Below are 57,671 nucleotides of genomic sequence, written 5' to 3' on the forward strand. Positions count from 1 at the left end.
AAGTCGTACAACCTTGAGCCTCAAGACCCGGATATTATGCTGGGGTATGCGCAAGCTCTGATGCTTTCTCAGGAAGAATTGGATCAGAATACCGCGCGCTCTCTTTTGGGCCAGCTGGTTCAGCAGGATAGAGTGGATCTGCGAGTCTTCTCGCTGCTTGCATTCGATGCGTTTGAACGTCAAGACTACCCAGCAGCGATCAAATACTGGGGCGTAATGCAACAGATGATCGGTCCTGAAGATAGCCGCTATGAGATGCTTTCTCGCAGTATTGATAGTGCGCGTAAACAGATGGGCGAAGCGGTTTCTCCGGATAAAAGCGTGGCGGTTACCATCAGCCTTGCTCCTGAAGCTCAGGTCGATCCTAACGGAGTACTTATCGTATCTGTCCACCGTGCTGATGGCTCTCCAATGCCAGTAGCTGCGGCTCGTTACCCGTTAGCATCATTCCCGCGAACAGTGGTACTGGATGATGGCAATGCCATGATGCAAGGTTCAAAGTTGTCTTCATTGGATAAGCTTTTGGTGCGTGTACGCGTTGATTCTGATGGTAACGTGGCAACCCGTGATCATGACTGGCACGGTGAGAGTGGTGTCGTAGAGTTCGGGCAACCTGTTGAAGTTATTATCAATAAGCAATTTTAAAAGTTGCGAGTCATATCCGTATAGTGGTATGGCTCTAAACTATCGAGTAGAATGACAAAGGCCAGCTTATGCTGGCCTTGTTTTTATACTTAAGTGACTTCTAAACTGTATCTGAGTCATGCGTTTTATAGCAAGGTTGCTTAAGTATATTAATAGTCGTTATGGAACATAGAATGTATAACAAGGGTAAATCCATCTTCTTGATGCTGTTAGCAATTGGACTGGTTGGCTGTTCAAGTGCGCCTGAGGAGGCAGCAACAGAAGAAACAAATCAAACGACTTCTGATGCGTACGATCCGTTGGAAGGCTTTAACCGTGCCATGTGGGACATTAACTACGACTACCTGGATCCGTATTTAGTACGTCCGGTGTCATTAGCCTATGTGGAATACACGCCTACACCTATCCGTTATGGTATTGCTAACTTTCTGGCGAACTTAGACGAGCCAGCAAGTATGGTGAACAATCTGCTTATGGGTAATGGTGGTAAAGCCGTCGATCACTTTAATCGATTCTGGCTTAACTCCACATTTGGTCTCCTTGGCCTGGTGGATGTCGCCACCGCTGCGGGAATTACCAAATACGATGAAAAAGTTTTCAGTGATGCCGTCGGTCATTACGGTGTAGGTAACGGGCCATACTTTATGGTTCCGGGATACGGCCCTTACACGCTGCGTGAAGTCACCGATACAGTAGACAGTATGTATGTCCCTCTGACCTACCTAAACTTCTGGGCAAGCCTTGGTAAATGGGCTTTCGAAGGCATGGAAAAACGTGCGTTGCTTGTTTCTCAGGAAGCGCAGCTGGACAACTCACCAGATCCTTATGTTTTGACTCGTGATATTTATATCCAGCGCCAAAACTTTAAAGCAGAAGTGGAGACTGTCAAAGAAGTCGATGCAGAAGAAGAAGCTTACCTGGACGAATACTTAGACGAATTTTAAACCTCTCAGGTTTAAATAGCAGATACGAAAAAGGCTTAGCAGTTGCTAAGCCTTTTTTCTTCAATGGTGTATTCGATTAGAAACGGTAGTTCGCCTGAAGACCAATCAACCAAACATTACCCGTTGTTTCACCTACAAACTGACCACCAACTTGTTCTGCTGTATCGTCAGAATCATAACCGCGTGACTCTGTAATTGAGGCATCTTTCGCGATGATATAAGTGAAACCTGCATCTAAGCTGAAATCTTTTGTCCAGTCGTATGTTGCGCCAATGCTTAGCCAGGTACGATCGGTTTCTGGAATAGTGATAGTACGGTTTTTATCGCTAACGGCTGATGTGTCGTATGCAATACCTGTTCTTAACGCCAGTTGCGGCTGAAGCTGGTAGGTCGCACCTAACGCAAAACGGTAGTTATCTTCCCAGTTTTCAACTTTAACCATGTGCGTACCTGCGGTATCAAGGTGCGCTTCCAGTTTTTCGAATGAGCTCCAGTCAGTCCAGTTAAAACTCGCGTGCAGGGCAAGCTGCTCAGTAATCTGGTGGTAGCTTGCCAGCTCCGCAGTCGCTGGTAGCGTCAGGTACATGTAACCGTTGTCGCGGGTTTGTGGCAGTTGGGTACCAAAGCCAAAACCAAGACCTTCAGCATGACCCTGCAACTTCAGTTCTACTTCTGATTTGTATGCGAAGCCGATGCGGTGGTCGTCGTTGATCTGCCATGCCGTACCGACTTGCCAACCCCAAGCCGTATCATCACCTTCCATGTACTTCAGCGTGGTGTCTTGAGGAAGACCCAATGCGTTTGTGGCTGGTGTTGTTGCACCAAAGCTACCTTCACCAAGGATATAGCGAACGCCCCCGCCGATACTTACAGCGTTGTTAATCTTGTAGGCTGCATTCAGGTTGACTTCCATTGTGGTCACGCTGGCTTCGTTGCCGAAGTGTGATGCGGCAAAACCAGTACCAAGATCCGTTTCCATACCGTAGTTGGTTCCCAACGCTAAGCCGACAGCGAACTCGTCGTTGTACTGATGCGATAGGTAGAAGTTAGGGATGATTGCATCGTGAGCGAAGTCATCTGAAGACGCTGGAATGTTATTGCCGTAGAAATCGACGTCACCGTCTACATCAAGATTTGGATTCACATAGATAGCACCAACAGATACTTGTGTGCCTTCTAAGTAAGTGAGCATCGCCGGGTTTCGCCATTGTGCACTTGCATTATCTGCCATTGCTGCTTCACCTGCGTATGCGCGGCCTAAGCCTGTCGCAGAGAACTCCGCAAGTTGGAAACCGGCTGCATGAGTCGCGCTTGCTGTGCCCAGCAGACTTAGTGCTACTGTCATAGAAAGAAGGGTCTTGTTGGTTTTCATTTTGTGTTCGCTGAATTATTTAAAACGTGGGGTAAAATTTTAAAGATAGAGCTTTTACTTTAGAAATGAAAATCCGGAACGGACACGTTTTTAGTATTAAATTCTAACCAATTATCTTATAGAAGATTAAAAGCCTGGCTGTAAAAGAGTTGTGAAAGATATTCAGCGAACAGGTGTGCGTCCTAATATGGGTTTTTAGATACACGTGTTCACTGAAATAGCGTGTAGAATAACTCGCAGGTAAGAAAAAAGGCTGGAAATCCAGCCTTTTATATAGAAAGCTATTTGCAATAGCGACTAATACGTCAATTAGAAGCTACGGCTGTACTGTAAGCCAACTAGAATCGCGTCTGCGTGAGTTGTTGCACTTACACCAGTAGACAGTGTTGGAGTTAGTTGCGTTGTCTCATTCACTTTAACGTCATCACCTAATAGGTAGGTAAAGCCAAAGTCGATATTAGCTTTACTGTCAAGGTGGTACGTGAAACCAGTCGAGAACCACTGACGGTCTGAATCTGGTACAGAAATAGACGTTACATTGTCCTGTGCGCTGGTGTCGTACATGTAGCCAGCGCGAAGCGTCCAGTCATTGTTTAGGAAGTAGGTACCACCAATCGCGTAGTGCCAGCCGTCTTGCCACTGATAGTTTTTAGCGTAGCTGCCTGTTAAAGCACCTTGGTTGAGTTTGTCAAAATCGATTTGGTCAAAGTCTTTCCAGCCAATGTATTGTACGCTGTAGTGCACAGCAAACTGGGTGTCCTTGATTTTGTGGTAGCCAGAGAACTCAGCCATGTCTGGCAGAGGTAGCGTGATCTTCTGACCATCATCATCTTTAGCTTCAAATTCTGGACTGTAGTGGTAAGCAAAACCGAAACGGTTGTTTTCATCTAGCTCAAATACGGTACCTACGTTAAAGCCTACAGCCCAACCATCTGCGCCATCAACATCCAGCAGCGTGCCAAATACGGCATGCTCGCGTTTCATGGTTCCTTTACCGTAAATCACATCCAGGCCTGCACCAAAGCTCCATTGGTCGTTCAGACGGTATGAACCCGCCAGACCAAAGTTAGCACTTTTCACATCAGTCAGACCGCCGTACTCTTTAGCTAAGTAGTTATCTGAGAACTCAGTTTTTGTACCAAAGTTAGAGTAAGCATTCACACCCCAGGCAAACTTATCATTTACCGGCACGATTAGGTGGATGTTTGGTGCGAGAGCGGTATCACCTACATCATCTACATCTCCAACTGAAGTGCTTTGGCCTAGGAAGTTTGTGTAAGTAGCATCTTTAACTTCAATAAGTGAAGTAATAGTTTCAAAACCAACAGACAGTTCCATTTTGTCAAACAGCGCCATTGCTGCTGGGTTACGCGCCATTACTGAAGCGTTGTCTGCGATAACTGCATCACCAGCAAAGGCACGGCCAAGGCCAGTCGCTGATTGGGCATTAATTTGGAAACCTGCTGCCATCGTTTGACCTGAGGCAAAAGCTACCGTTACTGCTAAGAGAGTCTTTTTGAACAGACGCTTATTATAAGTCATGTGTTTTTCCTTATTAGATTCGTCTCTTTGGACGATAATTCGAGCTTTTGCTCAGTGGCGCAGATAGTAGTCACAAGAATGTTATTAACAAATCCGACCATTGGATAAAATTTAGGAAAAATTATAAAAATGATGCTAAATGCAGGGAAATGACATCTAAACTGTAATATTTAGAGCTTATGCTCTAATAACGCTGCGACGGGTTGTAGGCGGTAAACGTTTGCGTCCTACAAATACACAACTGCCGCATAGAGGTCACACTAGGCGGCAGCTAATGGGTTTTACACTAATTATGTTTCAACTTATTACATAGGTTGGATTAGAGGGGTCAGTTTACTGGCGATCACATTTATATCCTCGCCTTGTTGACCGACCAAGATCATACTTGCGCTACCTATAGGTTGAACGACGCCACTCATGCCTTCTTTGTTGAAGTCGACAGCTTGCTCACTTGGGATTCTGGTAATGAACATAGTGACTTTACCTTTTAAACCCTGAAAAACCATATGCACGGCATTAGACTCTCCGAATCCACAGTGATTTAAGTAATAAACGTGGTAAGGAAAGTTCTGGTTGAACTTAAAATTCAGCGGAGACATTTTGGCGTTGATGAATGTGCTTGGCACATCTTCGTCCAAGTGACGGACAAAAGGCTCTTCGTCTATTACATGTTTGATTGCTGTATCCGCCAATGTAGCATGTGCCGGTGAGACGAGAATATTGCTCCAGTTGACCTGACCAACTAACAAGCCAGCTGTAAATGCTAACGATGCAGCCAAAGCCATTGCCTTCTTAGCAAAAGTAGGGCGGACAACGTTTTGTTCAAGAGAGCTCGAACTTTGGCTGAACAAAATTTTGTCAGCAAGATCTTCAGGCACATCGACATTCATAGCCTGTTTGATTTTTTCATCGAGATCCAAAACGTCTTCAACAAACTTATGGTTAGCACTGTTGTCAGCCAAAGCTTGCAGTATCTCTTCATCCTTCTGTTTTGGATCCGACAAAATACGACGACGAAATTCTAAATCATCCATTTTTTTGTCCTCTCTTTGTATCTTGAGAATCCAACATCTCTTTAAGTTGATTACGAGCACGAAATAGTCGAGTCATCACAGTGTTTTTGTTCAGTTCCAGTATGTCGCCGATCTCTTCTCCACTGAAACCGCCTACGACTTGCAGAAATAAAGGTTCACGATATTCGACGTCTAATTTCATGATCTGTGCCTGAAGCCACTCTTGCTGGTGATGAGGGTCGTCGCTGACCTTTGCATCATTGCCATAGTCATCGATATCAACTAAATCAAATTGTTTGCGTTCGAACCGGCGTGCATTTTCTCGTCTTAATATGGTAATAAGCCAAGACTTTGCCGCTTTTTCGTCCAGCAAGCTATCCAGAGATTTCCATGCGCGAAGACAGGTTTCTTGCACCAAATCTTCGGCTACCGCTTTATCTTTACATAACCAGTAAGCATAGCGATATAAATCACGATGATAGCCCCGAACGAGCGATTCATATTTTCTTTGTTTGTCCATATCAGAGTTGACCGGACTGTTGGAATTTTTCTTTCCAAACATTTTTAACATGGCTGCAAGAGCCCCCATTTGTTATTTAACCAGTACTGTATGGTCATTCGGATAGACATACAGAGTTTAGCAGCATCAACTGTTTTGTCTCACAGTAGTCAGGTCCAGGTTTCATTATTACGACTCAGATAGAAAACCAGTAGCCATGCATTTATTTGGAAGATTGAAAAAATAGATCGCTTGATAAGCGCTAAATCAATATAAAATTGATCTATTTCAAAAACTCGATCAGTGAAGCGGTTATAGTTACTCCTGTCATCTCGTTAGTCCTTGTGACTAACATGTTGAGCAAGATGACACTTCCTTTTGAAGGCTGACTTTACTTTCTCCTAATCAGGAAACTGATTAATGTTCAATTGGCGTAAGTTAATTGTTTTTATAGATATTCCGACCACACAGTTCTGTGTGGTTTTTTTTTACCTAAATTTCGCTTTCTAACCCAGTTCTTATTCAACTATCTTCATTGTTCATAGTCGGTTAATCGCGCCGTCAGCATAATGTATTTCATATCAATCAAAGCCAAAAGCTAGTATTTATCTAGGCATCCGGTTTGTGATCAATCTTTATTACACTTGGCGAAAAGTTTACTTAAATCCAGATATTAGGTGACTTATAGCCATTGTAACGTTTTAAAATCGCTATTGGCGGTGCTTTAGAGTAATTGATCTACTTGCTTCACGTTTATCTAAACGCACCTTTGATAAATTTAACAAGTTGATTACAATGCATCAGGTCAGACCTCTTGTTAATTAAGGAGAAACAATGGGCAAGCAGGAAGTAAAGACGCGTCATGGTGAACGCGTTGCTATTGTCGCGGGGCTTCGAACTCCCTTTGCTCGTCAAAGCACGGAATTTAGCCAAGTGCCAGCAGTCGATTTAGGGAAGATGGTAGTAAGTGAAATGCTTGCTCGAACCGATCTTGATCCGAAATTAATAGAACAAGTGGTATTTGGACAGGTTGTACAAATGCCAGAGGCACCAAATATTGCACGTGAAATCGTATTGGGGACGGGAATGAACGTCCATACCGATGCTTACAGTGTGACTCGTGCATGTGCCACGAGTTTTCAAGCCGCCGTTAATGTTACGGAAAGCATCATGGCAGGCACGATTGATATCGGTATCGCGGGTGGCGCTGATTCCTCATCGGTACTACCGATTGGCGTATCCAAAAAGCTTGCAGCCAACCTGCTGGCTCTCAGCAAGACCAAAACTCTCGGCCAAAAGCTCAATGTGCTTAGAAACCTTAGCTTTAAAGATTTAATGCCAGTTCCTCCTGCGGTTGCTGAGTACTCGACGGGTTTGTCGATGGGGCAAACGGCGGAGCAGATGGCGAAAACACACGGTATTTCTCGTGCAGAGCAAGATGCTCTGGCACACCGTTCTCATACTCTGGCGTCGCAAGCGTGGAAAGAGGGTAAGATTCAAGGCGAAGTCATGACCGCTTTCCCTGAACCGTACAAAAAGTGGATTTCAGAAGACAACAATGTTCGTCATGACTCTACGTTAGAGGGATACGCAAAACTTCGCCCAGCATTTGACCGTCAATATGGCAGCGTAACCGCAGCAAACAGCACGCCTTTGACTGATGGTGCTGCTGCTGTGATGCTCATGCGCGAAGGTAAAGCGAAAGAGCTTGGTATGGAAATCCTTGGCTACATTCGCGGCTACGCTTTCTCTGCTATTGGCGTAGAGACCGACATGTTAATGGGCCCTTCTTACGCGACGGCGAAGGTATTGGAAAATACAGGGCTAGAATTGTCGGATCTGACTCTGATTGATATGCATGAAGCCTTTGCGGCTCAGGCGTTGGCCAACGTGAAAATGTTTGCCTCTGATAAGTTTGCTCAAGAAAACCTTGGCCGTTCAAAAGCCATTGGTGAAATCGACATGGATAAATTCAACGTACTTGGTGGCTCGATTGCTTATGGACATCCGTTTGCAGCAACGGGGGCGCGCATGATGACGCAAACACTGCGCGAGCTAAAACGTCGAGGTGGTGGTATTGCATTGAACACCGCATGTGCGGCGGGTGGTCTTGGTGCAGCAATGATTCTGGAGGTTGAGTAATGAGCGAACAAAAAGCATTTAGTCTGAAGATTGACGAGCAGAATATAGCTTGGTTGGCAATTGACGTGCCTAATGAAAAGATGAACACGCTACAGGCGGCTTTTGTTGAAGATATGCAGGAAATCTTCGCGCAGCTAAAAGACTCAACTGGAGTCAAAGGGATGATCATTCATTCCCTGAAGCCAGATAACTTTGTTGCTGGTGCCGATGTACGCATGCTTGACGCATGTACTACCGCAAGCGAAGCGGAAGCATTGGCAAAACAAGGACAAGAACTCTTCCAACAATTGTCTGACCTGCCTTATCCGGTCGTTGCTGCTATTCATGGCCCTTGTCTCGGAGGCGGCTTAGAGCTTGCTCTGGCGTGTGACTATCGTGTCTGCACGGAATCCGACATCACTCGTTTAGGTCTGCCAGAAGTACAGCTAGGCTTGTTACCAGGCTCTGGTGGTACACAGCGACTTCCTCGACTAATTGGTCTGCTACCTTCACTTGATTTAATCCTGGCGGGTAAACAGCTCCGAGCTAAAAAAGCGAAAAAGCTTGGAGTAGTAGATGCCTGTGTACCAGAGACTATTTTGCTTGATGTCGCTAAGCAATTTATCGACAAAGGCAAAAGCAAAGGTAAGAAAAAGCAGTCGACCAAAGAAAAGCTGATGTCGGGCAGCGGGTTAGGGCGCAAGTTTGTGTTTGAGCAAGCCGCGAAGAAAACCAACGAAAAAACCCGAGGCAACTATCCTGCTACAATAGCGATTTTGGAAGTGATCCAGCATGGTTTGGAGAAAGGGTTCGTTAAAGGCCAGGAGCTTGAAGCGAAGCGCTTCGGCGAACTGGTTATGAGCTCAGAATCGAAAGCGCTGCGTTCCATCTTCTTTGCCACCACAGAGATGAAGAAAGAACACGGCACAGATGCTAAGCCTGCTGGCGTGAAAAAAGTCGGTGTACTTGGTGGTGGTTTGATGGGCGCTGGCATTAGTCATGTCTCCGTTGCGAAAGCTAAAGTGCCGGTTCGCATTAAAGATGTGAGCAATGACGGGGTCTTAAATGCGTTGAACTACAACTACAAGTTGTTCGACAAGCAACGTAAGCGTCGCATTCTCTCTAAAGCGGATCTCCAAGCAAAAATGATGCAGCTTTCGGGTGGCGTAGACTTCACCAGTTTCAACCAGATTGATGTAGTTATTGAGGCGGTGTTTGAAGACCTTGATTTGAAACAGCAAATGGTTGCGGATATTGAAGCAAACGCGAAGCCAGATACCATTTTTGCGACCAACACATCGTCACTACCAATCCATAAAATTGCAGAAAAAGCTGAACGTCCAGAGAATATTGTCGGTCTGCACTATTTCAGTCCGGTAGAGAAAATGCCGCTGGTGGAGGTTATCCCGCATGAAACCACATCAGACGAAACCATTTCTACGGTTGTTGCGTTAGCCAAGAAACAGGGCAAAACGCCAATCGTAGTCAAGGACAAAGCTGGCTTCTACGTAAACCGCATTCTTGCACCTTACATGAATGAAGCTGCGCATATCTTGCTGGCAAACGAGCCGATAGAAAAGATAGATAACGCGTTACTGGATTTTGGCTTCCCGGTTGGGCCAATCACACTGCTTGATGAAGTAGGCGTGGATATTGGCGCGAAAATCATGCCGATTCTGGTCAATGAATTGGGCGAGCGCTTCAAAGGTCCGGATGTATTCGATACGTTGCTTAACGACGGCCGTAAAGGTCGTAAGAGTGGCAAAGGTTTCTACACCTACAAAGGTAAGAAGAAAGAAGTCGATAAGTCTGTCTATAAGCTATTGAAACTTGAGCCTGAGTCTAAGCTCAGCGATAACGATATTGCACTGCGCTGTGTGCTGCCAATGTTGAATGAAGCGGTACGCTGTTTAGATGACGGTATTATTCGTTCGCCACGCGATGGTGATATTGGTGCGATTTTCGGTATTGGCTTCCCACCATTCTTGGGGGGGCCTTTCCGTTATATGGATCAGTATGGCTTGAAAGAGCTGGTCGAGAAAATGAATGAATTTGCATCGAAATACGGTGACCGATTTGCACCTTGTGACGGCTTACTCACCCGAGCGGGTGAAGAACGTACGTTTTATTAATTCTCAGCGCTGAACAACTTTGAAAACAAAAAGGCTTGCATCTCGCAAGCCTTTCTTAATTTTGCAGAAGAGATTATTTCTTCTTGTCTTTTTTATCTTTGTGACCCTGACCTGGGTTGTCATCACCGTGAACGCTCGCATTACCTTTCTTGTCTTTATCCCAATTTTTAGAAGTACAGTCATCTGACTTCACAGAGATATTGTCACCGCTCAAGCGTACACAGTCTTTGCTTAGCTCAAAGTCGTCACCTTTCACAGTGATTTCTGCATGAGCTGATGCGAATGGAAGTAGAACTGCAGCAATTAATAGGAATTTTTTCATAGGTGCCTCATATGCAAGTTGTTGTAATTTGAGTATAAGCCAATTGGAGCATAAGCTAATTAGAGCATAAGCTGCAATTGCGTTATTTCAAATTTCTGCCAATTTTATCTGAAACCAAAGTCCTTTATCCTAATCCGCAATCTTTCGGTCGTAGCTGAAACTCTTCTATTGAGCCAATTTCCTGACCTAAGTGAATGCGCGGTTCATCGATGTGAGCCAGACCTTGAGAATGCATAACCAAACGGTTTGCTGTTCTAGGTTTTAGCTCATTTACAACGAAACGGATCATATCTGCACGAGTCAGCTTTTTAAGCTCTGCCAGTACTTTCTCTCGCTGATTAAATTCAGTGTCTTTATTACCTATTGCTACCCAAAGGCGTTGAGCGCGACCACGCAGTGTGGTGTCTGGTGTGGCAATCTGATTCCATAAGCCGCGTTTACTGGTATGCCACTGATAATCATTGAGCTCTAACAGCACCATGTAAAAGGCATTTAAGAACTCATCAATAGAGGTGACGAGCTCCGCAGGCGCTGCATTGGGAGACTGAACATAAAGCACGATTCCAGGGTGTCGGTTAAGCGGCATGTTCCCTGTGCCGACCATGTAGCCTAATTGCTGCTTGGTGCGGATTTCGTGAAAAAACGTCGCCGACATCAAATGGTTTGCCAGTGAATAAAGCGCGATATTACGTGGCTCAATATCCTCGCATTGATGATAAATCACGACAGCCGAGTCCTGCTGGTCACAGTGCACCTCACGCTGAAAACTGCCGTTTTGACCTAGCATCACTAATGGTCGGAGTGCTTCCTCATAGCGCTGCTCTTTAACTCGCAGTGCATCTTTTAATGTGGTGGCCATGTCATGCGCTTGCTGGCGTTGCCAGTCGCCATAGACAAACATCTCTACGTGCAATTCGGCGAGAATCGACTCGACGAACACCGACAACTCATCGACTTCAATTTGCTCAAGTGCTTCAGCAAGCGTCGCAAATGGAGGATTGTTAGGCTGCAATAATCCCGTTAACGAGTTGAACAGTTGCGAAATAGGGCGATCTTGCGCTGAGTTTCGCCAGTTCCTGAGTAGCTGTTGTTTGATTGTGTCAAATCGAGCCTGGCTGAACTCACGAGCGGCAAAGCGGCGCAAAATCATTTCTAATAGCTGGGGAAGCTTTTGGCTAAAGCCGGACAAAGTCAGCGTCACGCCACCCTGGTGGGCATACATGTTGTAGCCCATGCCAGCAATTTCCGCCTGATAAGTTTCTTGCGCGAGTGAGTCGAGAAACATCTCAACGCAGAGACGAGTCTTGACGATGTTTTTAGGTGAAGCGACGGCATGCGAACTGTCTATCGCTACATAGAGTACGCCCTTAGGCACGCGGAATTCATCATCTTGTAAATGCCATAGGCGGAAGCCTTCCAAGTCTTCAATTAACTCGGGGAGGGAGTTGCCGTGTTCCAGAGGCATAGGATCAAGGTTGTAGCATATATACGGGTTCTTCTCGGGCAGTACAAATTGCCAACGTGGGTCAATTTGATGGAAGAAACGTTTTTGCTCGCTGGAAAATGGCGTCACTGAGTACGGAGTAAAATACCATTCTGCGGTACGATCGTAGTCTAACCCTTTGGCAATCAGCGTGACTCTTACATTGTCGATGCTTAAGTAATTCAACAAATCAAGTTGCAGCGCTTCGTCGTAACCTGCCATTTTGTAATCGCCGTAGATGGTATCGTCCGGCTGATAGTGCTGCATATTGACGACAAGGTGGCTAACAAAATCAAGCGGCCTTGACGGTTCCTGAAAACGAAATGCAGACTCGAGCACTGCCTGTTTCTCCAGGTAGCGCCATTCGTCCATGCCTTCTTGACGAATCAGGGTTAAATATTGGAATACTGCCTGAACGATATCATCGACGTGGTCGAGGCCTGTTGGTGTAAGCGTACAACTGACGGTAAAGTCACGGTAATTGCTGCCGCTTGCACCGCCTCCAGCAGAAAGAGAAGTGATCCATCCCTTACTCTTAAGCTGAATCATTAAGCTGCCTTCGCCTTCATAGCCCAGTAAATGAGCAAAATAGGAGAGGGGTTTTGTGCCGTAATACTCGTCCATTCCCGGCATGGGAAAAGTCAAAATTAACTTGCGAAATTCCTTAATGGGCTCAATCTGGACAAAGATTCCGGTGCTGTCTTCCGTGCCAATAGGTACATCAATCGATTTACCTTTCAATTGATGATTAGGGATGGCCGCGAACATGCGCTCTACCCACGCTTGCTGCTCATCAAGGGATTGAGGGCCAAACAGCGTTAGCGTCATTAAATCAGCAGAGTATTGAGAATGATGGAACTCGACGATTTCGTCACGAATAGACTTACCATTTCTGTCGCCGAGCGTATCAATATTCCCTACGGAAAATTTTGAAAATGGATGCTTTGGATTGATGACTTCTTTATTAACCTGATACAACCGACGAGAATCGTCATTCAGTTTTAGCTTGTATTCTGAATCGACCGCCTGACGCTCTTTGTCTAATGCTTCCTCGTTAAATAAAGGGGCGGTAAAGAATTGGCTGAAGCGATCTAGCGAGTTTTCAAAGGCATTTGGAGTGACATCGAAAAAGAAACAGGTGTGCTCTGTTCCTGTCCAAGCGTTGTTTGTACCACCATGTTGGCTAATATAGCTTTGAAATTCGCCTACTTTAGGGTATTTTTCCGTACCCAAAAAAAGCATGTGTTCTAAATAGTGGGCTAAACCTTGGCGATCATCAGGATCGTCAAAGTGTCCGACGTTCACTGCTAGAGCGGCTGCAGACTGTTGAGCTGTATCGGAATGAATCATCAACACGCGCAAATCATTACTCAGCGTAATGTAGCGGTATTGATTTGAATCGTTAGGACTTAGGTGCACGATGCGTCTCCAGATTTCGCATTACAGTAATTATGAACCCTGAGTGGGGCAGCGCAAATGTTGCGCGTCGACAAATACTGCTCCCTGCGTTTTTGTTTTTCGTAAGACTACTGCATAGGCCCATCGCTTTTGCGTATGGGTAGGGCTGTTTGAAGGAATGCACTGAGTTCATGGCATAGCCAAAGCGGTGATGAACTGAGTATATTCTTTTTTAATAGATTGTTAAGAAAGTCGCTATCTTTGGCAAGCTAATTGGTATAATGAACAGACAATTATATCAGTATTTATGTTTCGACATTATTAAAATTAGCCCCGAATATCTTATAAAGATAGCAGTCAACCTTTTGGTAGCGTTAGCTATCCATAGGAAATAACATGAAAATATTCATTATGCGTCATGGCGAAGCCGAACACTTTGCGGATTCTGACGCAGCTAGGCAACTGACCCAAAGAGGCAGAGATGAGTCACAAGCTGTCGCCCGAGCGTGCAAAGAACAAGGTTGTGCTCAATTCGACAAAGTACTCGTGAGCCCGTACATCCGTGCTCAACAAACCTGGCAAGAAGTCAGCGAACACTTTTCGGCCCAAAGCATTGAAACGTTTGAAGATATCACGCCTTACGGACAATCTGAATGCGTATACGACTATGCTAATGCCCTCATAGAAGTTGAAAAGCTTGAGTCGTTGCTGTTTGTTTCGCATTTACCGCTAGTCGGATATTTAACGGCAGAGTTTGTGAGAGATATGGCTCCACCAATGTTCCCGACATCTGGATTGGTTTGTGTCGAATACGATCCTCAAACCCAGCAGGGTGAGGTGTTGTGGCATATCACGCCATAAGCGTTGAACCAAATTTAATCAAAAGGCAGGAATATCCTGCCTTTATTGTTATGGAAAACAGATTGTTATTGAACGAATTTTTACTTCTCTGGAATCGAGAGAAGGACGAGCAGCGCACCGTCACCCCCAAACTCTAAAGGCGCTTGGTGAAAGGCCATCACATCAGGGTGTTGAGCCAGCCACAGTGGCGATTTTTGTTTGAGGATATGCTTGCCAATCCCGTGCTGAACGCAAGCACAGTGAATTTCGTTCTTTACGCAGTACGCGATCATCGCGCCTAATTCGCGCTTTGCTTCCTGCTGAGTCATACCATGCATGTCGAGGAACACGTCGGGCACATAAACACCACGACGTAGACGTTTTACCTCATAGGTGGAAACGTCGTCACGTGCATAGCGAGTCGGCCCTTCTTCATTGAGAAGAGGGACAAACTCATCAGAAAAGTAAAATTCTGAATCACTCGCTTCACGGTTTGAGCGTTTGATTTCTTTTTGCTTAGTATTTTTTTTTGGTTGCTGGATTATGGTATCCTGTCGCAACTTTTTTACGCCCTGTACTGCTTCCTGAAACAAGGCGAAATCGTCATCGTGTTCGGTGTCTTTTTTGCTCATTAGGTAAACAAATTCATTAATAAATTTTATTAGCAGTATTGTAGCGCTTTTCGGAGGCAATTTTGGATAAGATTTTTGTAGAAGAAGCGGTATCTGAGCTACATACCCTTCAAGATATGATTCGTTGGACGGTCAGCCGCTTTAATGCTGCGAACCTGTTTTACGGTCACGGTACTGATAACGCGTGGGATGAAGCCGTGCAGCTTATCCTGCCAACGTTATACTTGCCGATCGATGTGCCTCCACACGTATTGAGCTCTCGCCTGACAACCAGCGAGCGCATGCGCATTGTTGAGCGTGTAGTAAAACGCATCAACGATCGCACACCTACCGCATACCTGACTAACAAAGCGTGGTTCTGCGGTCTTGAGTTCTTCGTGGATGAACGTGTACTTGTGCCGCGTTCTCCAATTGGTGAACTGATCCAAGCAGAATTCCAACCTTGGTTAGTGGAAGAGCCAGTTCGTATCATGGATATGTGTACGGGTAGTGGCTGTATTGCGATTGCTTGTGCCCACGCGTTCCCAGAGGCAGAAGTTGATGCTATTGATATCTCGACAGACGCACTGCAAGTAGCTGAGCAAAACGTTCAGGATCACGGCATGGAACAGCAAGTATTCCCAATGCGTTCGGATTTGTTCCGTGACTTACCAAAAGAGAAATACAACCTGATCGTGTCAAATCCACCGTACGTGGACGAAGAAGACATGAACAGCCTGCCAGACGAGTTCACGCATGAGCCAGAGCTTGGCCTGGCTGCGGGTACGGATGGTCTGAAACTGGTTCGTCGTATTCTGGCTAATGCGCCTGACTACCTGACGGATAACGGCATCCTGATTTGTGAAGTGGGTAACTCTATGATTCATATGATGGATCAATACCCACAGATTCCATTTACCTGGATTGAATTTGAAAATGGCGGCCACGGTGTATTCATGCTGACTCGTGATCAACTAGTGGAATGTGCAGAAGAGTTCAAACTGTACAAAGACTAATAGCCATACCCATCATTTTCTAAAACACCGAGCCTAGTGCTCGGTGTTTTTTTATGCGGAATTCATCAAGATTAAGTGAATATTTACTCTTTACATCAAAACGTAATAGAGCCACTATGAATCCACGAAGAATTGATAAGCAGTTGCGCCTCGATTTGAGAAGGCGTGGCGACAATAACTTGAGGAAGTAATGGCAGGAAACAGTATCGGACAACATTTCCGAGTGACGACATTCGGGGAAAGTCACGGTATCGCACTGGGATGTATCGTAGACGGGTGCCCGCCGGGGTTAGAAATTACAGAAGCAGATCTGCAAGTCGATCTGGACCGTCGTCGTCCTGGCACATCACGTTACACTACGCAGCGTCGTGAGCCGGATGAAGTTAAAATTCTTTCAGGTGTGTTCGAGGGTAAAACAACGGGTACATCAATCGGTCTGTTGATTGAGAACACCGATCAACGCTCGAAAGATTATTCTGAGATCAAAGATAAATTCCGTCCAGGGCACGCAGATTACACTTACCATCAAAAATACGGCATTCGTGATTATCGTGGTGGCGGCCGTTCGTCAGCTCGTGAAACGGCAATGCGTGTTGCGGCAGGTGCGATTGCGAAAAAATACCTGAAGGACGAATTCGGCGTAGAAATCCGCGCTTACCTATCACAAATGGGTGATGTGTCTATCGACAAAGTGGATTGGGATGAAATCGAAAACAACGCGTTCTTCTGTCCGGATGTTGATAAAGTTGAAGCGTTTGACCAGCTTATCCGTGACCTGAAAAAAGAAGGCGACTCAATTGGTGCGAAGATTCAGGTTGTCGCAACCAATGTGCCTGTTGGTCTTGGTGAGCCAGTCTTTGATCGTTTAGATGCAGATATTGCGCATGCGCTGATGAGCATTAACGCGGTGAAAGGTGTTGAAGTGGGTGATGGTTTTGATGTTGTGAACCAACGCGGAAGCCAGCACCGTGATACGCTTTCTCCACAAGGTTTTGGCAGTAACCATGCTGGCGGTATTCTTGGTGGTATTTCTACTGGCCAGGATATTGTGGCAAATATTGCGCTTAAGCCAACCTCAAGCATCACGGTTCCGGGTGACACTATCACCAAAGAAGGTGAGCCAACTCAGCTGATCACTAAAGGTCGTCATGACCCATGTGTTGGTATCCGCGCGGTACCTATTGCTGAAGCAATGCTGGCGATTGTTGTTATGGATCACTTGCTTCGTCACCGTGGTCAGAACTTTGGTGTGACGACAGAGACACCAAAGATTTAACCATTGTTTTGAATAAAAAAAAGGTTGCCTTACTGGCAACCTTTTTTTGTTTTGCATGTTTAATGAAGTGAGCTTTCGGTTTCCAAATGGAAAGATGGCAAACGCCATTTAAATCGAACCGCCGCCATACGTAACACATAGCCAACCACCAGCGTTACGATAGTGGCCGTGACGTCCGGCACATTAAATTCTAATAATGCTAAGTACAGCCCAGAAGCGATTAAGGCTACGGATGCGTAGAGCTCTTCATGCAGTACTAACGGCGTCTGACGACAAATCAGGTCACGAAGTAGCCCGCCAAATACGCCAGTCACTAATGCAGACACCATACAGATGCCAGGGTGCAGCCCCATATCCAGTGCGATTTTAGTGCCGATGATACTAAAGACGATCAAGCCTAGTGCATCGAGACGAATAAACAGACCTTTTAATTTGATCACCCACTTCGCTAGCCCTGTTGTTAAAATCCCTGCAAGGCAAGTGATGGCGAGAAACTCCGGGTTTTTTACCCAGCCGAGCGGATAGTGCCCTAATAAGATGTCACGCACGGTGCCGCCACCGATGGCAGTGGCACTCGCGACCAACATAACTCCAAACCAGTCCATTTTTCTTCGTCCGGCACTTAACGCACCAGTCATGGCTTCAGCCGTGATACCAATGACATACAACACACTTAGCAGCATAAGGGACACTCTACATCAAATACAACCAGGCTTGAAGCGATGGGAAAGTGCCTCAAACCTATCAATACGCTCTACTCATCTGAGAGCATAAAATATTGCGAGAGTGTAGTGGGAAATGTGATCTGTGACGAATGAGAAATTGTATCGAGAAGTAAGGTTTCAGATTAATCCAGCTAATAACCAAACCTGTTGTGTGGCTTTACGAGCTGGATAAAAACAGCGACAATGCGCAGCGTAAGTCCGTATGAAATACAGAATCGATGATGACCCACGACTATCAAGACCTTATCACCCTATTTAACGACACATTTCTAGAACCTTTTAACACGAAACTAGAGCTGGGTGGAGATGAACCTATCTACCTTCCTGCTGATGAAGAGCAACCTCACCACCGGATTATTTTTGCTCGTGGTTTCTATGCGTCTGCACTTCATGAAATCTCGCATTGGTGTGTAGCTGGCCCTGAGCGTCGTTTGTTGGAGGATTTTGGTTATTGGTACGAGCCGGATGGCCGAACGGCTGAGGTTCAGGCTGAGTTTGAGAAAGTAGAAGTTCGCCCTCAGGCATACGAGTGGATACTGTCTAAAAGTGCTGGCTTCCCTTTTACTGTCAGTTGTGACAATCTACACGGCGATTTTGAACCAGATAGGCTTGGTTTTATGCGTAAAGTGCATAACGAAGTGTTAGGTATTCTGGAGACGGGATTGCCACAACGAGTGAAAATGCTGTCTGAAGCGCTACGCTCTTTTTACCAAACTAAGCCGCTGGAAGCGTCTGACTTTATCGTTAAATAACCTCAGAGATACTCCATGATTATTGAATTTGAAGAAAAACTACTGGAACTGATTGATGCTCGAATTGAAACAGCATCAGATGACGAGCTGTTTGCTGGTGGTTATCTGCGTGGTCACATCTCTTTATCTGCTGCATCGTGTGAAGACGAAGGCATCAATGATATTGAAGAGCTGAAAGCTCGCATCGCCAACAGTTTAGATGAAGCTCGTACAGAGCTAAGTCCATCCGATCGCATTATTGTTAGCGATCTATGGCAAGAGCTACAGGCTCAAGCTTAATTATTCCTACCCCATTTCTAAATTTTTCGAAGTAGGCCTACGTACTACTTCGAAAAATTTGAATCTCTCCGTAAAATTTTTGTGGTTGTTGGCAAACTGTTTAACTTTTATTCTGATGGCATAAAGAGTGAACAAAAGGATACAACCATGAAAATTGTCGCATTTGCTGCTTCTACCAGCTCAACATCAATAAACAAAGTACTTGCTACTTACGCAGCCAATCAAGTTGAAGGCGCGCAAGTGAATGTATTGGACCTAAACAACTATCAAGTTCCAATGTTTAGTGAAGATACAGAGAAAGAGATCGGCCAGGCAGAGGGTGCTATCGCCTTCTTAAGAGAGCTAGAACAAGCGGATGCAATCGTGGTTTCTTTTGCTGAACACAACGGTTCTTACGCTGCAGCGTACAAAAACTTGTTTGACTGGGCGACGCGTATTGAACGTAATGTATTCCAAAACAAGCCAGTTGTTTATCTAGCTACATCTCCAGGCCCTGGTGGCGCACAAAGCGTATTGGCAGCGGCAACAGGTTCTGCTCAGTTCTTTGGTGCAGATGTTAAGGCGTCTGTGTCAGTGCCAAACTTCTACGATAATTTTGACGTAGAAACCGGTGCAAGTCTAAATGCAGAAATCGCTGAGCAAGTACAACAAGCAGTCGCTCAATTGGCATAACACAGCCTGGATTTGCTGCCACAGTTATCATTTCTCGGGAATGATACTCGCGTCTAGTGAATGGTAAGCGCCCCCCACCTATCTCTAAGCACAGTCATTCCTTTGAGTTTAGTGTGGTCTGGATGCCTCTACTAACGCATCGTTGTTACAAGCTCCTTGACCACGCTTTTTGTTTCTGCCAAAACTTAACTAAAGTTCAGTAATCGCCTTACCTTTGCGCAGCTTACGAACCCACATCCGACTTGGATGCAATTCAGCTAACACTTCTACAGGCAATGGCAGAGGGTCGCCACAAATTTGTGAAGCCAGCAGTTCAGCCATCAGTGGTGCAGAGCTCAATCCGCGAGAACCCAGACCTAAAAAGCAGAATAGGTTAGGGAATTGATGAATTGCTTCAACTTCCTCTTCCTTCTGGTTTTGCAAGTTTGCGTATTGTGTTTTAACTGACTCAAAATCACTTACATTTCCAATAAATGGCAGGTGGTCGCGACTCACACAGCGAATGCCTTGGCGTGATAAGTTTCCTGTTATGTCGACCTCGTTGGTCCATGTCTGATTTGGCACACACTTGACGAGCTTGTCAGCATTGTCGCGTTGCGCTTCGGCATCAAACTCGTAATCTAAGTGGCTGCGATCGTAACTTGCGCCAATGCAGAGCTGCTGATTATTTGGGTTAACAGGCGTCATGTAGCCATCGTAGCAAAGCACCGATTTCAGCTTAGAAAGCGTTTCTGTCTCTGGTGCATGGCTGACCTGACCTTTAACTTGTCCCATAGGCAGATCGGCTGTTTGGCTCAGCGTTTGGAACTCATGGCCATTGGCAATCACGACAGTAGAATGCTCAAAGGTTTGGCCATTCGATGTTAGTGCCCAGCTTTGACTTTCTTCATTCCAAGTGAGCGCGTCGATTTTGTGTTCAAACTTGGCTTCGAAATTGTCATTTTTTTCAAGCTGAGCGATCAGCCCACGAGTTAACTCCGCAGGACAAAGCCAACCACCCAAAGGGTAGTGCACTGAAGGCATATCGATAGGCAAGCCAATAGCTTCAGCCGTTTCTTCTGCTGAAAGTTTCTGAATGAGCTCGGGCGTGAAGTTGCCTTCTAATATCCTTTCTAACTTAGCTGTGGACTTTTCATCCCACATCAATTGGGTGACGCCACACCACTCATGGTCAAAACTGATTTCTTCCGCCGTTTGCTCAATAAACTGACGAGCGAATAAAAAGGCAGGAGCAAACACACGCGACACACCAGTGTGAGGGCCATTAAGCAGCGGGTAAACGGCGCCTTGTCTATTGCCCGACGCCCCTTCTGCAGGTCGCGTATCCTGGCAATATAGCGTGACATTTTGGCCACGACGACTCAGTGTCTTTGCTAGAGCAGCGCTTGAAATACCGCCGCCAATGATAGCGATTGAATCAGGTTTGCTGGCCGCGGTCCGGTTAAACCAGGGTAAGTGATTGGAGTGGGTTTGACGCTGTTCCATTGTGCCAGCGATCATTTCGCGTTTGGTACCAAAGCCTTTTACTTTGGCCATGGTAAAGCCTGCTTCAATCAAGCCACGACGCACAAAGCCTGCAGCAGTAAAGGTCGCGACCGTACAATCTTGCTTGGCCAGTTTTGCCATGCCGTTGAACAGATTCTGATTCCACATCTCTGGGTTTTTACTAGGTGCAAAACCATCCAGGAACCAAGAGTCGATCAAGCCTGATTCACCATAAGGTACTTGTGGCATGCAGTCTTTGATATCACCAAACCACAAGTCGAGGGTGATTGCGCCATCTTCTAATACGATTCGATGGCACTCTGGTACTGCTGCTGGGTAGTGTTTTTGAAGTTTCGCGGCATACTCTGCTAACTCTGGCCAGGCTTGATGGGCTTTTATTAGATCCGTTTGACTCAGAGGATACTTTTCGAAACTGACAAAATGCAGCTCTTTTAATGTTGCCTCAGGGTTTTCACGACGAAACTCGTTAAACCACTGCCATACCGCTAGGAAGTTTAATCCAGTGCCAAATCCGGTTTCACCAATGACAAAGCGTCTTTGGTCAAACTCCTGCCATCTTTCTGGGAGATGATTTTTTTTGAGGAAAACGTAGCGTGTCTCTTCAAGACCGTTTACGTTAGAGAAGTAAACATCATCAAATTGGTCAGAAACTGGCGTACCAGATTCGTTCCAACCCAGTTCTGCGTTTTTTATTGAAGTCATATTGGTCGTAATTTTGTGATTTGGCACGGTAACAATAGGACGATTGTACGAATTTATAGGAAAGCTGACCACTTTTGTTGACTATCTTAGTTATTATCTAGCGGATTTTTGAATTATAGGAATGTCATAATGAAACGAGTCGTAATCACCGGTATGGGTATTGTTTCAAGTATCGGTAACAACGTCGAAGAAGTTCTAGCGTCTCTTAAAGCGGGCAAATCTGGCATCACTGCATCTGAGCAGTTCAAAGAACACGGTCTTCGTTCGCAAGTATGGGGTGATCTGAAAATTAACCCAGCGGAACACATCGACCGTAAACAGATGCGCTTTATGGGTGATGCGGCTGCTTATGCATACCTATCAATGCAGCAGGCAATTGAAGACGCTGGCCTATCTGACGATCAAGTTTCAAACGATCGTACTGGTATTGTTGCTGGTTCTGGTGGTGCTTCTGCGTTAAACCAAACACTAGCGACAGATACAATGCGTGAGAAAGGCGTGAAGCGTATTGGTCCATACATGGTTCCACGTACCATGTCTTCTACTGTTTCTGCGTGTCTTGCTACGCCATTTAAGATTCGTGGTGTGAACTACACAATGAGTTCAGCTTGTGCAACTTCTGCACACTGTATCGGCCACGCTATGGAGCTTATCCAGCTTGGCAAACAAGACATCGTATTTGCAGGTGGTGGTGAAGAGCTAGATTGGTCTCAAACTATGATGTTTGATGCGATGGGCGCACTATCTACCAAGTACAACGACACTCCAGAAAAAGCATCTCGTACGTACGATGCTGACCGTGACGGTTTCGTTATCTCTGGTGGTGGCGGTATGCTGGTTATCGAAGAACTAGAGCATGCACTAGCGCGTGGCGCGAAAATCTACGGTGAGATCGTAGGTTACGGCGCGACTTCTGATGGCTACGACATGGTAGCGCCATCAGGTGAAGGTGCTGTTCGTTGTATGAAGATGGCAATGCAAGGCGTTGACCACATCGATTACATCAACACACATGGTACTTCTACGCCTGTAGGTGATGTGAAAGAGCTAGGCGCGATTCAAGAGCTATTTGGTGAAAACAGCCCTGCAATCTCTGCGACAAAAGCGATGACTGGTCACGCACTAGGTGCGGCTGGTGTTCACGAAGCAATCTACTCGACGCTAATGCTAGACAACAACTTCATTGCTCCAAGCATCAACATTGAAAACTTGGATGAAGCAGCGAAAGGTCTGGATATCGTGACTGAAGCTCGTGATGCTGAGATCGATACGGTAATGTCAAACAGCTTTGGCTTTGGCGGTACTAACGCAACGCTAGTTATCAAGAAATACCAAGGTTAGTCAGTACACCGCTAATCGAAATTGTTGGGGCCTTTCGTCAGACGAAGAAGTGTCCCAACAAACCAGTTTCCAGAGCTTGATCAGTTTAACTGATCGAACAGACGCAGACTTTATCCCAAGGAGAGCGGGATAAGATCCTTTTGTTCTGGAACTTTGCCCGGCTTAATGCCGGGCTTTTTATTTTGTGTAATAAGAGTCACACCTCTCCGAGTTATCAGCAAATTTCAGGCTCACGCCAAGCGGGGACCCAACTGCAGATATTCAAGATTAATGTAATCCTGACCATATTTTTCAGACTGTTCGATAGCCAGCGGCAACTCGCTTATCTCCAGTGTATATTCACCGGCTTGGGGAAAATGCAGCTCGCCCAAGCGACTGTGAATGTTTTTCCACGGTACCTGAGCATCGTTGGTGTCTGTTTTGTCGAGGTTTAGCTCAAACTCCCAAGACTGATCCGCACAACTTATGCGACCGGTTTTACCGTTGTGCACCCATTGAGGGTCTTTATGATGCATGGTTTCCAAAGAAACCAGATCTAAGGCGAACCGGCCCGGGCGCTCAACTTGGAAGGTCCAGCGGTAAGTGAGTTTTTCAGGATCAAAGTGAGCGATATTGAGCGTGTCCAGGCGCACTTTGGCCAGTCGGTCCTGATGGATGATAGGGTTGATGTCCAGCTCATCGTCATACTCTAGTTCGATCACCAGAGGCATCCGATCATAATTGTGCTCGAATTGCAGGTTGAGGGTGCTGGCTGTAATGCCCGTATCCGTATGTGTTTTCTGCAAATAGGAAACATGGCCTTTGATTTGGTGATCAAGCAATCGCACCTGTTTGATTCGATTGTTGAGACTATGTAAGCAGATAACGTTTTGCTCTGGCTGACGCTGCACATGCAGATACAGCTTATTGGTGGCTGGTCTATGTGTTACCACGCCCCAATTGAAGCCGGTCTGCAGCGGGGTAGCTTCTGTATCGATCACCGCTTCCTGATTTACCTGCATCCATTGGCCTATCTCGCTCAGTAATCGCACAAGGGACTGTGGAATACGCCCGTTATGATCCAGAGTTATATTGAGCAGAAAGTTTCCGCCCCGGCTGACTACAGAACACAGCTGGTTTATCAGATCCTTACTGGATTTGGTATTGTTGTCGTTGCGGCTATAACCCCAGTTGTCATTACTGGTAGCAATGCCTTCCCAGTAATATGGCTTGATATAAAGTGGCTCCATGTAGTTATCATGGCCGGTTTTAATATCCCAATCCAACTGGTACTCACATTCCGGTGCCGTAACTCGGCTATTAACCACCGCATCAGGCTGTTTTTTCCGGATTAATGCCATCAGTTCGCCGATCCGACGTACGTGGTCAGCTTCTTCTTGTTCATCAAAGCCCCCCATATCAAACCACAGCGAACATAGATCTCCGTACTGCTCAAGCAATTCATTAACCTGAGGCACGCACTTGTTATTCCAGTATTCCTGATAATTGGCTTGGTCTGGGTTGAAGTCCCATTCATTGGGGGCTTTTGACACCGCGTTTTCGTCCTCCCAGTCGATCACATGCGAATAATACAGGCCAAAATCCAAGTCCTTATGACGACAGCTTTGACTGAGTTCCGCGACTGGATCGCGTTGAAACGGTGTGGCATCTGTGATGTTGAAAGGATGTGATGGGCTGTGATACATGGCAAACCCGTCGTGATGCTTAGCTGTGACCACCATATAATTCATCCCGGCTGATTTGGCTAACGCCGTTACCTGGTCGGCATCAAATTCGCTAGGGTTAAAGTCAGAAGCGTAATCTTTGTAGTCCCGCATAGGAATACGGGCAAAGTGCGGCAGCCATTCGCTAATGATGTCGTAGTATTGTCCCTGATAATACCCGGCCAGATCCCGGTGGCAATAAAGCCCCCAGTGGATAAACATGCCAAAGGTATTTTTTTTCCAGCGGTTCAGCCCTTGCTTACTGACGCCAGTAAAGGCATTGCGATTGTCCAACTGGCTGTTAGCCTGGCTGCTTGTTCCTGTCAGCTCACCTGCTGTGGGCTTGGTCATGATACACCTGTCTAATTTATGAAATACCTTTTCATAATAATTATTTTGTTTGATTCAATAGAGTTAGGTGCAGTTAGATGCGAGCTTTCTCACGCTATCTTTGGTTTGTTGATGTAAATACGGTCTTACCTAATGAACGGTAATGCCCGTTTCAACCGTTACCATTTTAAATCAGTCATCAACTCATGGTGATCCTTCAACCAAAACGCCCACTTTGCCCGGACTTGCGTGATATTAATCGCACAAACAGTTTGAACGGGTGCAGTGCCTACAATTTTCAACTTAACATCCATTTAATTAAAATGACGTTTCATTAAGTGATATTTAGAGAATGAACAACAGACAAAATCACATTGTTGATCAAGTCCGAAAGCAAGGTGAGGTTAAGGTTGAGGAGTTAGCTGTCGATTATGGCGTCTCTGTTGAGACCATACGCCGCGATCTGAATACATTAGCAAAACACAGCCTGTTATGTCGTACTCATGGTGGTGCAGTCAGCCTGCAGACTCGTGACATAGGCCAGACATTCTCCTCACGACAGAAGTTAAACGCACAAGCTAAGCATGTAATGGCAAAACATGCACAGCACTACCTTATCGAGCGAAGCGTCATTGGGATGGATGCCAGCTCTACCTGTCTGCACGTTGCCCGACAGATGCCCGATATGGCGTGCACTTTGGTAACCAATTCCACTGGCATAATGCAATGTATAGCATCAAAAGAACAGGTGTCAGTCATTGTCACTGGGGGCAGTTTTTCCGTCAAATACTCTGCCTTTCACGGCCCTATTGCCGAACAGGCGTTGTCCCGTCTGAATCTGGATGTGGTTTTACTGTCCTGCAGTGGGGTCGATGAAAACGGAGCCGTTTGGGAGTCGAACGAACTGAATGCCTCTATCAAACGCCGCATGCTGGGCTGTGCGGCTCAGGTGGTACTGCTTGCCGATACGAGCAAAATAGGCAAAAAGGGGCTGATCAAGATTTGTGACGCCACAGAGATAGATATCTTTATCAGTGATGGCCGGGTAAACAGTAAGTTACGGCAGTGCCTAAAGAAAAACCAGGTTCTGGTTATTGATGGATAAGCTCGCTGCCAGCTGCGGCAACGATATTCCTCGCATACCTTATGCAGCCTTTGGGCTGCCAAGCTATCTGAGTGCTGAGGCATCGCCAAGCGCAAGGCTATCCTGCTGCTGCATTAAGGCCTGATCGCCGCTGATGAGAACCTACGCGGTTAACTTCAATTCACGTCGTATCGTGTCGATCTCTTCTTTTATCCTCCCTCCAATTTAATACAGATAGTTTGCGTCAGAGAATTAATGTTGGGTGTGCTTGCCCGTGCGCCAAAGTAATTCTGAAGACGGACAATCGGTTCGGTTAGTGAGAAACGGGCATAGCGTCGACTTTACGATACGCTTTGGGACATACACTTGTTTTGCGCATAAAAAAGCCGGCATGGCCGGCTTTTTCACTCTTAAGTTATATTATTGTGACTCTTTCCACAGCTGCGAAGTACGCATTGGACCTGGAGAAGCAATGGAATAAGAATCCGGTACTTGCGTATCGGTATTGTGTACGCCATTTTTGATTACAACACCTTCATCCAAAGAAGACACTGTACCGATGGTGTAGAAGTTTTCTTTGGAGATCTGGAGGATTTCTTTCATCAGTTTGTTTTGCTCTTCCTGAGATGCAGTTTCCCCCATTTTGCGATACAGCTCGATTTGCTTTTTCACATGCGCCGGCGGCTCAACTGCTGTGGCATGGTTTTTATCAGACATCCAGTAGTAGTAACCAATGCCCCAAGTAGAGGCAGGGTTCTGCACTGCATAGTTCGCGAACGAGTCCAATACACCGATACCACCATCGCCTGGAGGCGGCAGTAAATCGAAGTTGTTGTCGAGGCGCTGTGTCTGCATAAATGAACCTTCAACAATGCGAATATCTAAAAATATACCCACTTCTCGCCAGTCATTTTTAACTAACTCAAGGATGTCGGTGCGCTCGCCTACGTGAGATTGATCCATCAAGGCTTCAATACGCAGACGTTCACCAGTTTTATCCAAACGATAGCCTTGTTCGTCACGTTTGTTCAAACCGATAGCGTCCAGCATCTTATTGGCTTTGTCTGGGTCATACTTGGTAAATTGCGTGGCGAACTCTTCATCATAGAAAGCAGAGCCTTCGGCTGGTGCCGCCTGATAAGCCTTTACTACACCGGAGTAAATGGTTTCACTGATCCCATCACGATCGATGGCATGAGACAGAGCAATACGGAAATCTTTATTGCTAAATAGCTCTTGTTTAACCGGATCTCTATGCGTTTGGTTAAACGGTAAGACTAAAGCGTTCATCCTAGTACTAGGGCGGAAGTCGTATTTGTAGCCACCTTTTTCTTGATTATCCATCAACATAGGGCGATAGGTGCTCAGGCCGATATGGCGGGTTTGGAAATCCGTCTCACCTGCAGCAGCGCGCAACACCATTTCTTCTTTATTCTCAGAATAGGAGAAATAAATACTATCCAGATAAGGCAGTTGGTTGCCTGCTGTGTCTACCATCCAGTAGTAAGGATTTCGCTCCCATACGGCATACTGTGTTTTTGGACCTGGCGGAACTTTCACTTTCCAGGCGTTAACAGTTGGGCGCTCAGGGTTGGTGTAGTGCTCAAAGAAGTAGTGAGCGCGGCACTTGGTCTGGAAGTACTGCTGCCAGCTATCGAATCCTGCTGCCTTGGCGTTTGCTTCGGCGTTATTGTTGAATTCAGGCAGGAACTGTTGGCAATAATGTTTAGGGAACTGAACGATGTTGGAGCCGTCGGTGTTGGCCAGCTTACGGATGAACATACCGTCTGGTTTAGACAGAGTGAACTTAATCGTGTTGGTGTTGATCACTTCTGCTTTGGCGTCGCCTACATTACGGGCAAAAAACGGACGGTTACCAGACCAGTCGTCACGGTTCATCAGATCGATATAAAATGCGATATCTTCAGCGGTAAATGGGTGACCGTCAGACCACTTCATGCCTTGTCGCAGGGTGATGGTGTATTCGGTCAAATCTTTGTTGACCGTGTAGCCAGTGGCTAAGTTTGGCTCAATGCCGGTGTAAGTGCGGTTGAAGTTGAACAGGTTGTCGTATTTAAGCATACGCATACGATGGCCATTGTCTTTCTTCAGACCCAGCAGTCGTAACTCTCCACCGTATTGGCCGATAGATTCAATCGGTTCAACCACCAACGGGTTTTCCGGTAGGCGTTTTTCCACTGCAGGCAGCGTTCCGGAGTTAACTAATTCAGCTAATTGTGGCGCTTCATTGTATGTGGCCGCTTGACTGGAAAAGGAGATTGCAAGCGCAACACTTGCTGCAACTTGGGTAACAAAAAGGGGTAGGGCAGTATTTTTCACAGGGCACCTTTATTATTTATTTCACGTCGAAAGAACAGTCACGGGTTATCCGTGTTCGCCAAGGAACGGGTTAGCAACGATGCTTAAACAAACATTCCGAAACGATGTTTCAACTAATTTATTCGAGTCTGATTAATATGTGGTGGAACGACAGATGTTCTGCGAGTACTCTCTCAAAAAAAGTCAGATAGGCCCATCTGCCATTGCCCATCATTATTTATTTTTGCCCGTTTATCGGGGAGTTAAGTTTATTCGGGCAATGGAAAATAAGACCACGGATGGTCAACAGCGACAAACAAATACTCAACCTGATTCCTATAAATGTTGATGATAATGCTCAACCTAGTTAAAGGTATTTGCGAGACTGAAAAGTTTCTATGCAAAAATGTTTACCGCGTAACTATCCATTGATGAGCTGCGACAAACTCACGCTCTCCTTCGACAGGGGCTGGAAGTCATTTGGGTATATTTCTTGAGATTTCTCGGGAAAAAGGCACAATCACTGCAATTTTTAAAAATGGACCTTAAAACGCTGGCGCTATGAAAATTATTGTTGATGAAAATATGCCGTACGCTGAAGAACTATTCAGCCAAATCGGTGAAGTGATTCTAAAACCGGGCCGTTCACTAACGGCTGATGATCTGATTGATGTTGATGCACTTATGATTCGCTCTGTTACCAAGGTCAATGCGGAGCTGATCAGTAAAGCAAACAAACTTAAATTTGTTGGTACCGCGACTGCAGGTATGGATCATGTTGATCAATCACTTCTACAAGAAAAAGGTATTTTCTTTACGGCAGCGCCGGGCTGTAACAAAGTTGGTGTTGCAGAATATGCGTTCAGCGTAATGATGGTATTGGCACAGCAACAAGGCTTCTCTGTCTTTGATAAAACCGTCGGGATTATCGGAGCAGGGCAGGTTGGCAGCTACTTGGAAAAATGCTTAAAAGGCATGGGCATCAAAGTGCTGCTTAACGATCCGTTCAAGCTGGAAGAGGGTGACCCGCGTAGCTTTACGCCGCTTGAAGAGCTGATTGAAACATCAGACATCATCACCGTGCATACGCCAATTACCAAAGCAGGTAAGTACCCAACACATCATATGTTTGATGAAGCGGTATTAAACGGTCTACGTGCAGATCAAATTCTTATCAATGCCGCGCGAGGTCCAATTGTTGACAACAGCGCATTAAAGCGTCGATTACAGAAAAATGATGGCTTCACTGCGGCTCTGGATGTATTTGAATTTGAGCCAGAGGTTGATATGGAGCTTCTGCCTCTGCTAGCATTCGCCACCCCTCACGTTGCAGGCTATGGTCTGGAAGGGAAAGCTCGCGGTACAACAATGATTTTCAATAGCTACTGTGAGTTCTTAAATAACGAATTACGTGCGCATGCCAGCGATTTATTGCCAACCGCGCCAGTGCCAACCATGATGTTGGACAGAGCATGGGATGAAGCAACACTGCATAACATCACGCAGTTAATCTATGATGTGCGTAAAGATGACGCTCTTTTCCGTCGCGAAATCGGTAAGCCAGGTGCTTTTGACCTGATGCGTAAAAATTACTGGGATCGCCGTGAATACAGCGCTGTCACTCTAATGGGCAATGAATCTTGCAATCTTGCCCCATTAGCAGAACTAGGTTTTCAGATTGAGGTAAGTCAATGAGCCAACAATATAATGTTGCCATTTTAGGCGCGACCGGAGCGGTCGGTGAAACAATTTTAGAAGTGCTTCAAGAACGCAAATTCCCAGTAGGTGAACTGTACCTTTTGGCGAGTGAGCGCAGTGAAGGCAAGACTTACCGCTTTAATGGTAAAACCATACGCGTACAAAACGTAGAAGAGTTTGACTGGTCACAAGCACACATCGGTTTATTCTCTGCTGGTGGAGATCTATCAGCAAAGTGGGCGCCAATTGCCGCTGATGAAGGTGTGATTGTTATCGATAACACGTCACACTTCCGTTACGAGTACGACATTCCATTAGTGGTTCCAGAAGTAAACCCGGAAGCCATTGCAGAGTTCCGTAACCGTAACATCATCGCAAACCCTAACTGCTCTACCATCCAAATGTTGGTAGCACTAAAACCAATCCATGACGCAGTAGGTATTGAGCGCATCAACGTTTCAACTTACCAATCTGTTTCTGGCGCAGGTAAAGCGGGTATTGATGAATTAGCAGGTCAAACAGCCAAGTTGCTTAATGGTCTGCCAGCGGAAACAAAACAGTTTTCACAGCAGATCGCGTTTAACTGTATTCCACAAATCGATCAGATGATGGAAAACGGCTACACCAAAGAAGAAATGAAAATGGTGTGGGAAACGCAAAAAATCTTCAATGACCCAAGTATCACGGTAAACCCAACTTGTGTGCGTGTTCCTGTGTTTTACGGTCACGCAGAAGCCGTTCACGTTGAAACTCGTTCGCCAATCGATGCGCAAGAAGTGATTAACCTCCTTGAGCAAACTGAGGGTGTTGAAGTGTTCCACGGCGAAGACTTCCCAACTCAAGTTCGTGATGCGGGTGGCAAGGACCACGTTATGGTTGGTCGAATCCGTAACGATATCAGCCATCACAGTGGCATTAACTTGTGGGTAGTTGCAGACAACGTACGCAAAGGCGCGGCAACGAACGCCGTACAAATTGCAGAAGTGCTTATTCGCGATTACTACTAAGCTCTTAGAGTTATTGAAACCAAGGCCTCGCATCATGCGGGGCTTTTTTTGTTCTATCCGCGAGTAATTGTGTGAGATTAGTACGAATATGGTTAATGTCACACATTTTTTACACCTAAAGCTATAGTTTTGCTTGATATATCCGATATATTTAACTGATCACCATTTCAAATTGTATCAAGCACAAAACTGAGCCTTCTATGCGCCAAATTTATAAGCGTTTGTTAACAACCTTAGTGTTAATAAGCGCGACTCAGACATCGTCAGTGGTTCAAGCCGAAGGAATTCGTCTTGTTGGACCTTCAGGTGAAGTGCAATCGTCTCCTAGCTATGCTGAAGAGATTGAACGAGCATTACCCGCTCCTCCTGCAAATTCTCAGCCTTCTCGTTTTATCGGGCCTACGGGTGAAAATCAGACGTTATGGTCGATCGCGTCTCAAGTGCGGCCATCTCGCAGCGTGACAGTTCAACAAACGTTGCTTGCTATCTATCGAATCAACCCTCAAGCGTTCGAAAATCAAAATATCCACGAACTGATCCCGGGAAGCAGACTGCGTCTTCCTTCCTTGGAGCAAGTGCAAAGTGCGAGCACAGAGCAAGCCGTCGCAATCATGAAGGCGCATGAGGCGAAACTCAAACAGACTAAGCCTGTCACTAAGCCAAAAGTGGTTAAGCGCGCAGAGCCACAGCCAACAGCACCGCAAGTCAAGCAAGAACCCGTTTCCCCTCAACCAGTGTCTCCTCAACCAGAGTCGGTTACGCCTGTTAACGCTGAACCGGTTAAGGCCAATGAACCAATTGCTGCTGTTCCGCCAGTCAATACGTCTGCAAAAGGTGAGCAGCAAGTCACTGAGCTAAAAGCGAAACTGCAAGGTTCACAGAGCGAGCTCAGTTCTCTGGAAGAAAAAAATCATCGTTTACGCCTGATGCTGTCAGAAGTGCAGAGTGAAGTTCAGACACTGAAAAATGAACTTAACGATGAAGAGCGTATCCGCTCAGAAGTTGAAAAACTGTTGGCAGAAGAGCGCCAGCGTGCTGATGAGCAGCAGCGCATGCAGCCAACCGCATTAGACAAATTCTTATCTAATGGCTGGCTTGTGGGACTGGCGGCGCTTATTCCAGGCGCGTTACTTGCGTTCTTAGTCGTCATGCTACTCGGTCGTCGCAGCAAAGAAGAAGAGCCAGCTCCAGCTTCGCAGCAGCAATCTCCAGCGGTTGATCCACTAGCGGCCCCAATTGGTTTGGCTGCAGCGGATGAGCTCGAAGAAGAATTGAATCTGGATGACGATCTCTTCGCCGATGAAGAGAACGATATTTTATCTGAACAGTCGAGCACTCCTGAGTTAGAGGATGATGTTTTTGCTGGTCTTGAGGATGAAGAGCTTGATTTCAATCTAGAAGGTGATGATGGCGAAGATCCTTTCGCTGGTATCGGTGACGATGGTGACCTTGATGTCGGCTTTGACGAGTTTGAATCCTCAACGAACGGAATCAAAGTCAATGGTGAAGAGAAAGCGCTTGGCCTTGAAGAAATGGAGCGAGCGTTAGACGAGGCCTCGCCGGAACTCGAAGTCCTTGATGAACCAGACTTTGACCTGTCGGAAGGTGAGAGTGAAGAGTTTGAAAAAGAAGACCTCTTCGCAGAACTATTAGCCGACGACACACCGGAAGACGAAGAAGTTAGTGCGCAAATAGACCAAGCGACGTTGGACGAATTGTTAGCTGAACTTGATGATACTACTGGTGACTTGGATGAAGATTCATCAACCGTTTCAGAGCATTCGTTTACTGCCGGTGAAGCATCAGATGATGAAATTGACAACCTTCTGGCTCAGTATGAGCAGTCTGAAGTGCAAACGCCTGCTAGTGGAGTGGAGCCTTCGCTTGATTCCAATGAACAAGAGGGCATGACGAAAACCGAAGAGCTCAGTGCTTCAGAGTTGGATGACAGCCTTTTCGACTTATCCGATAGTAATGACAATATCGATGAGAACAGCACGGACTTATTGGATGAACTTATCGAATTTGATGGCGATGAGTCCGACGACGAATTTGATCCACTTGACGAACTAGAATCATTGTCAGGCTTTGGCAGTGAGGAATTCGAAGAGCTGGATGCAGACAGTGTCGATTTGCTTGATGAGTTGCTTGATGATGACATTAATCATTCGTTAGAAGATGATGTCTCTAGTGAACTCGATCCGTTTGATGATCTTATTCGTGAGGATGATACGCCAGAAAGCGAGCTTAACCAGCGAGAGCAGAGTGCTCCTCAATCAGAAAGAACGCAGGATTTCCCATTAGAAGAAGCCCAAGCGAGTCAAATAGAGCCAGTTCATTCTGCGGAGGATAATCTAGAGCTTGAGTCGGACTTAGATATTGATGCGCTTCTTAATGAGCATCAGCCTGAGCTATTGCAACAGCCTGAGAACCAAGAACCTGAAAAGCAAGCGAGTGAAACGGCTGTTAGTGATGAATTCTTGGAAGATATTGAGGATATCTCACTCGAATACGATCCTTTGATGCGTGAGTTGGATGAGCTTTTTGAATCAAGTCACGATGACGCAAGTTCTGAAGATCAAGACAACAAAGAGGAGTCTCCTGAGCTGGATTCGTTGTCTGATGAGCAAGAAGAATCTCTAAATACAAAAGAAAAGGAATCTGAGCCTGAATTTACACCAACGCCGAATGCCGTTGAAAATGAATTTGGCATGCCGCTCGAAGAGGACTGGTTACTGGATGAATCTGAACCAGAGTCCGAAACAAAACAGGAACTAGAGCCTACTGCTACAACGTCCGAAGAGAGTGACGAAGACGAATTTGCTTTTGATGAGTTAGAGCAGCCAGAGTTCAGCGAAGAAGATGCTTTAGCCTCCATGGCGGATGAGCCTGAGTTAGCCGATTCGGAAAGTGAACGACCTGTAGCTAGTTCAGAAGCGGATGATGAGTTTGAAATTGATGAACTAGAACTGCCAGAGTTCAGCGAAGAAGATGCCTTGGCCTCCATGGCGGGTGAGCCTGAGTTAGCCGAATCAGAAAGTGAAGGACCTGAAGCCATTTCAGAAGCGGACGATGAGTTTGATTTTGATGAGCTAGAACTGCCAGAGTTCAGCGAAGAAGACGCCTTGGCCTCCATGGCGGATGAGCCAGAGTTAGCCGAATCGGAAAGTGAACGACCTGAAGCCGTTTCAGAAGCGGACGATGAGTTTGAATTTGATGAGTTAGATCTGCCAGAATTCAGCGAAGAAGATGCTTTGGCCTCCATGGCGGATGAGCCAGAGTTAGCCGAATCGGAAAGTGAACGACCTGAAGCCGTTTCAGAAGCGGACGACGAGTTTGAAATTGATGAACTAGAACTGCCAGAATTCACAGAAGATGACGCGCTTGCGTCTATGTCTGATAGGACGGCACCAGATTCAGAAGCACCCGTCAGCCCTAAAATTACGCTGAAAGCAGACAACGATCATGATGCACTGTTCGAACTGTTTGCTCAGCAGCAGAATGGCCTAGATGCAGAGCCAGAACCGACTCAAACCACTCAAGAACCAAATATTGCTGGTTTAGCTGAGTCTGATATGGAAAGTCTGTTATCTGAAAAAGGCGAATCTGAAGCTTTTGAAGGCCAGTTAGATCGCGACACGATAGACAGCGCCGGCATGGACTTCGAGACCATGTTTGATATCGGTGACGATTGGGAAGGTTTTAAAACACCGAATGATAATCGCGCGTCGGAAGCCGAGGATGTACCTGAAGATCAGCGAGACATCTGGAACTCAGAAGAGGCTCTGAGCGAACCAGAAATTGCTGAAGAAAACTGGGAACAGCAAACGACCCTGGACGATTTTGATCCTAAGAAAAGTCAATTCATGACTATTGATGAATTGATGGCACAGGTTGATAACGAGAGTGGAGAGTTTGAAGAACAAGACTTGAAGCTGGATGTTGGCTTAAATGAGTTTCCTGATGTGATCGGCGATATCACTGATGTGGACGTCGATTCCGATGCAGAAGGCGCAGGTAAGCTGGATTTAGCTAAGATATACCTAGAAATGAACGATCCGAAAGGGGCGATTAAACTTCTGGAAGAAGCCATTGTATTCGGTGAAGATGACGTTCGCCGTGAAGCGAAAAACCTCATCGACTCCATCAATGGTCGATAAATCAATAGGGGTGGCGTAAGCCGCCCTTTTTGTCTCTGCAAGCCAAGTCATTCTCGCTGAAACTGGCAACTAGAGGTGAGTTGGGTATATACTTCCCGCCCCATTTTAGAGTTCGAAGGTTAAGATGAGAATCGCATTAGGTATCGAGTATAACGGTACAAACTACTTTGGTTGGCAACGCCAGAGAGACGTAAAAAGCGTCCAAGAAGAGCTGGAAAAAGCATTGTCTATCGTTGCAAACCACCCTGTAGAAGTGCAATGTGCAGGTCGTACTGATGCTGGTGTACACGGCACCGGACAAGTTGTTCACTTTGATACCAACGTAGATCGAAAAATGGTGGCTTGGACGATGGGCGCAAATGCGAACATGCCAGGTGATATCGCTGTTCGCTGGGCAAAGGAAGTATCAGACGATTTCCATGCTCGATTCTCAGCAACAGCGCGCCGTTACCGCTACATCATTTTCAATCACGCTTTACGTCCGGGGATCTTAAGTTCGGGTGTCAGTCACTATCATGGTGATCTGGATGAGAAAAAAATGCATCAAGCAGGTCAGTATTTGTTGGGAGAAAATGACTTTTCATCATTTCGAGCAGCTCACTGTCAGTCTCTGAGTCCATGTCGCAACATGATGCACCTGAACGTGACTCGTCATGGTGATTATGTTGTCATTGATATTAAAGCGAACGCCTTTGTTCATCATATGGTGCGCAATATTACAGGCAGCCTGATAAAAGTTGGACGTGGCGAAGAAAATCCTGAATGGATTAAGTGGCTGTTAGAGGCAAAAGACCGCAAACTTGCCGGAGCGACAGCAAAAGCAGAAGGCCTATATTTGGTCGATGTAGATTATCCGCAAGAGTTTGATTTACCACGCGTACCGATCGGCCCGTTATTTTTACCAGATAATTTGAACTAAATTTACAAACTTGCTTCAAAATATCGGTAGCTTACACTGAATGTGTACGGAAACTATGCGCTATTTATGATAACAAAAATAGGTACAACCAGTTTTTTATCTACAGTAGCGGCAAGATATGGTTTAATCCGTCGGTGTTATTTCGAATTACTATCTTTCGCAATGAAGCGGAAGAGTTGAGAGAAAAGGTCTTCCATGAGTTGGCTTGAAAAGATTTTAGAAAAAAGCAATCTTGTAAGTTCACGTAAAGCTTCTATCCCAGAAGGTGTGTGGACGAAATGTACCTCTTGTGAGCAGGTTCTGTACCATGCTGAACTAGAGCGTAACCTAGAAGTATGTCCTAAGTGTAACCATCACATGCGTATGAAAGCGCGTCGTCGTTTGGAAACATTCCTGGACGAAGGTAACCGTGTTGAACTGGGTTCTGATCTTGAGCCTCAAGACAAGCTGAAGTTTAAAGACTCTAAGCGCTACAAAGAGCGTATTTCAGCGGCTCAAAAGAGCAGCGGTGAGAAAGACGCATTGGTTGTAATGCAGGGTGAACTACTAGGCATGCCACTGGTAGCTTGTGCGTTTGAGTTCTCTTTCATGGGTGGCTCAATGGGTTCTGTCGTTGGCGCTCGCTTTGTTAAAGCGGTAGAAGCTGCAATCGAGAACAACTGTGCACTTGTTTGTTTCTCTGCAAGTGGTGGCGCACGTATGCAAGAGGCATTGATGTCTCTAATGCAAATGGCAAAAACCAGTGCAGCACTTGAACGTCTGTCTGAAAAAGGTCTGCCGTTCTTCTCAATCCTGACTGACCCAACAATGGGTGGCGTATCAGCAAGTTTGGCAATGTTAGGTGACATCAACATTGGTGAGCCTAAAGCGTTGATTGGTTTCGCGGGTCGTCGCGTAATTGAGCAGACGGTACGTGAAGATCTTCCAGAAGGCTTCCAGCGCAGCGAGTTCCTGCTTGACCACGGTGCTATCGATATGATCGTTGATCGTCGTGAAATGCGTCAGCGTGTGGGTGGTCTTATCGCTAAGATGACTAACCACAAGTCTCCTTTGGTGGTTTCGGTTAACGAATCTCCAAATGAAGAGCCATATTCTGTACCAGAAGTGGACGAAAAAGGGTAAAGTAACAGCTAACATAAAGCCAAAGAAATTAATGGTTAAAGTTAGATGACCCAAAACTCAATTCCTCAAGCCACATCCTCTCTAGAGATGTGGCTTGATTATTTAGCAAATATTCATTCCTCAGCAATCGACCTTGGCTTAGACCGTGTTCAAGCGGTAGCAAGTAAAGCCAACCTCACAAAACCAGCTCCGACGGTTATCACTGTTGCCGGTACCAATGGTAAAGGCTCAACGTGTGCGTTAATGGAAGCGATTTTATTAGACGCCGGCTATTCAGTAGGTGTTTACAGTTCACCCCACCTGATTCGTTATAACGAGCGTGTACGCATTAATGGCGTAGACGTAGAAGACGCGAAACATTGCCAAGCGTTCGACTTTGTAGAAAAGCAGCGTGGTGATATCACGTTAAGTTTGTTTGAATTTGGAACCCTTGCCGCATTACGAATCTTTCAGACAGAAAAAGTAGATGTTGTCCTGCTCGAAGTGGGTTTAGGCGGCCGTTTGGATGCCACCAACGTCGTTGATCACGATGTCTCTGTCATTACCAGCTTAGCTGTTGACCATGTGGATTGGCTTGGTGATGACATCAATGTGATCGGATTTGAAAAAGCGGGCATCTACCGCTCAGGTAAGCCTGCCATCTGTGGTCAGCCTTTACCTCCTGCAACTGTGGCCGCACACGCGGACGATATCGGTGCAGAGTTTTTCCAGGTTGGCATCCAGTTTGACTATAAACTGACCGACAAAGGTTGGAGTTGGACAAGTGGTGCGTTCGATCTTGAAGACTTACCTGTCCCGTCACTGCCGTTGCCAAACGCGGCGACAGCACTTATGGCGCTTGGTGCGTCAGAATTGCAAATCACTGACATAAACCTCGTCAATGGCTTGAATAATGCTCGACTCGCAGGTCGAATGCAGGTGTTACAGAGCGAGCCAGAAATCGTACTTGATGTTGCTCACAATCCACACTCTGCTGAATATTTAGTGGAAAAGGTGAAGCATCAGTATGCGGGTAAGCACATTCATGTTGTGATTGCTATGCTGCACGATAAGGACATAAAAGCCACCGTTGAAGCACTGGCACCTATTGCCACTCAATGGTACCCAGCATCGCTTACAGGCCCTCGTGCTGCGACTGCAGAAGAGTTGTGTCAATACTTACCTCAGGGGCAAGTTCAGTTCCAGACACCCGTAGAAGCGTTTGAAAGTGCGAAAACAAGCGCACAACAAGACGATGTTATTTTGGTGGTTGGTTCTTTCCATACCGTGGGTGAGGTGTTGGAGCATTGGCAAGCAAGTAATAAATAACCAAAGGTAATTTGATGGCAAGTAAATTTCAGAGTCGTTTAGTCGGCACTATCATTCTGGTGGCAGTGGGAGTGATTGTGCTCCCAGATGTACTAGATGGTAAAAAACTTCACTACAAAGAAGAATTTGCCAGCATTCCTATCAAACCTGAGCTTGATAGTGATGTGGAAAACTTCGAAATACTCGAGCCTGTCGAAGATGATATTGCATTGCCTGACTCTCCAGTAGAGGCAGTGGTGCAGGAGTCAGAAGAGCCTCAGGTTGCCGTTTCAAAACCGCAACCTGAACCTGAACCTGAACCGGTAGCTCAGCAAGAAGAGACTAAACAACCAGAGCAAGTTGAAGTCGCTGCTCGTCCGGTTGTTGAGAAAAATCAATATGAAGATTCTGCATGGATTATTCAGTTGATGGCGCTGAAGAATCATGACAATGCGGTCGCATTAGTTGCCGATTTGCAAAAGCGTGGTTATCAGGCTCACACCAAACAAGAAAATGAATTTACGCGTGTCATTGTTGGCCCAGATGTGTCAAAAAGTAAACTTGAACGACAAGTTCAAGAATTACAAAAAATTACTGGCTCAAAAGGTCAATTGCTTAAATTTAAGCCGTTAAATCCATAAGAAAACGTTTGCGTCAGCATTTTTTCTGTTAAAATGCGCGCCAACTTAAGATGAAGAAAATATGAATTGGTTAGATTTTGTCATTTTAGGGGTGATCGGGTTTTCAGCTTTGATCAGTTTAGTTCGTGGTTTTGCTAAAGAAGCGTTGTCTTTGGTGATTTGGTTTGGAGCGTTTTTTATCTCCAGTAACTACTACACCAAATTGGCGGTATATTTCTCCAATATCGAAGACGACATGTTCCGAAACGGAGCTGCGATAGCGGCATTATTTGTCGCAACACTAATCGTTGGTGCAGTGGTGAATTATGTCATTGGCCAACTAGTACAAAAAACAGGGCTATCAGGTACTGACCGACTTCTTGGTATGGTCTTTGGTGGTTTACGCGGAGTTTTAATTGTTTCTGCGGTACTGTTTTTTATGGATGCGTTTACCGCATTCCCAAGCTCGGATTGGTGGAAAGCGTCACAGTTAGTCCCTGAGTTCAAACGTGTGATCGCTCCCTTCTTTGAGCATTTACAAGCAACGTCAAGTTTTCTTTCTGGCACTATCTAGTAGTGCCAGCTACTGTCGCAAATCGAGGATTAGGACATGTGTGGTATTGTTGGAATCGTGGGCACAACCCCTGTAAACCAGTCTATTTATGACGCGTTAACGGTGTTACAGCATCGTGGCCAAGATGCAGCGGGTATTTGTACCATAGAAAGCAATCGTTTTCGTCTGCGTAAGGCGAACGGTTTAGTCAAGGATGTGTTCGAAGCAAAACATATGCAACGCTTGCAAGGTGAAGTTGGTATCGGTCATGTACGCTACCCAACTGCTGGTAGTTCAAGTGCTTCAGAAGCTCAGCCTTTCTACGTAAACTCTCCTTTCGGTATTACACTTGCCCACAATGGTAACTTAACCAACGCTCACGAAGTTCGCCAAAAGCTGTTTGAAAAAGACCGTCGCCACATCAACACGACGTCAGATTCAGAAGTGTTGCTGAACGTGCTTGCTCACGAAATCGATTCTGTGAAAGGCAATGTAACGACAGAAGACGTCTTCCGTGCGGTGACTAACGTCCATCGTACAATTCGCGGCGCATACGCAGTAACTGCAATGATCATTGGCCACGGTATGATTGCGTTCCGTGACCCGAATGGCATTCGTCCTCTTTGTTTGGGTAAACGCGAAGAAAAGGGTCGTACTGAATACATGGTGGCATCTGAGTCTGTTGCTCTTGATGCAGTAGGTTTTGACTTTGTTCGAGACGTGGCACCAGGTGAAGCGGTTTACGCAACTTTCGATGGTGAGCTATACACTAAACAATGTGCAGATAATCCAAAGCTAAACCCATGTATCTTTGAGTTTGTTTACTTTGCTCGTCCTGACTCATTCATTGATAAAATTTCTGTTTACAGCGCTCGCGTTGAAATGGGTAAAAAGCTAGGTGAACGTATCAGTGAAGACTACGCTGATCTTGATATCGACGTTGTTATCCCAATTCCAGAAACCTCGTGTGATATTGCTCTGCAAATTGCACAAGCTATCGACAAACCATACCGTCAAGGCTTTGTGAAAAACCGCTATGTAGGCCGTACGTTCATCATGCCGGGTCAACAACAGCGTAAGAAGTCTGTACGCCGTAAACTGAATGCGATTCGTTCTGAATTTAAAGACAAGAATGTACTTTTGGTTGATGACTCTATCGTTCGTGGTACTACGTCAGAGCAGATCATTGAGATGGCTCGTGACTCTGGTGCGAAGCGAGTATACATGGTCTCAGCTGCTCCAGAAGTTCGTTTCCCGAACGTTTACGGTATCGACATGCCAAGTGCTACCGAGCTAATCGCTCATGGTCGTGACAACGAGACTATCTGTAAGCATATTGGCGCAGATGCGTTGATCTACCAAAAGCTTGAGGATTTAGTTCAAGCTGTTGGCCTTGGTAACCAAGACATTACCCAGTTTGATACATCGGTATTTAACGGTGAGTATGTGACGGGTGACATTGATCAGCAGTACCTAGACTTCCTAGATGGCTTGCGTAACGATGATGCAAAAACTCAACGTGAGATTCAGCAAGATTTAGCGAACCTAGAGCTTCATAACGAAGGCGCGTAACGCACATTGATCATCCGGGATAACCCCGGTTGATCCTAAATGAAGATAGCCAATATATTAAGCACTGAACGTGAATACGTTCGGTGCTTTTTCATTTCTCAAAGCCTCAAAAATTCAAGAAACACCACCGTTTCACCTCTTTCCAACCATTAGCCAATAATACCGCTGCTGTTATTGGCATAGAAAAATCCTGTTTATATCAACTCATATTTTTAAACAGTAAATCACGACTTTTCACATGTTACAAAGCGTATTTTTTAAAATTAAAACATAATTTCGATATTGTCGTTTTGTTTTTGATTTCCGTCGCAACAATAGTGAAACGGCGTTCCAATTATATTGTTGTGTTTTCTATTATTAGTGCCGCAATAAGCGATGCAGCGTGAAACGTTGTTTATAAACTAGAAAGGAATGAACGTGAGAACATTTAAATATTCGCTACTGGCTATGTCATTGATGGCGGTGACTGGCTGCTTAGACGATACCTCTGCGCCTAGCAATAACCAAAAACCACAAGAGGTGGTTCAGGATGGAGTCCAGGCAACAGCCGAAGACTTTGAAACCCTGAAAAACCGCGTAATCCCTGATTTCGTTGCTAGTGCAAAATCCACAGCAACGAAAAAGGGAACCACTCTGGAAGCGTTGGCAGCAGAATATCTTCAGCTCGAGAGAGAAGTGGAGCAGGAAGATGGCACTAAGGTGAAGGAGAAGTACTGGAATCCTGAAGGTTACTGGCATGATGTCAATTACAAGCAGGTAGAAAAACCAGGTTGGTCGCCAAAAGATCACCTTGAACGCTTAGTTATTCTGGCAGCGACATACAATGAAAACCCTGATCCTGAGTTGGGTACTGCGATCAGCAACGCTCTGATCTATTGGTTAGATGCGGATCCACAAAGCTGGAACTGGTGGTGGCATGATATCGGGATTCCGAAACGAATCGGTTCCAGTGCTGTAATGGCCAAAGATGCGCTGAGTGAAGCATTAAGTAAGAGAGTTGCTGCTTATCTGCCGAGCATTCCGAATTACTCGCCAAACAACCCGAATAGCCCAATTCCAAAAGCGGCTAACCGTACCGATATCGCATTGGCGGTATTGAATCACGGTATACTGGCTGATGATGCAGAGATGGTCGGTAAAGCGATTGCTGACATCGAAGCTACTATTGGGGTTAGTACCGGAGCAGGTGTTCAGTCCGATTATTCATTCCATCAGCACGGTCCTCAATTATATACCTCTGGCTATGGACCGGTGTGGTTTGATTCTGCAGCTAAATGGGCCAACTTTGTGGAAGGCCTGCCTTGGGCATTTGGCCAAGATAGAATCGATGTTCTGGTTGCTTATATGCTGGATGGACAACGCTGGTCAAAACGCCATGGGCAATGGGACTACAACACCATGAGTCGCGGGATCAGCCGCACTAAGAACACTGAATTTACACCTAATAACACGGACGCATTACCAGAAAACACCGCGATAGATATCGTTGCAGGGTGGGCTCCGGAACGAGCTGAAGAGGCTGAGGCTTTTAAACGCCATGAGTTTGGTGGTGAAGGCTCGGGCCTGAACGGTTTTAAGCACTTCTGGCGTAGTGATTATTCGGTGAAAGCTGCTGACGGCCATATGTTCAGTATTGGTATGAACTCTCAACGAGTGGAGCCAGCCGAAGCGGGTAATGGCGAAAACCTGAAAGGCTTCTGGCTTAGTTTCGGCAGCACCTTCCTGCTACAGCGTGGTAACGAATACCATAACATCTTCCCTGTATGGGACTGGAAGCTGGTTCCGGGCGTAACAGCACCTGAATATGTCGCTCAGGGTGCGGATTGGGGACGTATCATGCAGCAGGATGTATCGTTTGTTGGTGGCGTCACCAACGAACGCTACGGTGTTTCTGTGATGGATATGGATATCACTATTCGCCATTCACAAACTGCCCACTCAACTAAGCCGGATTTCTATGAATTCGGTGATGGCAAAGGTCGAACTCAGGCTAAGAAAGCGTGGTTCAGCTTTGCAGATGAAGTTGTCGCGCTGGGTGCGGGTATCAACTCTACCCACTATGAACCGGTTAATACTTCGGTTAACCAGGTACTGCTTAATGGGGATGTGACCGTTGATGGTCAGGTAGTTCAGAAGGGCAGCCGCTTGGTAACGGACGCTAAGTGGGTACACCATGACAACGTGGGTTATGTATTCCCAGACAGTTGGAAGGGTACTGTATCTAATCAGACCCAAACGGGGACGTGGAAATCGATCCGTCGAACCAGCAGTGCGGACGAGGTCAGCAAGGACGTATTTACTCTGTCTATGACGCATGGCTCACAGCCTAACGAGGCTAAGTACCAGTATGTGATTGCCCCGGGTAAGAGTGCTGAGCAAACCGCAGAATACGCGAAGGTATTGCCGGTAGAAGTATTGCAGAACAACAAGCAAGTTCAGGCAGTACATCACGGCGATCTGAACGTGACAGGCATTGTGTTCCATGAAGCGGGCAGCATTAAGCTTGGCGGTGACGTAATGATTACAGTTAACCTGCCGAGTGTTATTTTGCTTGATGAAAGCGGTAAGCAGCCAACAGTCAGTGTGTCTACTCCTGGAGCAGAATATGCTGACCTAGAGCTGGTGTTACAGTCGGCTACTCATGGCAACGTGACTCACCGAGTACTAACGCCGGGTGGTGCAGCTGAGCTGGGTAAGAGCGTGACCTTTAACTGGAACGAAGGACCAGATAACAGTGAACGAGAGGCCGCACAGGAAGCACAGAAGCAGGCTGAACTGGAAGCGGCGAGTCAGCCGGAACTGACACTGCTGGCAGTAGCGGATACAGAGCTACAAGGTGGCAAATATGCTGATGAAAACTTCGACGTTGTATCGCGCTGGGATCTGTGGGTAGGTCAGATTGCTGATAAAGAAGCAGCTGAAGCAGGCGCGACTAAAACGGTGAAGTCGGTGTTGAAGTTTGACCTGAGCCAGTTGCGCGATGCGGCAGTAGAGAAAGCAACACTGAAGCTGCATGTGCGTAATATTGGCGGGGATTCGTCCCAGACGGTTAATGTATCCGTACTGGCAGACAATGACTGGAGTGAAACTGGTATTACCTGGAATACATTACCAGCCAGCAAGTCTAGCAATGCGGCATTGACAGTCAGCAGTGAGCAGAAGAAGCAGTGGGTTGAGCTGGATGTAACAGAGTTGGTTAACAATGCTCGTTCTGACGGCGCTATAAGCTTGCTGTTGGAAAACTCAGGTCTTGGTTTTGTCGCGTTCGGCTCTGATGAAACCGATCAGATTCCTGAATTGGACATCAAACGTGCACTCTAACGGTGAGTGAGTCCTGAATTAATCTGATTTTTAATATTCAACGGCGACCACATCGGGTCGCCGTTTTCTATTAATGAAGAACCTAACTGGAACTGGAACTATAGGTACTGGATGACTTAGTGAATGTTATAAGCAATCACGTAGTCGATGAAGAGGCGTACTTTTTCTGGCAAATGATCTTTATGGTTATAAAGCATATAGATATCGCGAGGGTTAGCACTCCAGTCTGGCAAAATACGAATTAAGTCACCACGCTCGATGTATTCTTTGACCATAACATTCGGCATCAAAGTGATGCCCAGGCCTTCAGAGCAGGTGCTGCGAACCACATTCAGTGCATTAGCCTGAAAGCGTGCACGATCGGTGTTTACGACCGACTCTCCTTTACTGTTTTTCAGTGTCCACTTGATTAAAGGGTAGCCTTTAAGCAGAGAGTGATTAGAAAGCTCCTCAGCATGTTCTGGTGCTGGGTTGGCCGCAAGGTAGTCAGGGCTCGCAACCAAAATGTCTTTTACTTCGCCCACTTTGCGAGCAATCAGGCTGGAGTCACGCTGTGGACCAACACGGAAGATGACATCCCATTCTGTTGGATCGAGTTTATCCGCATTATTCTCTGTTGTTAGCTCAATGTTTATATCGGGGTACTGCTTCATAAAGCCATTGAACATCGGCATCATCATACGTTTTGTTAGATTGTACGGAGCCGATATTTTGATTCGCCCGGATGCGCCACGACAGTCGTCTGTAATTTCCTCGGCGGTAGAAGTTAGGCTTTGCAGTAGTGGTGAACATTCTTTGTAAAAGCGTTCACCAGCTTCGGTAAGAGAAAGCTTACGAGCATGACGGTTCAGTAGTCGAAGATTAACAGAGTCTTCTAGCGCTTGAATGCGTCGGGTGATGGTCGCAACCGGAATCATAGTTTTTCGCGAAGTTGCTGTATAGCTCCCATTTTCGACAACCAATCGAAATAGGTTTAAATCATCTAATTTCATATTTCCAGACACATTAAGTTACTAATTGACGCTAATTTATAATTAACTTTGCTATGAAAGATTGCTTTAAGTCAACATGTTGCACTATTTGACCACACCAGGCCGCTACGAGCAAACATTGATATAGCTATGCTATTCCAATGAATATTTGTATAAACGCCTTTTTCAGACTACGTTTTATAACGAGGTGAGACCACCTAAGCCTTTAAATGGCGGGGGGTTCATCGATAAAAGTACAACAATAATAAAGACTTAATAAAAACTTGTTTTTGACTGACCTATGTGAGGTGTAAAGGTATGTTTAAGGCTCACAGTCATACGGCAATGGTCTCGGCGCAGGAAGCGGTTCATCATAAACTCATTATGTTAGTGGATGATGATGCCATTTTTCGCAATGTAACTAATGCCTATTTAGAAAGTCAGGGTTTTGAGGTAGTAGAAGCTGAAAATGGCTTAGACGCACTTCAACAACTTAGGGAATGCCAACCCGATCTTGTCTTATGTGATTTATCTATGCCGTTGTTGGATGGTATAGAGTTCGTCGAAGAAGTCAGCCTGGAATATCCATCGTTGCCGCTTATAGTGGTGTCTGGCACGGATGAAATGTCAGATGTTGCAAAGGCGTTGCGTTTTGGTATTAAAGACTTTCTTCCCAAACCGATAGGTAACTATAAACATTTAACACAAGCCATCGATAATACGCTTGAGGATTGTGACTGTCATTTTTCTGAACAACGTGACTTTTCAAGTCAATGGTTCAGGGTTGATGATGGTGGAGAAATACCAGATGAACAAGAGCTTCACTGGCATTTAGAGTACTTGCAAGAAAACCCGAATGCGGCAAGAGATTTGCTTCATGCATTATTACCGGATAAGGATGCTTCTCAAGGAGACTGGCGTTGTTCATACCGGCTACTTCAATCGACAGACGTAATGCCGTTGGTGTTCGATTATCGTTGGCTGATGAATGGACAGTTTGCTTTCTACTTGGTGGACTCTGCTTCCCAAAGTAACAGCGGAGTAGGGACCACTTTACTCATACGCGCATTATTTGATGATTACCTACGCAACTTAAAGAACTTTAGTGCCGATCTTAAAGACATGGTGGGAATCATTGAGAAGGGTATTGAATGCTCGGAATGTGCAGGGCCAATTAATGCTGTGTTTGGTGTTGCAGATTTGGCGTCTTCTACGGTCTCGATTTTGCCTGCAGGTTTAGATAGCCAGTGGTCAAATGGTGATTCTAACCAGCATATCGCAGCAGGAAATAGCTTGGGTGGTGGCAGCTTGAAAAACTTCATCACCAGGGACTTACCGTTAAATACCGCTGGGCAGTTGTCTATCGGATGTCTGGGCTCTTCAAGTTTTAGCCTAAATATCACTCGCCACGAATAATTCACTAGATACGAATCTGATAAACGAAAAGCAGCAATAATGCTGCTTTTTTTATATCGTTTTCGAGCCATTCAAACGTATTGATAGATTAATAACCTTACTTTTTGTTTGTGTTTATCACCGCCTGTATAAGGTATAGTCAGCACCTAAACAATAATGACCCATTTGTGTAACGTGCGATTAACGTTGCGGCATGGGAGAAGCAAAGTCAAATAGTGAGAAGAAACATCATGGCAGACAAAGAGTTTAAAGAGCCTTATAATATTTTGTACTTTTTAGGTTTCATTGCAGTACTTATGATCCCAACATTACCTGCAACGTTAACCTGGCTGCGTGTATTCAACGGCTACGCGGGCTAACAAACTAGCTATCGTTTCTGGAGTTCACCATTCGTATTAAGCGTTACTTATTCAATATCGTTGGTGGACTCTGCATTTTGCTCGGCATAGCCGGAATTGTCCTTCCTCTACTACCAACTACTCCATTTATCTTGCTCGCCAGTGCGTGTTTTATGCGAGGCAGCCCAGCATTCCATCATTGGTTACATAATCACAATACGTTTGGCCCTATTTTGTATAACTGGAATCAAAATAAAGCCGTCGAGCCTAAAGTAAAACAACGTGGCGCGATTTTTATTGTGATCAGCTTTACGATTTCAATTGTTGTTGTCCCTGTCGTTTGGGTGAAAATTGCAATTTTAGGAATGGCAATCGTTTTACTTAGCTGGTTTATGCGGCTACCTGTGATTGAGCCGGTTGCTGACCGAGAAGAAAATCACTAATATTGTAGGGAATAGTGTGCCCGCTCTTCGAGTGGGCGTTTGTATTTTCAGCACCTGTGAGTTTAAGAATATAAGCACATAGTGATGAAAACCTATTGTTCGTTGCCCTCGTGATACTGAGATAGCGAGAGGGTGATGAGCCAATCTAAGTAAATCGGTATTATGACTACAGAAACAATTTCACTGATCAAATCTAGCATCAAAAGCATCCAAGATTACCCAAAACCAGGCATCCTTTTCCGTGACGTGACCAGTCTGCTAGAAGACGCGAAAGCGTATCAGGCGACAATTGGCCTATTGGTTGAACGTTACAAAGCGATGGGATTTACAAAAGTTGTGGGTACAGAAGCGCGCGGCTTCCTATTTGGTGCGCCACTAGCGCTTGAGCTAGGTGTGGGTTTTGTTCCAGTACGTAAGCCAGGAAAACTTCCACGTCCAACGATTGCTCAGTCATATGAGTTAGAGTACGGCATGGATACATTAGAAATCCATACTGACGCGATCGTAGAAGGTGACAAAGTACTTGTTGTCGACGATTTGCTAGCAACTGGCGGTACTATCGAAGCAACAACGAAACTGATTCGCCAATTAGGTGGGGAAGTTGAGCATGCTGCATTCGTTATCAATCTACCTGAAATCGGTGGTGATAAGCGTTTAGAAGCGTTAGGTCTAAATGTGTACAGCATCTGCGATTTCGAAGGACATTAATACATTCAATGAGTTATTTAGCTTTAGCGCGAAAATGGCGTCCTAATAAGTTTGACCAAGTCGTGGGACAGAAACATGTCCTGACGGCATTGGAGAATGCGTTAGCGCAAAATCGCCTCCATCATGCGTACTTGTTTAGTGGTACTCGTGGTGTTGGTAAGACGAGTATCGGCCGTTTGTTCGCCAAAGGGCTGAACTGTGAAACCGGTATTACCGCAACCCCTTGTGGTCAATGTGATACTTGCCGCGAAATCGATGAGGGTCGATTTGTTGACCTGCTAGAAATCGATGCGGCCTCACGTACTAAAGTTGAAGACACTCGTGAACTGTTAGACAACGTTCAATACAAGCCTGCTCGCGGACGCTTTAAGGTGTACCTCATCGATGAAGTACACATGTTGTCGCGTCACTCTTTCAATGCACTGTTGAAAACACTGGAAGAGCCACCGGAATACGTTAAGTTCTTATTGGCGACAACCGATCCGCAAAAGCTGCCTGTGACGATTTTGTCTCGTTGTCTGCAGTTCCATCTGAAGCCAATCAGTGTTGATGAAATTCACCAACAGCTTGATTATATCCTTGAGCAAGAGCAGGTCTCAGCAGAGTCTAAAGCTTTGGGTATGATTTCCCATGCGGCTGATGGCAGTATGCGTGATGCACTGAGTCTGACTGATCAAGCGATAGCCTTAGGCAATGGTGTGGTACAAGTGGATACCGTTAGCCATATGCTTGGCACGATCGACACCGATCAGGCGATTCACTTACTTGAGTCGATCAGCAGCAAGCAGCCTCAGCAAGCCATAGAGAAAATCCAACAACTGGCGTCCAATGGCGTTGAGTGGGACGGCTTGTTGCAACAGTTGGCTTCCCAATTACATCGCATTGCAATGTATCAAGCTTTGCCAGCTACTTTAGATCAAGCTCAGCCAGATGCAGAAAAAATAGAATTGTTAAGTAAAGCGCTCAGTCCACAAGATGTGCAGCTTTATTATCAGGTAGCGATAAAAGGTCGTGAAGACCTCTCATTGTCACCAAACGGCCGTGTTGGCATGGAAATGATCGTATTGCGCATGATGGCATTTCGTCCGTCGGCAAATAACGTTGCTAACACTATTTCTACTGCGGCTCCAACGCAACAAACAGCGCCGGCAGCTCGATCGAGCCAGGGTAATGCTACGCCAAATCAACAAGCGTCGGTTCAACCCCCGCAGTCGCGCCCGACGCAAGTGTCGTCACCGCAACCAGTTAGTCAGCCAGTAAGCCAGCCTGTAGTCAATAATCAGGCTCCAATGCAGGAAGCGCCTCAATACCAGCCAGAGTATCAACCGGCTGAGTACGAAGTGCCACCTGCTCAATATGATATGGCGCCACCAATGAGTGAGAACCCTGCGCCTCAGGCTCAGCCTCAACAAGCGTCAGAGCGTGTGCCAGCAGCACCGTCTCGTGGCGGCTTAAGTGGTTTACGTCATCAACTTCGCTCTCAGCGTCAGGGTTTACAACAAAGTGCCCCGCAGCAAAGTGGTGGTCCAAAAAAGCCTAAAGCGACATCTGCTAAACCAGAGTCGGTTCTTGATCGTGTCGCGCAAAGACACGGCAGTTCCGCGCAGGTGTCGCCAAGCTCAATGCCTCAAGCGGAAGAGCAAGTCGTTGAAGAAGCGTATCGCTGGCGTCCAAGCAAACCTGCTGAGACGAAAGTCAATACGAAACTGACACCTACGCAGCTCAAGCAAGCGCTTGAGCATGAAAAAACGCCTGAAATGGCGCAGAAGCTGGTCGATGAGTCTCTAGAGCAAAATGAGTGGGCAAAACTCATTAGTCTGATGAACATGCCTAAGCTGGTGGAGCAACTTGCGCTAAACTCACATTATAGTAAAGAAGGTTCCACCGTTTCTTTGCAGCTGAGAAGTGCTCAGGCACACTTAAATACAGATAGAGCACAAGGTGAATTGCTCAAAGCTCTAAATACGCTTTTGGGTGAAGATTGCCATTTAACAGTGGAAATTAGTGATGCTGGTGAGACACCGTTAGAATTGCGAGATCGACTCTATCAAGAAAAGTTACAACAAGCGCTGAATAGCCTGGAAAACGATCCAAACGTTCATTTTATTGAACGTCGATTTGCTGCAGAGCTTGTGAAAGATAGCGTGCGCCCTATCTAATAATCGAACGGAGTGGGGTTGAAAATGTTAAGTCATAACCCCATTAATTGATGCAACACCTCATAGCAATCACAGTAAATAAATGAGCAGAAATAGCGCAGGAAAAATACTTGAGGACAAGGCGCAATTTTTCGATAAGTAGTTATTCTACAATGAAAAGTTGCAACGATGTTATCGAGTATTTTAACAAGCTAGAATGACCAGTTATTTACTACGATTGGTATCACAAACCAGAGAGATAAACATGTTTGGTAAAGGCGGTATGGGCAACCTTATGAAGCAAGCCCAGCAAATGCAAGATCGCATGCAAAAGCTTCAAGAAGAAATCGCGAATATGGAAGTAACTGGCGAGTCTGGTGCTGGTCTAGTTAAAGTTACAATCACTGGTAGCCACAATGTACGTCGTGTTGACATCGATGAAAGTTTGATGGAAGACGACAAAGAAATGCTGGAAGATTTGATTGCGGCTGCATTCAACGATGCGGCTCGTCGCGTTGAAGAAACTCAAAAAGAGAAAATGGCTTCTGTAACTGGCGGTATGCAACTACCACCAGGTATGAAAATGCCATTCTAATCTGCTGAAATCTAATTAAGCGGATTTTCAATGCGTACCAGTCATATGCTGGAACAATTGATGGAGGCCTTACGTTGTCTACCTGGGGTTGGCCCCAAGTCGGCACAGCGTATGGCCTTTCATTTGTTACAGCGAGATAGAAAAGGCGGCTTACAGCTCGCCGATGCTCTTAGTCAGGCAATGACGGAAATTGGCCATTGCTCAGAGTGCCGTACTTTTACTGAAGAAGACATCTGCCATATTTGTACCAATCCTAAAAGACAGGAAAACGGTCAGATCTGTGTGGTGGAAAGCCCGGCAGACATCGCAGCCGTAGAGGCGACAGGACAATACTCCGGACGATACTTTGTTTTGATGGGGCATTTATCTCCGCTTGATGGTATCGGTCCAAGTGATATTGGCTTAGATGTGCTCGATTATCGTCTTCGCCGAGGTGATATTACTGAAGTGATTCTGGCTACCAATCCAACGGTAGAAGGTGAAGCTACGGCACATTACATCGCAGAGCTGTGCAGAGAGCATCAAGTCGAGGCAAGCCGAATTGCACATGGTGTTCCTGTTGGCGGTGAACTTGAACTTGTTGATGGCACCACCTTGTCACACTCACTGTTAGGTCGACACAAATTATAATAAAAGCCGCTGAATTCAGCGGCTTTTTTCTGTCTGTTTATCGAGTGATATTGTTTTCTTATTGATGGCTTATAGGAAGGTTAATTGTCTGAATCGGAAGCCAGTAGGTTTTTATAGATAATCGCACCCACAACACCCCCAATGATTGGCGCAATCCAGAACAGCCATAATTGAGAGATGGCCCAGTCACCGAGATAAATAGCCACAGCGGTACTCCGTGCAGGGTTCACCGAAGTGTTTGTCACAGGAATACTGATTAAATGAATAAGCGTGAGGCACAAGCCGATAGCAATTGGCCCAAACCCTTCCGGTGCTCGTTTGTCTGTTGCGCCCATAATGACAATCAAGAACATCATGGTCATGACGATTTCTGTCACTAAAGCGGCTAACATCGAGTATTGGCCGGGTGAGTGCTCACCGTAACCATTCGCTGCAAATCCTGAGGCGACAATATCAAAGCCAATTTGACCCGATGCAATCACGTATAGGGCTCCACCCGCGATGATACCGCCAATGACCTGAGCGATGATGTAAGGTAAAACCTCTTTGTTCTCAAAACGACCACCAGCCCAAAGGCCAATTGTCACGGCAGGGTTCAAGTGGCAGCCGGAAATATGGCCAATAGCAAATGCCATGGTGAGAACGGTTAAACCAAATGCCAGCGCCACGCCTAACAGTCCGATGCCGACTTCGGGAAATCCAGCGGCCAATACCGCACTACCACAACCACCTAGTACCAACCAGAACGTACCAAAAGCCTCAGCCAAATATTTATTCATGCAATTTCCTATTTCTTATTCTATAACTTGCTGAACATAGTTGAGAATTGTCAGTTAAGTGTGAGGCAAAACACGAAAAGAAAAGAATAGGAATGGTATGTACGACAGTGTCTCAGAGATGAAACCAAAAGAACGAAGATAGTGCAACGGTGAAGTGGGGAGAAAAGATAGGGCAAGGCCTACGTTAACTGCTCTAATTCAGTAATATTCGTCAGCGCTTCTTGGTTGGTCTTTCCGCACACAACGGGACAAGGTTTGAAATCATGGCAGACTTTTGGTCGCTCAGGCTGACCAAATAGCTTACAAAGGTTGTCATCATTAAGTTGTACGCAACGAACACCAGCGGGCTTACCGTTTGGCATGCCGGGAATCGGTGAAGAGATACTTGGGGCGATACAACACGCGCCACAGCCTAAGCGACAATCCATAATGTAAACCTCTTAAAAATTGAGGTGGCAATTATGGTCATTTTGACGTGGATTGGAAGGGCAACTGCATAAAAAAGTACAAGTAGTTTTGCAATACTTGTACTTTTCTAGACTAGTCGAATGGTCACTTAAGAAAACGGTTATAGACAAACAAGATCACAAATGCCCCTAAAGTCGCCGTAATAATACTGCCGACGTTGATACCGGTAGCGCCACCTTGCCCCAGAAAGCTGCCTAAAAAGCCACCAACAAACGCACCAGCAATCCCCAAAAACATTGTGGCAATCCAACCACCACCGTCATTACCAGGCATTAACCACTTTGCTAATGCTCCTGCGATCAAACCTAAGATTATCCAAGATATGATGCCCATAAGTGACTCTCCCTCTTATCAATATTTAAACCAACTTACACTGGTTTAAGGATAGAGCATGCCAACAGAAAATCTCTGATCGCCGTAAACGAATAAATGCGCTTTGATGATAATTGCTGAATACTTGAACTTTTGTGGTGAGAAAGGTATAAATCGCCCCTAATTCCCTTGGCGAGACCGAAAGTATGAGCACTCCATTTTGGCAAAGTAAAACGTTGGAACAGATGACCGAAGAGGAGTGGGAGTCTCTGTGTGATGGCTGTGGTAAGTGCTGCCTTCACAAGCTCATGGATGAAGATTCTGATGAGGTGTATTACACCAATGTCGCTTGTAGCTGGTTAAACAGCAAGACATGCTCGTGTAAAGATTATCCTAATCGATTTTCTTCAGGAGAAGAGTGCCTGAAACTTACGCGCGAAAAAATCCCGGAGTTTAACTGGTTGCCTTTAACTTGCGCTTATCGTCTTTTGGCTCAAAATAAGCCGCTACCTGAATGGCACCCGCTGATTACTGGGTCTAAATCAGCGATGCACGCAGCCGGTGAAAGTGTGCGTAATCGTGTTGTTTATGAAATTGATGTTGTTGACTGGGAAGATCACATCATCGAACTACCTAACGAGTAATATCTTGAGCAATATGCGTGTCGCTCAAATTTAAAATTACCGTTCTAAGAGGTTTGACACACTTTTGCTGTGTGCCTTACCTCACTTTTACATCTAATACCTTCTTTTGACCTGTTCTTGTCTTCACGTGATGTAAAATAAACACAGGTGATGTTCTCGCCTGTTCCAGCTCTGATCGATTTTGAGATTTCAGTTTTTTACGAGGTAAAAATGACGTTTTGTTTCCCGCAGAAAAATCGCCTGACACCTTGGGTTGCGTTACTTTCTCTTTTCATCGCGATAATGAATCCTTTCTTTGTAAACGCGGCAGAGAAAACAGAAGCGCCTGTTGTATCGGAGGCCGAAGCATCCATCGATAATCTGAACATCGATATTATCGACTTAACGCAGAGCTTAGCTCAGACAAATGGTGACGAGCGTGATGCCCTCCAGTTGCAGCTTTTTCAGAAAAACCAACAACTACGCGCTCAGTTGGCGACTGCGATTGAAAAAGAATCTATCCCGCACAAAAAACTGGTTCAATTAGTTAAAACGCAAGAAAAATACACTAACGATGCGACAGCCTATCTGGCATCGAAAACGAAGTCAGTGACAGAGAAACTGAACGCGGCTAAGGATGAGGAAAAGCTGTCGATCATTAATGACTATCGTGAAATTCAGCACTATCTCGACGTGATTTTTGAGGCAAGTTGGCAAAACTTAGTTTGGTTAGAACGACTGGGTGAACAGAATAAGCGTGCTGAAACTAAATTTAAAGAAACGGTAGATAAGCGTATTCGCTTGCTTTCTGCATCCGTGCAGTACTTAAGTCAGCAGAGCGAAATCATTGGCGGACAGCTGTCTTCTAGCCCTGAATCGGAAAAAGCCTCGCAGCAATTGAGCCAGATGCTCGTTAAGCACAGGTTGGAGATTGCAACTGAGAGCCTGCGTAACTTGATGTCTATTGGTGACAAGATTGGCATCGAAACTTCTGAGTACAAGCGCCAAATATTTGAAGTCACTGGCAGCATTACTCACGATTTACTTAACAGCAAAGTTGTCTGGTCAATCGTCAGTCACTGGTCAAACTCTGCAGTGGACTGGTTAGCTGGAAATGCACCACAGCACCTATTTCAACTGTTTATTTTCGTATTAATTTTGGTTATTGCTCGCGCATTAGCGAAAATAACCCGCAAAGTGATGAGTAAAGCGGTTGCATCTAAAAACTTAAAACTCTCCCACTTGATGCAGGATTTCTTTATTTCGATGTCCGGCAAGTTCGTATGGGTGATTGGTATTATGGTCGGTCTATCACAGATTGGCCTAAACCTTGCGCCTATCCTGACGGGTTTTGGTATTGCCGGTGTAATCATTGGTTTCGCATTGCAAGACACCTTGTCTAACTTCGCGGCAGGTATGATGCTTCTGATTTATCGTCCGTTTGATGTTGGCGACTTCGTTTATGCTGGTGGTGTGGATGGTAAAGTCAGTCATATGAGCTTGGTCAATACCACAATTCGCACCTTCGACAACCAGATCATTATTGTACCGAATAGCAAAATCTGGGGTGATGTGATTAAAAACGTGACGCATGAGCGCATTCGTCGTGTGGATATGGTTTTTGGTATTGGCTACGCGGATGACTTGTTAAAAGCGGAATCGGTACTGACGGATATCATCACTTCTCACCCAGCCGTACTACGCACACCTGAGCCAAATATTAAAGTGCATACTCTTAATACCTCGTCGGTGGACTTTATTGTTCGTCCTTGGGTGAAAACAGACGATTACTGGGACGTTTACTGGGATGTGACCAAGGAAGTGAAGCTTCGCTTTGACCGAGAAGGCATTTCTATTCCGTTCCCTCAACAGGATGTACATCTGCATATGGTTGAGAAGAAAGACGCTTAATTGTTCGTCCTCTATTTGGAAAAGCACTCACATTGTTGAGTGCTTTTTTGTTTCTATCGGGTGGAGAGGTTCAAGTATTGAGTTGAAGGTGATTGCCGAAGTATTGCAAAACAATCAGATGCACAGTTTTGCGTGACCTCAGTTTTCACCCATAAAAAAACGCTCTCGTGGGAGAGCGTCTGAAAAGCCACAAAGTGGTAAAGTAAGTGCAAAGTGATTATTTGATTTGCTGCTTGAGGAATTCGCCCAGCTCAGAGTGATGCATGATCTTAGATACAGGGAGAATTTTCTCAGCAGGTCCCCAAGCAAATACATTTACAGGAGTATGCGTGTGGGTACCTGTGCCCCATACCGTGTTTTGGCCAGTCGCATGCTCACGCGCAATCAAGTTTGTGCGGTCATTATATGGGAAGAACGCATCAAAATCGTGAATAGCAGGTACTTGCTCTTGTGCCAGATAGCTATGACCGTCTACATGATATGGGTTTGGCTTATCTTGCATAATGTGCGCAGCTTGATCTGCCGTGATAGGGAAGTCGCTATTCTCATTGATGATCTTAGCTAAGTTTTCCGCTGTTCTATCTGCTTCAGGTAATGCTGCGAATTTATCCAACATGCCGTAGTAACTGGTTTTTTGGTTGTACAAGCCATCAAGGATAGAGAAATCACCGAAGTTAAAGTTAGGCGCGTAGTCTCTGTTTTTGAACGCTTCGCCGCTGCGCTTCTCTGGTTTTGGCAGATTCGCTGATGAATAGCTAAAGCCAAAAGAGCCAGTTTCATGGTCAGCCGTCACGACGATAAGTGTGTCATCGCGTCCTTTCGCCCATTCGTAAACAGAGTTCACCGCTTCATCAAACTTAATCATTTCGTGAAGCATAGTGCCCGCATCGTTGCTGTGTCCAGCCCAGTCGATTTGTCCGCCTTCAACCATTAGGAAAAAGCCGTCTTCATCTTTGGATAGAACATCCAATGCTTTTACGGTCATCTCTTTAAGAGAAGGTTGTGTGCGTTTTGGATCGTTTTTACTTTGGCTGTACGCGATGCCATCTGCCATACCTGAGTTAGCAAAAAGACCAAGTAATTTGTCACCTTTTGCTTCAGCCAGCATATCGCGGCTAAATACCAGGCTATAGCCTTCTTGTTGAGCTTCAGTCAGCAAGTTGCGCTCGTCTTTACGTTTAGATTTAAGAGCAACGTTACCTTGAGTGAGTTTCTCAAGCTGCTTGTAAGTGTCGCCTTTGTCATTCGCTGAACTTGGAATCCAGTGACGAAGACCACCAGAAAGCAGAACATCTACTTCTGTTTCTAGCATGTCGACAGCAATGTCGTTTTCTAAAGAACGGTGAGGTTGATGAGCGGCAAAGGCTGCTGGTGTAGCGTGCGTCATGCGCGTATCAGAAACCAAGCCCGTTGCTTTACCTTTGCTTTTGGCTTTTTCCAAAATGGTTTCAAC

General features: G+C 45.7%; 47 protein-coding genes (2 of these 47 cut by a window edge). 31 read left to right on the forward strand and 16 right to left on the reverse strand.

The window, feature by feature from the left end; genetic code table 11:
- Together ccmI and V1U08_RS16420 are read left to right on the forward strand one after the other, a co-directional pair.
- On the forward strand, positions 1–645 hold the 3' portion of the coding sequence (ccmI, locus tag V1U08_RS16415; protein ID WP_065302725.1) for a c-type cytochrome biogenesis protein CcmI. It extends 570 nt beyond the left edge of the window; only the last 645 of its 1,215 coding nucleotides appear in the window; its start codon lies beyond the left edge, outside the window; it ends in the stop codon at positions 643–645.
- A 173-nt stretch (positions 646–818) separates the two neighbouring features.
- Positions 819–1,589, forward strand: a complete 771-nt coding sequence (locus tag V1U08_RS16420) for an MlaA family lipoprotein (protein WP_014232634.1) — start codon at positions 819–821, stop codon at positions 1,587–1,589.
- Positions 1,590–1,665: 76 nt separating this feature from the next.
- Here the strand turns inward: V1U08_RS16420 and V1U08_RS16425 are convergent, their stop codons facing one another.
- From V1U08_RS16425 to V1U08_RS16440, 4 genes are all read right to left on the reverse strand, one after another.
- A complete protein-coding gene (locus tag V1U08_RS16425) occupies positions 1,666–2,961 on the reverse strand; it encodes an outer membrane protein transport protein (RefSeq protein WP_330471020.1) in 1,296 nt (431 codons plus the stop codon).
- A 309-nt stretch (positions 2,962–3,270) separates the two neighbouring features.
- On the reverse strand, positions 3,271–4,503 hold the full coding sequence (locus V1U08_RS16430) for an outer membrane protein transport protein (RefSeq protein WP_330471021.1): 1,233 nt from the start codon (positions 4,501–4,503) through the stop codon (positions 3,271–3,273).
- Between the two features lie 305 nt (positions 4,504–4,808).
- Positions 4,809–5,537 (reverse strand): DUF3379 domain-containing protein, encoded by a 729-nt coding sequence (locus V1U08_RS16435; protein WP_118119041.1) that lies wholly within the window; start codon positions 5,535–5,537, stop codon positions 4,809–4,811.
- Complete coding sequence (locus V1U08_RS16440) at positions 5,530–6,078, reverse strand: sigma-70 family RNA polymerase sigma factor (protein WP_373423024.1); 549 nt, start codon at positions 6,076–6,078, stop codon at positions 5,530–5,532. Before V1U08_RS16440 ends, V1U08_RS16435 begins: the two co-directional genes overlap by 8 nt.
- A gap of 771 nt (positions 6,079–6,849) precedes the next feature.
- Here V1U08_RS16440 and fadI point away from each other — a divergent pair.
- Both fadI and fadJ read left to right on the forward strand, forming a co-directional pair.
- Positions 6,850–8,157: an acetyl-CoA C-acyltransferase FadI gene (gene fadI, locus V1U08_RS16445; RefSeq protein ID WP_330471022.1), complete on the forward strand. Its 1,308-nt coding sequence runs from the start codon at positions 6,850–6,852 to the stop codon at positions 8,155–8,157.
- On the forward strand, positions 8,157–10,268 hold the full coding sequence (gene fadJ / locus V1U08_RS16450) for a fatty acid oxidation complex subunit alpha FadJ (RefSeq protein WP_330471023.1): 2,112 nt from the start codon (positions 8,157–8,159) through the stop codon (positions 10,266–10,268). The genes fadI and fadJ overlap by 1 nt, the downstream gene beginning before the upstream one ends.
- 73 nt (positions 10,269–10,341) lie before the next feature.
- Here fadJ and V1U08_RS16455 read toward each other — a convergent pair whose 3' ends face one another.
- A complete protein-coding gene (locus V1U08_RS16455) occupies positions 10,342–10,590 on the reverse strand; it encodes a hypothetical protein (protein ID WP_014232627.1) in 249 nt (82 codons plus the stop codon).
- A 124-nt stretch (positions 10,591–10,714) separates the two neighbouring features.
- The gene (locus tag V1U08_RS16460; RefSeq protein WP_330471024.1) at positions 10,715–13,492 is read right to left on the reverse strand and encodes an insulinase family protein; all 2,778 of its coding nucleotides are present in this window, start codon (positions 13,490–13,492) and stop codon (positions 10,715–10,717) included.
- Positions 13,493–13,867: 375 nt separating this feature from the next.
- Between V1U08_RS16460 and sixA the strand changes: the two genes are divergently transcribed.
- On the forward strand, positions 13,868–14,332 hold the full coding sequence (gene sixA / locus V1U08_RS16465) for a phosphohistidine phosphatase SixA (protein ID WP_014232625.1): 465 nt from the start codon (positions 13,868–13,870) through the stop codon (positions 14,330–14,332).
- Positions 14,333–14,412: 80 nt separating this feature from the next.
- Here sixA and smrB read toward each other — a convergent pair whose 3' ends face one another.
- Positions 14,413–14,943, reverse strand: coding sequence for an endonuclease SmrB (gene smrB, locus V1U08_RS16470; RefSeq protein WP_014232624.1), 531 nt, complete (start codon positions 14,941–14,943; stop codon positions 14,413–14,415).
- A gap of 62 nt (positions 14,944–15,005) precedes the next feature.
- Here smrB and prmB point away from each other — a divergent pair, with 62 nt between their 5' ends.
- Complete coding sequence (prmB, locus tag V1U08_RS16475; protein ID WP_014232623.1) at positions 15,006–15,938, forward strand: 50S ribosomal protein L3 N(5)-glutamine methyltransferase; 933 nt, start codon at positions 15,006–15,008, stop codon at positions 15,936–15,938.
- Positions 15,939–16,128: 190 nt separating this feature from the next.
- Positions 16,129–17,214: a chorismate synthase gene (aroC, locus tag V1U08_RS16480; protein WP_014232622.1), complete on the forward strand. Its 1,086-nt coding sequence runs from the start codon at positions 16,129–16,131 to the stop codon at positions 17,212–17,214.
- 59 nt (positions 17,215–17,273) lie between these two features.
- Here the strand turns inward: aroC and V1U08_RS16485 are convergent, their stop codons facing one another.
- A complete protein-coding gene (locus V1U08_RS16485) occupies positions 17,274–17,897 on the reverse strand; it encodes a trimeric intracellular cation channel family protein (protein ID WP_014232621.1) in 624 nt (207 codons plus the stop codon).
- A 263-nt stretch (positions 17,898–18,160) separates the two neighbouring features.
- On the opposite strand from V1U08_RS16485, the gene V1U08_RS16490 reads away from it, so the two are divergent.
- The 3 genes from V1U08_RS16490 to V1U08_RS16500 all read left to right on the forward strand — a co-directional run bounded on the left by V1U08_RS16490 (position 18,161) and on the right by V1U08_RS16500 (position 19,642).
- Positions 18,161–18,691 carry an elongation factor P hydroxylase gene (locus V1U08_RS16490; protein ID WP_020334577.1) on the forward strand — a complete coding sequence of 177 codons (531 nt, stop codon included), beginning with the start codon at positions 18,161–18,163 and terminating at the stop codon, positions 18,689–18,691.
- A 15-nt stretch (positions 18,692–18,706) separates the two neighbouring features.
- Complete coding sequence (locus tag V1U08_RS16495; RefSeq protein ID WP_014232619.1) at positions 18,707–18,970, forward strand: YfcL family protein; 264 nt, start codon at positions 18,707–18,709, stop codon at positions 18,968–18,970.
- 147 nt (positions 18,971–19,117) lie between these two features.
- Positions 19,118–19,642 (forward strand): NADPH-dependent FMN reductase, encoded by a 525-nt coding sequence (locus tag V1U08_RS16500; RefSeq protein WP_330471025.1) that lies wholly within the window; start codon positions 19,118–19,120, stop codon positions 19,640–19,642.
- A 189-nt stretch (positions 19,643–19,831) separates the two neighbouring features.
- Here the strand turns inward: V1U08_RS16500 and mnmC are convergent, their stop codons facing one another.
- Positions 19,832–21,850: a bifunctional tRNA (5-methylaminomethyl-2-thiouridine)(34)-methyltransferase MnmD/FAD-dependent 5-carboxymethylaminomethyl-2-thiouridine(34) oxidoreductase MnmC gene (gene mnmC / locus V1U08_RS16505; protein ID WP_330471026.1), complete on the reverse strand. Its 2,019-nt coding sequence runs from the start codon at positions 21,848–21,850 to the stop codon at positions 19,832–19,834.
- Between the two features lie 129 nt (positions 21,851–21,979).
- Here mnmC and fabB point away from each other — a divergent pair, with 129 nt between their 5' ends.
- Entirely contained in the window at positions 21,980–23,191 is a 1,212-nt protein-coding gene (gene fabB, locus V1U08_RS16510) for a beta-ketoacyl-ACP synthase I (protein ID WP_014232616.1), read from the forward strand.
- Between the two features lie 230 nt (positions 23,192–23,421).
- Here fabB and V1U08_RS16515 read toward each other — a convergent pair whose 3' ends face one another.
- Positions 23,422–25,245: an alpha-L-fucosidase gene (locus V1U08_RS16515; protein WP_330471027.1), complete on the reverse strand. Its 1,824-nt coding sequence runs from the start codon at positions 25,243–25,245 to the stop codon at positions 23,422–23,424.
- Between the two features lie 331 nt (positions 25,246–25,576).
- On the opposite strand from V1U08_RS16515, the gene V1U08_RS16520 reads away from it, so the two are divergent.
- Positions 25,577–26,329, forward strand: a complete 753-nt coding sequence (locus V1U08_RS16520; RefSeq protein WP_330471028.1) for a DeoR/GlpR family DNA-binding transcription regulator — start codon at positions 25,577–25,579, stop codon at positions 26,327–26,329.
- Positions 26,330–26,728: 399 nt separating this feature from the next.
- On the opposite strand, the gene V1U08_RS16525 is transcribed toward V1U08_RS16520, so the two are convergent.
- The gene (locus tag V1U08_RS16525; RefSeq protein ID WP_330471029.1) at positions 26,729–28,648 is read right to left on the reverse strand and encodes an ABC transporter substrate-binding protein; all 1,920 of its coding nucleotides are present in this window, start codon (positions 28,646–28,648) and stop codon (positions 26,729–26,731) included.
- A 540-nt stretch (positions 28,649–29,188) separates the two neighbouring features.
- On the opposite strand from V1U08_RS16525, the gene V1U08_RS16530 reads away from it, so the two are divergent.
- The 10 genes from V1U08_RS16530 (at position 29,189) to V1U08_RS16575 (ending at position 44,886) form a co-directional block, all read left to right on the forward strand.
- Positions 29,189–30,322 carry a 4-phosphoerythronate dehydrogenase gene (locus V1U08_RS16530; RefSeq protein WP_330471030.1) on the forward strand — a complete coding sequence of 378 codons (1,134 nt, stop codon included), beginning with the start codon at positions 29,189–29,191 and terminating at the stop codon, positions 30,320–30,322.
- Positions 30,319–31,332 (forward strand): aspartate-semialdehyde dehydrogenase, encoded by a 1,014-nt coding sequence (locus tag V1U08_RS16535; RefSeq protein ID WP_014232611.1) that lies wholly within the window; start codon positions 30,319–30,321, stop codon positions 31,330–31,332. The genes V1U08_RS16530 and V1U08_RS16535 overlap by 4 nt, the downstream gene beginning before the upstream one ends.
- Positions 31,333–31,532: 200 nt before the next feature.
- Positions 31,533–35,492, forward strand: coding sequence for a FimV/HubP family polar landmark protein (locus V1U08_RS16540; protein ID WP_330471031.1), 3,960 nt, complete (start codon positions 31,533–31,535; stop codon positions 35,490–35,492).
- Between the two features lie 124 nt (positions 35,493–35,616).
- Entirely contained in the window at positions 35,617–36,411 is a 795-nt protein-coding gene (gene truA, locus V1U08_RS16545) for a tRNA pseudouridine(38-40) synthase TruA (RefSeq protein ID WP_014232609.1), read from the forward strand.
- Positions 36,412–36,606: 195 nt separating this feature from the next.
- Positions 36,607–37,533, forward strand: coding sequence for an acetyl-CoA carboxylase, carboxyltransferase subunit beta (accD, locus tag V1U08_RS16550; protein WP_014232608.1), 927 nt, complete (start codon positions 36,607–36,609; stop codon positions 37,531–37,533).
- A gap of 45 nt (positions 37,534–37,578) precedes the next feature.
- On the forward strand, positions 37,579–38,841 hold the full coding sequence (gene folC / locus V1U08_RS16555) for a bifunctional tetrahydrofolate synthase/dihydrofolate synthase (RefSeq protein WP_329350699.1): 1,263 nt from the start codon (positions 37,579–37,581) through the stop codon (positions 38,839–38,841).
- A gap of 14 nt (positions 38,842–38,855) precedes the next feature.
- Entirely contained in the window at positions 38,856–39,461 is a 606-nt protein-coding gene (locus V1U08_RS16560) for an SPOR domain-containing protein (RefSeq protein WP_330471032.1), read from the forward strand.
- A 61-nt stretch (positions 39,462–39,522) separates the two neighbouring features.
- Positions 39,523–40,014 carry a CvpA family protein gene (locus V1U08_RS16565; RefSeq protein ID WP_020334563.1) on the forward strand — a complete coding sequence of 164 codons (492 nt, stop codon included), beginning with the start codon at positions 39,523–39,525 and terminating at the stop codon, positions 40,012–40,014.
- A gap of 36 nt (positions 40,015–40,050) precedes the next feature.
- Positions 40,051–41,565 (forward strand): amidophosphoribosyltransferase, encoded by a 1,515-nt coding sequence (gene purF / locus V1U08_RS16570; protein ID WP_014232604.1) that lies wholly within the window; start codon positions 40,051–40,053, stop codon positions 41,563–41,565.
- Between the two features lie 417 nt (positions 41,566–41,982).
- On the forward strand, positions 41,983–44,886 hold the full coding sequence (locus V1U08_RS16575) for a polysaccharide lyase family 8 super-sandwich domain-containing protein (protein WP_330471033.1): 2,904 nt from the start codon (positions 41,983–41,985) through the stop codon (positions 44,884–44,886).
- A gap of 116 nt (positions 44,887–45,002) precedes the next feature.
- On the opposite strand, the gene V1U08_RS16580 is transcribed toward V1U08_RS16575, so the two are convergent.
- On the reverse strand, positions 45,003–45,878 hold the full coding sequence (locus tag V1U08_RS16580) for a LysR family transcriptional regulator (protein ID WP_014232602.1): 876 nt from the start codon (positions 45,876–45,878) through the stop codon (positions 45,003–45,005).
- A 297-nt stretch (positions 45,879–46,175) separates the two neighbouring features.
- On the opposite strand from V1U08_RS16580, the gene V1U08_RS16585 reads away from it, so the two are divergent.
- From V1U08_RS16585 to recR, 7 genes are all read left to right on the forward strand, one after another.
- A complete protein-coding gene (locus V1U08_RS16585) occupies positions 46,176–47,273 on the forward strand; it encodes a response regulator (RefSeq protein ID WP_014232601.1) in 1,098 nt (365 codons plus the stop codon).
- Positions 47,274–47,503: 230 nt separating this feature from the next.
- Positions 47,504–47,632 carry a hypothetical protein gene (locus tag V1U08_RS16590; RefSeq protein WP_014232600.1) on the forward strand — a complete coding sequence of 43 codons (129 nt, stop codon included), beginning with the start codon at positions 47,504–47,506 and terminating at the stop codon, positions 47,630–47,632.
- A gap of 17 nt (positions 47,633–47,649) precedes the next feature.
- Positions 47,650–48,054, forward strand: coding sequence for a YbaN family protein (locus V1U08_RS16595; RefSeq protein ID WP_330471060.1), 405 nt, complete (start codon positions 47,650–47,652; stop codon positions 48,052–48,054).
- Between the two features lie 162 nt (positions 48,055–48,216).
- Complete coding sequence (gene apt, locus V1U08_RS16600; protein ID WP_014232598.1) at positions 48,217–48,762, forward strand: adenine phosphoribosyltransferase; 546 nt, start codon at positions 48,217–48,219, stop codon at positions 48,760–48,762.
- An 8-nt stretch (positions 48,763–48,770) separates the two neighbouring features.
- The gene (dnaX, locus tag V1U08_RS16605) at positions 48,771–50,921 is read left to right on the forward strand and encodes a DNA polymerase III subunit gamma/tau (RefSeq protein WP_330471034.1); all 2,151 of its coding nucleotides are present in this window, start codon (positions 48,771–48,773) and stop codon (positions 50,919–50,921) included.
- Positions 50,922–51,165: 244 nt separating this feature from the next.
- Positions 51,166–51,495 (forward strand): YbaB/EbfC family nucleoid-associated protein, encoded by a 330-nt coding sequence (locus V1U08_RS16610; RefSeq protein WP_014232596.1) that lies wholly within the window; start codon positions 51,166–51,168, stop codon positions 51,493–51,495.
- A 30-nt stretch (positions 51,496–51,525) separates the two neighbouring features.
- Positions 51,526–52,125, forward strand: a complete 600-nt coding sequence (recR, locus tag V1U08_RS16615) for a recombination mediator RecR (RefSeq protein ID WP_014232595.1) — start codon at positions 51,526–51,528, stop codon at positions 52,123–52,125.
- 80 nt (positions 52,126–52,205) lie between these two features.
- Here the strand turns inward: recR and aqpZ are convergent, their stop codons facing one another.
- The 3 genes from aqpZ to V1U08_RS16630 form a co-directional block, all read right to left on the reverse strand.
- Positions 52,206–52,904, reverse strand: coding sequence for an aquaporin Z (gene aqpZ, locus V1U08_RS16620; protein ID WP_014232594.1), 699 nt, complete (start codon positions 52,902–52,904; stop codon positions 52,206–52,208).
- Between the two features lie 179 nt (positions 52,905–53,083).
- Positions 53,084–53,332 carry a YkgJ family cysteine cluster protein gene (locus V1U08_RS16625; protein ID WP_014232593.1) on the reverse strand — a complete coding sequence of 83 codons (249 nt, stop codon included), beginning with the start codon at positions 53,330–53,332 and terminating at the stop codon, positions 53,084–53,086.
- 124 nt (positions 53,333–53,456) lie between these two features.
- The gene (locus tag V1U08_RS16630) at positions 53,457–53,705 is read right to left on the reverse strand and encodes a GlsB/YeaQ/YmgE family stress response membrane protein (protein ID WP_014232592.1); all 249 of its coding nucleotides are present in this window, start codon (positions 53,703–53,705) and stop codon (positions 53,457–53,459) included.
- Between the two features lie 185 nt (positions 53,706–53,890).
- Here V1U08_RS16630 and V1U08_RS16635 point away from each other — a divergent pair, with 185 nt between their 5' ends.
- Both V1U08_RS16635 and V1U08_RS16640 read left to right on the forward strand, forming a co-directional pair.
- A complete protein-coding gene (locus tag V1U08_RS16635) occupies positions 53,891–54,328 on the forward strand; it encodes a YcgN family cysteine cluster protein (RefSeq protein WP_014232591.1) in 438 nt (145 codons plus the stop codon).
- 210 nt (positions 54,329–54,538) lie between these two features.
- Positions 54,539–56,218 carry a mechanosensitive ion channel family protein gene (locus V1U08_RS16640; protein WP_330471035.1) on the forward strand — a complete coding sequence of 560 codons (1,680 nt, stop codon included), beginning with the start codon at positions 54,539–54,541 and terminating at the stop codon, positions 56,216–56,218.
- A 217-nt stretch (positions 56,219–56,435) separates the two neighbouring features.
- Here V1U08_RS16640 and V1U08_RS16645 read toward each other — a convergent pair whose 3' ends face one another.
- Positions 56,436–57,671, reverse strand: partial view of an alkaline phosphatase gene (locus V1U08_RS16645; protein ID WP_330471036.1) — the 3' portion only. The gene runs 342 nt beyond the window's last position; only the last 1,236 of its 1,578 coding nucleotides appear in the window; the start codon falls outside the window, past its right edge; its stop codon occupies positions 56,436–56,438.

Origin of the sequence: Vibrio sp. YYF0003, assembly GCF_036350715.1 — a bacterium.
Taxonomy (GTDB): domain Bacteria; phylum Pseudomonadota; class Gammaproteobacteria; order Enterobacterales; family Vibrionaceae; genus Vibrio; species Vibrio natriegens.

What these genes read in the sequence shown, in the direction of transcription:
- V1U08_RS16435 (WP_118119041.1), bottom strand. Translation starts at nt 5,537, where the DNA reads ATGGATGATTTAGAATTTCGTCGTCGTATTTTGTCGGATCCAAAACAG.
- aroC (WP_014232622.1), top strand. Translation starts at nt 16,129, where the DNA reads ATGGCAGGAAACAGTATCGGACAACATTTCCGAGTGACGACATTCGGG.
- smrB (WP_014232624.1), bottom strand. Translation starts at nt 14,943, where the DNA reads ATGAGCAAAAAAGACACCGAACACGATGACGATTTCGCCTTGTTTCAG.
- truA (WP_014232609.1), top strand. Translation starts at nt 35,617, where the DNA reads ATGAGAATCGCATTAGGTATCGAGTATAACGGTACAAACTACTTTGGT.
- V1U08_RS16635 (WP_014232591.1), top strand. Translation starts at nt 53,891, where the DNA reads ATGAGCACTCCATTTTGGCAAAGTAAAACGTTGGAACAGATGACCGAA.
- V1U08_RS16560 (WP_330471032.1), top strand. Translation starts at nt 38,856, where the DNA reads ATGGCAAGTAAATTTCAGAGTCGTTTAGTCGGCACTATCATTCTGGTG.
- V1U08_RS16515 (WP_330471027.1), bottom strand. Translation starts at nt 25,245, where the DNA reads ATGACCAAGCCCACAGCAGGTGAGCTGACAGGAACAAGCAGCCAGGCT.
- V1U08_RS16535 (WP_014232611.1), top strand. Translation starts at nt 30,319, where the DNA reads ATGAGCCAACAATATAATGTTGCCATTTTAGGCGCGACCGGAGCGGTC.
- V1U08_RS16495 (WP_014232619.1), top strand. Translation starts at nt 18,707, where the DNA reads ATGATTATTGAATTTGAAGAAAAACTACTGGAACTGATTGATGCTCGA.
- V1U08_RS16485 (WP_014232621.1), bottom strand. Translation starts at nt 17,897, where the DNA reads ATGCTGCTAAGTGTGTTGTATGTCATTGGTATCACGGCTGAAGCCATG.
- sixA (WP_014232625.1), top strand. Translation starts at nt 13,868, where the DNA reads ATGAAAATATTCATTATGCGTCATGGCGAAGCCGAACACTTTGCGGAT.
- V1U08_RS16585 (WP_014232601.1), top strand. Translation starts at nt 46,176, where the DNA reads ATGTTTAAGGCTCACAGTCATACGGCAATGGTCTCGGCGCAGGAAGCG.
- V1U08_RS16590 (WP_014232600.1), top strand. Translation starts at nt 47,504, where the DNA reads ATGGCAGACAAAGAGTTTAAAGAGCCTTATAATATTTTGTACTTTTTA.
- V1U08_RS16520 (WP_330471028.1), top strand. Translation starts at nt 25,577, where the DNA reads ATGAACAACAGACAAAATCACATTGTTGATCAAGTCCGAAAGCAAGGT.
- V1U08_RS16430 (WP_330471021.1), bottom strand. Translation starts at nt 4,503, where the DNA reads ATGACTTATAATAAGCGTCTGTTCAAAAAGACTCTCTTAGCAGTAACG.
- fabB (WP_014232616.1), top strand. Translation starts at nt 21,980, where the DNA reads ATGAAACGAGTCGTAATCACCGGTATGGGTATTGTTTCAAGTATCGGT.
- V1U08_RS16625 (WP_014232593.1), bottom strand. Translation starts at nt 53,332, where the DNA reads ATGGATTGTCGCTTAGGCTGTGGCGCGTGTTGTATCGCCCCAAGTATC.
- fadI (WP_330471022.1), top strand. Translation starts at nt 6,850, where the DNA reads ATGGGCAAGCAGGAAGTAAAGACGCGTCATGGTGAACGCGTTGCTATT.
- V1U08_RS16640 (WP_330471035.1), top strand. Translation starts at nt 54,539, where the DNA reads ATGACGTTTTGTTTCCCGCAGAAAAATCGCCTGACACCTTGGGTTGCG.
- accD (WP_014232608.1), top strand. Translation starts at nt 36,607, where the DNA reads ATGAGTTGGCTTGAAAAGATTTTAGAAAAAAGCAATCTTGTAAGTTCA.
- apt (WP_014232598.1), top strand. Translation starts at nt 48,217, where the DNA reads ATGACTACAGAAACAATTTCACTGATCAAATCTAGCATCAAAAGCATC.
- purF (WP_014232604.1), top strand. Translation starts at nt 40,051, where the DNA reads ATGTGTGGTATTGTTGGAATCGTGGGCACAACCCCTGTAAACCAGTCT.
- V1U08_RS16565 (WP_020334563.1), top strand. Translation starts at nt 39,523, where the DNA reads ATGAATTGGTTAGATTTTGTCATTTTAGGGGTGATCGGGTTTTCAGCT.
- recR (WP_014232595.1), top strand. Translation starts at nt 51,526, where the DNA reads ATGCGTACCAGTCATATGCTGGAACAATTGATGGAGGCCTTACGTTGT.
- aqpZ (WP_014232594.1), bottom strand. Translation starts at nt 52,904, where the DNA reads ATGAATAAATATTTGGCTGAGGCTTTTGGTACGTTCTGGTTGGTACTA.
- mnmC (WP_330471026.1), bottom strand. Translation starts at nt 21,850, where the DNA reads ATGACTTCAATAAAAAACGCAGAACTGGGTTGGAACGAATCTGGTACG.
- V1U08_RS16610 (WP_014232596.1), top strand. Translation starts at nt 51,166, where the DNA reads ATGTTTGGTAAAGGCGGTATGGGCAACCTTATGAAGCAAGCCCAGCAA.
- V1U08_RS16455 (WP_014232627.1), bottom strand. Translation starts at nt 10,590, where the DNA reads ATGAAAAAATTCCTATTAATTGCTGCAGTTCTACTTCCATTCGCATCA.
- V1U08_RS16530 (WP_330471030.1), top strand. Translation starts at nt 29,189, where the DNA reads ATGAAAATTATTGTTGATGAAAATATGCCGTACGCTGAAGAACTATTC.
- dnaX (WP_330471034.1), top strand. Translation starts at nt 48,771, where the DNA reads ATGAGTTATTTAGCTTTAGCGCGAAAATGGCGTCCTAATAAGTTTGAC.
- V1U08_RS16630 (WP_014232592.1), bottom strand. Translation starts at nt 53,705, where the DNA reads ATGGGCATCATATCTTGGATAATCTTAGGTTTGATCGCAGGAGCATTA.
- V1U08_RS16580 (WP_014232602.1), bottom strand. Translation starts at nt 45,878, where the DNA reads ATGAAATTAGATGATTTAAACCTATTTCGATTGGTTGTCGAAAATGGG.
- V1U08_RS16440 (WP_373423024.1), bottom strand. Translation starts at nt 6,078, where the DNA reads ATGTTTGGAAAGAAAAATTCCAACAGTCCGGTCAACTCTGATATGGAC.
- V1U08_RS16425 (WP_330471020.1), bottom strand. Translation starts at nt 2,961, where the DNA reads ATGAAAACCAACAAGACCCTTCTTTCTATGACAGTAGCACTAAGTCTG.
- V1U08_RS16490 (WP_020334577.1), top strand. Translation starts at nt 18,161, where the DNA reads ATGACCCACGACTATCAAGACCTTATCACCCTATTTAACGACACATTT.
- fadJ (WP_330471023.1), top strand. Translation starts at nt 8,157, where the DNA reads ATGAGCGAACAAAAAGCATTTAGTCTGAAGATTGACGAGCAGAATATA.
- V1U08_RS16420 (WP_014232634.1), top strand. Translation starts at nt 819, where the DNA reads ATGTATAACAAGGGTAAATCCATCTTCTTGATGCTGTTAGCAATTGGA.
- V1U08_RS16500 (WP_330471025.1), top strand. Translation starts at nt 19,118, where the DNA reads ATGAAAATTGTCGCATTTGCTGCTTCTACCAGCTCAACATCAATAAAC.
- folC (WP_329350699.1), top strand. Translation starts at nt 37,579, where the DNA reads ATGACCCAAAACTCAATTCCTCAAGCCACATCCTCTCTAGAGATGTGG.
- V1U08_RS16540 (WP_330471031.1), top strand. Translation starts at nt 31,533, where the DNA reads ATGCGCCAAATTTATAAGCGTTTGTTAACAACCTTAGTGTTAATAAGC.